Origin of the sequence: Myroides indicus (genome assembly GCF_004364575.1) — a bacterium.
Taxonomy (GTDB): Bacteria; Bacteroidota; Bacteroidia; order Flavobacteriales; family Flavobacteriaceae; genus Flavobacterium; species Flavobacterium indicum_A.
In genome coordinates this window covers 1-57,671 of the sequence record NZ_SOAG01000019.1, presented here as the reverse complement: position 1 = coordinate 57,671, position 57,671 = coordinate 1, and the positions used below count along the sequence as shown (strand labels likewise).

General features: G+C 34.7%; 51 protein-coding genes (1 of these 51 running past the window's edge). 37 read left to right on the top strand and 14 right to left on the bottom strand.

Going from position 1 to position 57,671, the window contains the following annotated elements:
* From C8P70_RS08970 to C8P70_RS08935, 8 genes are all read left to right on the top strand, one after another.
* Window positions 1-1,429, top strand: partial view of a TonB-dependent receptor gene (locus C8P70_RS08970; RefSeq protein ID WP_133712999.1) — the 3' portion only. It extends 827 nt beyond the left edge of the window; only the last 1,429 of its 2,256 coding nucleotides appear in the window; its start codon lies beyond the left edge, outside the window; its stop codon occupies window positions 1,427-1,429.
* A 28-nt stretch (window positions 1,430-1,457) separates the two neighbouring features.
* Entirely contained in the window at window positions 1,458-1,913 is a 456-nt protein-coding gene (locus C8P70_RS08965) for a thioredoxin family protein (RefSeq protein ID WP_133713019.1), read from the top strand.
* Between the two features lie 201 nt (window positions 1,914-2,114).
* Window positions 2,115-3,329 carry an MFS transporter gene (locus tag C8P70_RS08960; RefSeq protein WP_133712998.1) on the top strand — a complete coding sequence of 405 codons (1,215 nt, stop codon included), beginning with the start codon at window positions 2,115-2,117 and terminating at the stop codon, window positions 3,327-3,329.
* Between the two features lie 86 nt (window positions 3,330-3,415).
* A complete protein-coding gene (locus C8P70_RS08955; protein ID WP_133712997.1) occupies window positions 3,416-3,784 on the top strand; it encodes a BlaI/MecI/CopY family transcriptional regulator in 369 nt (122 codons plus the stop codon).
* A 7-nt stretch (window positions 3,785-3,791) separates the two neighbouring features.
* Complete coding sequence (locus tag C8P70_RS08950) at window positions 3,792-5,126, top strand: M56 family metallopeptidase (RefSeq protein WP_133712996.1); 1,335 nt, start codon at window positions 3,792-3,794, stop codon at window positions 5,124-5,126.
* Between the two features lie 66 nt (window positions 5,127-5,192).
* Window positions 5,193-5,510 (top strand): hypothetical protein, encoded by a 318-nt coding sequence (locus tag C8P70_RS08945; protein WP_133712995.1) that lies wholly within the window; start codon window positions 5,193-5,195, stop codon window positions 5,508-5,510.
* A 155-nt stretch (window positions 5,511-5,665) separates the two neighbouring features.
* Window positions 5,666-6,094, top strand: coding sequence for a hypothetical protein (locus C8P70_RS08940; RefSeq protein ID WP_243832693.1), 429 nt, complete (start codon window positions 5,666-5,668; stop codon window positions 6,092-6,094).
* A 100-nt stretch (window positions 6,095-6,194) separates the two neighbouring features.
* Complete coding sequence (locus C8P70_RS08935; protein ID WP_133712993.1) at window positions 6,195-6,701, top strand: septal ring lytic transglycosylase RlpA family protein; 507 nt, start codon at window positions 6,195-6,197, stop codon at window positions 6,699-6,701.
* Between the two features lie 268 nt (window positions 6,702-6,969).
* Here the strand turns inward: C8P70_RS08935 and C8P70_RS08930 are convergent, their stop codons facing one another.
* Entirely contained in the window at window positions 6,970-7,437 is a 468-nt protein-coding gene (locus C8P70_RS08930; RefSeq protein ID WP_133712992.1) for a CYTH domain-containing protein, read from the bottom strand.
* 75 nt (window positions 7,438-7,512) lie between these two features.
* Between C8P70_RS08930 and C8P70_RS08925 the strand changes: the two genes are divergently transcribed.
* The gene (locus C8P70_RS08925) at window positions 7,513-9,579 is read left to right on the top strand and encodes a recombinase (protein ID WP_133712991.1); all 2,067 of its coding nucleotides are present in this window, start codon (window positions 7,513-7,515) and stop codon (window positions 9,577-9,579) included.
* A 68-nt stretch (window positions 9,580-9,647) separates the two neighbouring features.
* Here C8P70_RS08925 and C8P70_RS08920 read toward each other — a convergent pair whose 3' ends face one another.
* Window positions 9,648-11,513 carry a cation:proton antiporter domain-containing protein gene (locus tag C8P70_RS08920; protein WP_133712990.1) on the bottom strand — a complete coding sequence of 622 codons (1,866 nt, stop codon included), beginning with the start codon at window positions 11,511-11,513 and terminating at the stop codon, window positions 9,648-9,650.
* Window positions 11,514-11,755: 242 nt separating this feature from the next.
* Between C8P70_RS08920 and dinB the strand changes: the two genes are divergently transcribed.
* The 9 genes from dinB to C8P70_RS08875 all read left to right on the top strand — a co-directional run bounded on the left by dinB (window position 11,756) and on the right by C8P70_RS08875 (window position 20,982).
* Window positions 11,756-12,826 carry a DNA polymerase IV gene (gene dinB, locus C8P70_RS08915; RefSeq protein ID WP_133712989.1) on the top strand — a complete coding sequence of 357 codons (1,071 nt, stop codon included), beginning with the start codon at window positions 11,756-11,758 and terminating at the stop codon, window positions 12,824-12,826.
* 21 nt (window positions 12,827-12,847) lie between these two features.
* Window positions 12,848-13,762, top strand: a complete 915-nt coding sequence (locus tag C8P70_RS08910) for a S66 peptidase family protein (protein ID WP_133713018.1) — start codon at window positions 12,848-12,850, stop codon at window positions 13,760-13,762.
* The gene (locus C8P70_RS08905; protein ID WP_133712988.1) at window positions 13,746-14,108 is read left to right on the top strand and encodes a YraN family protein; all 363 of its coding nucleotides are present in this window, start codon (window positions 13,746-13,748) and stop codon (window positions 14,106-14,108) included. Before C8P70_RS08910 ends, C8P70_RS08905 begins: the two co-directional genes overlap by 17 nt.
* A 217-nt stretch (window positions 14,109-14,325) precedes the next feature.
* On the top strand, window positions 14,326-16,752 hold the full coding sequence (locus C8P70_RS08900; protein WP_133712987.1) for a TonB-dependent receptor: 2,427 nt from the start codon (window positions 14,326-14,328) through the stop codon (window positions 16,750-16,752).
* Window positions 16,753-16,814: 62 nt separating this feature from the next.
* Window positions 16,815-17,969, top strand: a complete 1,155-nt coding sequence (locus tag C8P70_RS08895) for a PepSY-associated TM helix domain-containing protein (protein ID WP_208293396.1) — start codon at window positions 16,815-16,817, stop codon at window positions 17,967-17,969.
* 79 nt (window positions 17,970-18,048) lie between these two features.
* On the top strand, window positions 18,049-18,459 hold the full coding sequence (locus tag C8P70_RS08890; RefSeq protein WP_133712986.1) for a BrxA/BrxB family bacilliredoxin: 411 nt from the start codon (window positions 18,049-18,051) through the stop codon (window positions 18,457-18,459).
* Between the two features lie 55 nt (window positions 18,460-18,514).
* The gene (locus tag C8P70_RS08885; RefSeq protein ID WP_133712985.1) at window positions 18,515-19,246 is read left to right on the top strand and encodes a lysophospholipid acyltransferase family protein; all 732 of its coding nucleotides are present in this window, start codon (window positions 18,515-18,517) and stop codon (window positions 19,244-19,246) included.
* A gap of 82 nt (window positions 19,247-19,328) precedes the next feature.
* Window positions 19,329-20,327 (top strand): acyl-ACP desaturase, encoded by a 999-nt coding sequence (locus tag C8P70_RS08880; RefSeq protein WP_133712984.1) that lies wholly within the window; start codon window positions 19,329-19,331, stop codon window positions 20,325-20,327.
* A 1-nt stretch (window position 20,328) separates the two neighbouring features.
* Window positions 20,329-20,982 carry an HD domain-containing protein gene (locus tag C8P70_RS08875; RefSeq protein ID WP_133712983.1) on the top strand — a complete coding sequence of 218 codons (654 nt, stop codon included), beginning with the start codon at window positions 20,329-20,331 and terminating at the stop codon, window positions 20,980-20,982.
* 262 nt (window positions 20,983-21,244) lie between these two features.
* On the opposite strand, the gene C8P70_RS08870 is transcribed toward C8P70_RS08875, so the two are convergent.
* The gene (locus tag C8P70_RS08870) at window positions 21,245-22,840 is read right to left on the bottom strand and encodes a hypothetical protein (protein WP_133712982.1); all 1,596 of its coding nucleotides are present in this window, start codon (window positions 22,838-22,840) and stop codon (window positions 21,245-21,247) included.
* A gap of 40 nt (window positions 22,841-22,880) precedes the next feature.
* Between C8P70_RS08870 and C8P70_RS08865 the strand changes: the two genes are divergently transcribed.
* Window positions 22,881-23,432, top strand: a complete 552-nt coding sequence (locus C8P70_RS08865) for a hypothetical protein (protein ID WP_133712981.1) — start codon at window positions 22,881-22,883, stop codon at window positions 23,430-23,432.
* 57 nt (window positions 23,433-23,489) lie between these two features.
* On the opposite strand, the gene pyk is transcribed toward C8P70_RS08865, so the two are convergent.
* The 5 genes from pyk to C8P70_RS08840 all read right to left on the bottom strand — a co-directional run bounded on the left by pyk (window position 23,490) and on the right by C8P70_RS08840 (window position 27,945).
* Window positions 23,490-24,920 (bottom strand): pyruvate kinase, encoded by a 1,431-nt coding sequence (gene pyk, locus C8P70_RS08860; protein ID WP_133712980.1) that lies wholly within the window; start codon window positions 24,918-24,920, stop codon window positions 23,490-23,492.
* Between the two features lie 4 nt (window positions 24,921-24,924).
* Window positions 24,925-25,416, bottom strand: coding sequence for an IPExxxVDY family protein (locus C8P70_RS08855; RefSeq protein WP_133712979.1), 492 nt, complete (start codon window positions 25,414-25,416; stop codon window positions 24,925-24,927).
* A gap of 101 nt (window positions 25,417-25,517) precedes the next feature.
* Window positions 25,518-26,261: a ribonuclease III gene (rnc, locus tag C8P70_RS08850; RefSeq protein ID WP_133712978.1), complete on the bottom strand. Its 744-nt coding sequence runs from the start codon at window positions 26,259-26,261 to the stop codon at window positions 25,518-25,520.
* 14 nt (window positions 26,262-26,275) lie between these two features.
* On the bottom strand, window positions 26,276-27,529 hold the full coding sequence (gene fabF / locus C8P70_RS08845; RefSeq protein WP_133712977.1) for a beta-ketoacyl-ACP synthase II: 1,254 nt from the start codon (window positions 27,527-27,529) through the stop codon (window positions 26,276-26,278).
* Between the two features lie 179 nt (window positions 27,530-27,708).
* The gene (locus C8P70_RS08840) at window positions 27,709-27,945 is read right to left on the bottom strand and encodes an acyl carrier protein (RefSeq protein ID WP_002988156.1); all 237 of its coding nucleotides are present in this window, start codon (window positions 27,943-27,945) and stop codon (window positions 27,709-27,711) included.
* 186 nt (window positions 27,946-28,131) lie between these two features.
* On the opposite strand from C8P70_RS08840, the gene purN reads away from it, so the two are divergent.
* The 4 genes from purN to C8P70_RS08820 all read left to right on the top strand — a co-directional run bounded on the left by purN (window position 28,132) and on the right by C8P70_RS08820 (window position 32,137).
* Window positions 28,132-28,701 carry a phosphoribosylglycinamide formyltransferase gene (purN, locus tag C8P70_RS08835; protein ID WP_133712976.1) on the top strand — a complete coding sequence of 190 codons (570 nt, stop codon included), beginning with the start codon at window positions 28,132-28,134 and terminating at the stop codon, window positions 28,699-28,701.
* On the top strand, window positions 28,701-29,183 hold the full coding sequence (gene rnhA / locus C8P70_RS08830) for a ribonuclease HI (protein ID WP_133712975.1): 483 nt from the start codon (window positions 28,701-28,703) through the stop codon (window positions 29,181-29,183). Before purN ends, rnhA begins: the two co-directional genes overlap by 1 nt.
* Window positions 29,184-29,244: 61 nt before the next feature.
* Window positions 29,245-30,174 (top strand): PfkB family carbohydrate kinase, encoded by a 930-nt coding sequence (locus C8P70_RS08825; RefSeq protein WP_133712974.1) that lies wholly within the window; start codon window positions 29,245-29,247, stop codon window positions 30,172-30,174.
* 64 nt (window positions 30,175-30,238) lie between these two features.
* Entirely contained in the window at window positions 30,239-32,137 is a 1,899-nt protein-coding gene (locus C8P70_RS08820; protein ID WP_133712973.1) for an amidophosphoribosyltransferase, read from the top strand.
* An 83-nt stretch (window positions 32,138-32,220) separates the two neighbouring features.
* Here C8P70_RS08820 and C8P70_RS08815 read toward each other — a convergent pair whose 3' ends face one another.
* Window positions 32,221-32,826 (bottom strand): superoxide dismutase, encoded by a 606-nt coding sequence (locus C8P70_RS08815; RefSeq protein ID WP_133712972.1) that lies wholly within the window; start codon window positions 32,824-32,826, stop codon window positions 32,221-32,223.
* A 98-nt stretch (window positions 32,827-32,924) separates the two neighbouring features.
* Between C8P70_RS08815 and C8P70_RS08810 the strand changes: the two genes are divergently transcribed.
* The 4 genes from C8P70_RS08810 to C8P70_RS08795 all read left to right on the top strand — a co-directional run bounded on the left by C8P70_RS08810 (window position 32,925) and on the right by C8P70_RS08795 (window position 41,659).
* A complete protein-coding gene (locus tag C8P70_RS08810; RefSeq protein ID WP_133712971.1) occupies window positions 32,925-36,092 on the top strand; it encodes a UvrD-helicase domain-containing protein in 3,168 nt (1,055 codons plus the stop codon).
* Window positions 36,093-36,132: 40 nt separating this feature from the next.
* Window positions 36,133-37,326: a glycine C-acetyltransferase gene (kbl, locus tag C8P70_RS08805; RefSeq protein ID WP_133712970.1), complete on the top strand. Its 1,194-nt coding sequence runs from the start codon at window positions 36,133-36,135 to the stop codon at window positions 37,324-37,326.
* A gap of 108 nt (window positions 37,327-37,434) precedes the next feature.
* Window positions 37,435-38,826 carry an OmpA family protein gene (locus C8P70_RS08800; RefSeq protein ID WP_133712969.1) on the top strand — a complete coding sequence of 464 codons (1,392 nt, stop codon included), beginning with the start codon at window positions 37,435-37,437 and terminating at the stop codon, window positions 38,824-38,826.
* 67 nt (window positions 38,827-38,893) lie between these two features.
* Window positions 38,894-41,659, top strand: a complete 2,766-nt coding sequence (locus C8P70_RS08795) for a PD-(D/E)XK nuclease family protein (protein WP_133712968.1) — start codon at window positions 38,894-38,896, stop codon at window positions 41,657-41,659.
* Here C8P70_RS08795 and C8P70_RS08790 read toward each other — a convergent pair whose 3' ends face one another.
* Window positions 41,660-42,448 (bottom strand): alpha/beta fold hydrolase, encoded by a 789-nt coding sequence (locus C8P70_RS08790; RefSeq protein ID WP_133712967.1) that lies wholly within the window; start codon window positions 42,446-42,448, stop codon window positions 41,660-41,662.
* A 177-nt stretch (window positions 42,449-42,625) separates the two neighbouring features.
* Between C8P70_RS08790 and C8P70_RS08785 the strand changes: the two genes are divergently transcribed.
* The 5 genes from C8P70_RS08785 to C8P70_RS08765 all read left to right on the top strand — a co-directional run bounded on the left by C8P70_RS08785 (window position 42,626) and on the right by C8P70_RS08765 (window position 48,160).
* Window positions 42,626-43,474, top strand: a complete 849-nt coding sequence (locus tag C8P70_RS08785) for a ChaN family lipoprotein (RefSeq protein ID WP_133712966.1) — start codon at window positions 42,626-42,628, stop codon at window positions 43,472-43,474.
* A 182-nt stretch (window positions 43,475-43,656) separates the two neighbouring features.
* A complete protein-coding gene (locus C8P70_RS08780; protein ID WP_133712965.1) occupies window positions 43,657-44,478 on the top strand; it encodes a succinate dehydrogenase cytochrome b subunit in 822 nt (273 codons plus the stop codon).
* A gap of 7 nt (window positions 44,479-44,485) precedes the next feature.
* Complete coding sequence (locus C8P70_RS08775) at window positions 44,486-46,486, top strand: fumarate reductase/succinate dehydrogenase flavoprotein subunit (RefSeq protein ID WP_133712964.1); 2,001 nt, start codon at window positions 44,486-44,488, stop codon at window positions 46,484-46,486.
* A 51-nt stretch (window positions 46,487-46,537) separates the two neighbouring features.
* Complete coding sequence (locus C8P70_RS08770) at window positions 46,538-47,281, top strand: succinate dehydrogenase/fumarate reductase iron-sulfur subunit (RefSeq protein WP_133712963.1); 744 nt, start codon at window positions 46,538-46,540, stop codon at window positions 47,279-47,281.
* A 111-nt stretch (window positions 47,282-47,392) separates the two neighbouring features.
* Window positions 47,393-48,160: a nitrilase family protein gene (locus C8P70_RS08765; protein WP_133713016.1), complete on the top strand. Its 768-nt coding sequence runs from the start codon at window positions 47,393-47,395 to the stop codon at window positions 48,158-48,160.
* A gap of 7 nt (window positions 48,161-48,167) precedes the next feature.
* Here C8P70_RS08765 and C8P70_RS08760 read toward each other — a convergent pair whose 3' ends face one another.
* Complete coding sequence (locus C8P70_RS08760) at window positions 48,168-49,772, bottom strand: Ig-like domain-containing protein (RefSeq protein ID WP_133712962.1); 1,605 nt, start codon at window positions 49,770-49,772, stop codon at window positions 48,168-48,170.
* 67 nt (window positions 49,773-49,839) lie between these two features.
* Window positions 49,840-50,520 carry a ComF family protein gene (locus C8P70_RS08755; RefSeq protein ID WP_243832692.1) on the bottom strand — a complete coding sequence of 227 codons (681 nt, stop codon included), beginning with the start codon at window positions 50,518-50,520 and terminating at the stop codon, window positions 49,840-49,842.
* 102 nt (window positions 50,521-50,622) lie between these two features.
* Between C8P70_RS08755 and C8P70_RS08750 the strand changes: the two genes are divergently transcribed.
* The 3 genes from C8P70_RS08750 to aspA all read left to right on the top strand — a co-directional run bounded on the left by C8P70_RS08750 (window position 50,623) and on the right by aspA (window position 52,688).
* Window positions 50,623-50,829, top strand: a complete 207-nt coding sequence (locus C8P70_RS08750) for a hypothetical protein (protein WP_133712961.1) — start codon at window positions 50,623-50,625, stop codon at window positions 50,827-50,829.
* Window positions 50,826-51,212, top strand: a complete 387-nt coding sequence (locus tag C8P70_RS08745; protein WP_133712960.1) for a YchJ family protein — start codon at window positions 50,826-50,828, stop codon at window positions 51,210-51,212. The genes C8P70_RS08750 and C8P70_RS08745 overlap by 4 nt, the downstream gene beginning before the upstream one ends.
* A gap of 69 nt (window positions 51,213-51,281) precedes the next feature.
* A complete protein-coding gene (aspA, locus tag C8P70_RS08740; RefSeq protein WP_133712959.1) occupies window positions 51,282-52,688 on the top strand; it encodes an aspartate ammonia-lyase in 1,407 nt (468 codons plus the stop codon).
* 66 nt (window positions 52,689-52,754) lie between these two features.
* On the opposite strand, the gene C8P70_RS08735 is transcribed toward aspA, so the two are convergent.
* Both C8P70_RS08735 and C8P70_RS08730 read right to left on the bottom strand, forming a co-directional pair.
* On the bottom strand, window positions 52,755-53,330 hold the full coding sequence (locus C8P70_RS08735) for a YceI family protein (protein ID WP_133712958.1): 576 nt from the start codon (window positions 53,328-53,330) through the stop codon (window positions 52,755-52,757).
* A 131-nt stretch (window positions 53,331-53,461) separates the two neighbouring features.
* Window positions 53,462-55,006, bottom strand: coding sequence for a glycine--tRNA ligase (locus C8P70_RS08730; RefSeq protein ID WP_133712957.1), 1,545 nt, complete (start codon window positions 55,004-55,006; stop codon window positions 53,462-53,464).
* Between the two features lie 99 nt (window positions 55,007-55,105).
* On the opposite strand from C8P70_RS08730, the gene C8P70_RS08725 reads away from it, so the two are divergent.
* Together C8P70_RS08725 and C8P70_RS08720 are read left to right on the top strand one after the other, a co-directional pair.
* A complete protein-coding gene (locus C8P70_RS08725; RefSeq protein WP_166666203.1) occupies window positions 55,106-56,101 on the top strand; it encodes a polysaccharide deacetylase family protein in 996 nt (331 codons plus the stop codon).
* Window positions 56,098-57,210 carry a GNAT family N-acetyltransferase gene (locus C8P70_RS08720; protein ID WP_133712955.1) on the top strand — a complete coding sequence of 371 codons (1,113 nt, stop codon included), beginning with the start codon at window positions 56,098-56,100 and terminating at the stop codon, window positions 57,208-57,210. The genes C8P70_RS08725 and C8P70_RS08720 overlap by 4 nt, the downstream gene beginning before the upstream one ends.
* Window positions 57,211-57,671: the final 461 nt, after the last annotated feature.

Here is a 57,671-nt window from a genome sequence, read left to right as displayed (position 1 = left end):
AAAAGATAAAAACAAGGATGGTTTCACAGATGTAACCCTTCAAGATAGAGTGTCCTTATTTAACAAATTATCATTAAAGCGAAAGGAGAATAGAATTGCAAGTCTGGCTTTGCGCTATGTTTATGAAGATCGTTGGGGAGGAGAAACAAACTGGCAGCGAAAAAAACATAGAGGCGGAGAAGAAGTTTATGCGGAAAGTATTTTCACTAATCGCTTTGAGGCAATCGGGATGTACCAGCTGCCGACAACAGAAAATATATACACTCAGTTTTCTTATATCTATCACAATCAAAATTCAATGTATGGACCTGAATCTTATGATGCAAAGCAACAGGTGGCTTTTGTTCAGGCATATTGGGACAAGAATATTGGAAATCACAGCTTGTTGTTAGGAACTTCTTTTAAATATACTTACTATGACGATAATACAAGAGGTACAGGTATTTACGATGAAAATGGTTTGGTAAAGAACCAGCCAGAAGAAACGCCTATTCCAGGTATTTTTGTTCAGGATGAATGGTCGTTGAATAAGCAAAATAAGCTTTTATTGGGGTATCGCTTTGACTATGACAAAACACATGGCGGAATTCATTCCCCCCGAATAGGGTATAAGTTTGCACCTAATCCACATCATGCGTTGAGAGCGAGCTTTGGTACGGGATTTAGAGTCGTCAATGTTTTTACGGAAGATCACCGCGCTTTAACAGGAGCACGGGAAGTTGTGTTTGCAGAAGATTTAGATCCTGAAAAATCATATAATACAAACCTGAACTATACTTTTAAAGTGCCCGCTAATTTTGGAATTTTCAATTTTGACTTGAATGGATTCTATACTTATTTTACGAATAAAATTGACGCGGATACAGATACCGATCAACATCAGATTATTTATGCAAATTTAGATGGATATGCCATATCTCAAGGTGTGTCTTTAAATGTTGATGTAACATTTGACTTTCCGTTAAAATTAATGGCAGGAGCAACTTACATGGATGTCTATCGAAAAGAAGACGGTATTAGAGAGCAAATTTATCATTCACCTAAATGGTCGGGAAATGTATTAGCAAGTTACAATTTTGGAAGAGGCTTTACGGCAGACTTTACGGCAGACTGGAAAGGACCAATGCGATTGCCGCGTGTTGATGATGATTATCGTCCGGAATATTCTCCGTGGATAGCATTGGCAAATATTCAGGTAACTAAAAAGTTTAACGCTGGTTTTGAAATATATGGAGGAGTCAAAAACCTATTCAATACTCTTCCAAAAGAAGATGCTATTGCCAGATGGTGGGATCCGTTCGGAGAACCGGGTAATGGTGTAACACCTCCGGCAGGAAGAACAGATGTGATTTTTGAACCGAATGATTATAGCTATACTCCTTTACAGGGCATAAGAGGTTTTCTAGGGGTTAGATATACCGTTTTTTAAAAAATAAATTTTGGTAATTGCAGAAGAAATGAGAAGTATTATTTTTTTTGTGTTTGGTTATTTTCTCGGGGTTGGTAGTTATGCTCAGCCTCGGGAAATAACTTTTTCACAGTTAGAAAAGCAGCTGAAACAGGATCCCAAACCCACGGTGGTATTTATGTATACTGACTGGTGCAGTTATTGCCTGCTGATGGAGAAAAAAACTTTTTCTGACCAAAGCATCTCTGAAAAACTGGATAGTGATTTTTATTTTATTTCTTTTAATGCAGAATCTAAACAAGAAATTCATTTTAAAAATCACTTGTTTGCGTATAAAAAAACAGGAATTGAATCAGGTGTACATGAACTGGCACTCACCTTGGGAGAGGGAAATACTTATCCTGCAGTAATTTTTCTCAATCAAGATCAGGAGGTTGTCTATCAGCATTTTGGTTATCTCCGTCCCAAACAAATGTATAAGTTGTTAAATGCAATAACAGAGTAAATTTTGATTAAGAGATTTGTCGCTGATGTAATAGCCGGAGATTTTATATCTCTAAAAATAAAATCTTTTATCTTTGCACAGTATGCAGCAATAATAAAATAACATATCGATTATTAATTTGGTTCACGTACTAGCAAGAACCAAAAGAGATTTATTAGTTCCTTCATATAAAAGAGGGTGGTTATTTTATTATTTATATTCATGAATTTTAAGAACAACAATAAAATTGTAATATTTATTTCGATTACAATTATATTAGATACCGCAGGATTTGGTATCATCTTTCCGGTTTTGCCAGACTTGCTTGAAAAACTTTTAAATGCAAATATTGCTGTAGCAGCAAAATATGGAGACGTTTTAACACTAGTTTATGCTTTAATGCAGTTTGTTTTTGCTCCCATATTAGGAACTGTGAGTGATTATTTTGGACGCAGACCGGTTCTTTTACTATCGCTATTAGGTTTTTCTTTCGACTGTTTTTTAATGGCATTTGCCAATTCCTATAGCATGTTAATCTTGGGAAGAGTTATTGCAGGTATTACAGGAGCTACTTTTGCCGTTTCATGCGCGACAATAGCAGATATAACGAACGACAGCGATAGAACAAAATACTACGGTTTTATTAATGCAGCTTTTGGAGCAGGGTTTATTGTAGGACCTTTAATTGGAGGATTAATAGGAGAGTGCAACATGTATTATCCATTTTTATTTTCAGGTATTTTAGGACTGTGTAATACAGTATATGGTTATTTCTTTTTTCCTGAAACTAATCAGACTCGTCAAAAAGGACGATTTAGATTTTTGGATACAATATCTCCTGTTTCGCAACTGAAAAGAATAGTTGAGTTTAGAAAAATAGCAGTGTTTCTTATTGGTTATTTATTGGTTTCTGCTTCTTCTCATAGTATGGAGAGTACTTGGGCTTATTTTACAATTGATAAATTTGATTGGGGCAAACAGCAAATAGGTGCTTCGCTTACCATTATCGGTGTGATAGGGTTTGTTGTACAAATTTATCTTGTGAGTTTTCTTGCAAAACAAATTTCCGATTTTAAGCTGATAGTTTTTGGGCTAATGCTTAGCGCTTTAGGGTTTTTTATTATGAGTTTTGCAGATAAAACAATTTATTTGTGGATAGGGATGGGGCTGTACCTTATGGGGAGCATACAGCAAACAGGTTTTCAATCATTGTTATCTAAAACTGTTCACAGGAATGATCAGGGAAAAATGCAAGGTATGTTGGGGAGTATAAATGGCTTGACTACTATTTTTGCTCCATTTGTTTTTACGTACAGCTTTTATTTGTTTACAAAAGAATCCGCCGTAGTTCATTTTAGCGGTATAGCGTTTTCTCTGGCAGGCTTATTAATTTTAGTAAGCTTATTATTATTGATAATCAATAAAATACAAAAATAAGTGACTGTGTTTTTTAAATAAAACTAAAAAATTAGTTTGTAAACTATGAAAATAGTTATATGTTTGTATGTAATAAATCTATAACTATGGAAAAACTGACAAATAGAGAAGAAGAAATTATGAGAATCCTGTGGAAACTGGAAAGAGGATTCATTAATGATATTATGCAGCACATGCCCAAGCCCAAACCACATTATAACACCTTGTCTACAATGGTTAGAATTTTGGAAGAAAAGGGGGTGGTAGGACATACCGCATACGGCAAATCACACCAATATTATCCTATTGTTCAGCTGGAAGATTACCGTCGTATGTTTATGGAAGATACAATGAATAAGTATTTTGACAATTCATTCAGCAATTTGGTTAACTTTTTTGTCAAGGACAAAAAAGTCTCTGAAGAAGAGCTGAATGAGCTGATTGCTATGGTCGAAAAAAACAAACACAATAAATAACCAGCTTATGACTTCTATATCTGTTTACTTGCTAAAAGTAAACCTGTTGTTGAGCGTGTTGTATCTTTTTTATTTTTTGTTTTTGCGCAAAGAAACTTTTGTAAAAGCCAACCGGATTTACTTTTTATCAGGAATTGTCGTTAGTTTGGTGCTGCCTTTTTTCACTTATAGTAAGGTAATTATGGTAAAAGCAGTTCCTTTCCTAGATGTTACCCGTTTTACATCTGTTGAAGCAGGAGTTTTACCTGTGCAAAACTTTTGGAACTTATTGAATGCAGAGCAAATTGCGCTGGTGCTTTATGCCGTTGTAGTCTTTGTACTAATGTTGCGTTTAGTAAAGCGGATTTACAATCTTGTTCAGTATTTGAAAAGCCTGCCTCAGAGTCCGTTTGACAAAAACACTTTGATTGATTCTGACACAAAAGAAGCGTATTCTTTTTGGAAATGGATAATCCTGCCTCAAAACAAACAAGTTGTTGCCAATTCAGATATAATTATAGCGCACGAAGCCATACACGTGAAGCAACGACATACTATAGATGTTTTGATTATAAATGTTTTGAAAAATATTTTTTGGTTTAATCCCGTGCTGATTTTAATGCAGAAAGCAATAAACCTCAATCTGGAATATATTGTTGATCAGGAAATAAGCAAAAAATTTGATGTATATCAATACCAAATGACGCTGATTCAGTTTGAGAAAGTAAAAACACAACCGTTTGCACTGGTAAATTCGTTTGCGTTTCCCAGCCTGAAAAAAAGAGTTTTGATGTTAAATACCCAAAAATCACCTATTATGAAAAAATTAAAATTTGTGCTGACTGCACCCATATTGGCAGCTTTCTTTTTGTCTTTTCAGATAAAAGTAAAAGCCGAAGTGCTATCGGCTATTCAGACAGAATATGAAAACGTAATTACTAAAGAGCTTGTGGTACAAAATGATACTTTAGCGGATGGAGAAGAAACCTTAACGCGTCAAAAAGCAGAATTGAAAGCACAACGAAAAGAATTGGCATTGATGCAGAAAGAACTTGAAATCCAACAGCAGAAACTCGAAAAATTGCGTGAAGAACTAAAAGTTCAAAAAGAGGAATTGGCAGAAAAACAAAGCAAAACCGCAGTACTATCTCGTGTTGAAACAGAAAACAGAAAAGCCGAAATTACAGCGCATAAAAAAGAAATGGAATCGCGGCGAGCCGAAGCTGAGCAGCAACGGACAGAAGTAAAAGCCAGACTTGCCGAATTGAAGGCTCAAAGAGAAAAGGAGCTAGCTAATAGAAAAGCCGAAATTACAGCACGTAAAAAAGAAATGGAATCGCGACGAGCCGAAGCTGAACAGTAACGGACAGAAATAAAAACAAAGCTTGCTGAATGGAATGAAAATAGAAAGTCAGAAACTGGTACAATTGTGAGAAAAGCCGATGGTTCCCTAGAAATGATCTCAGATGACAAAGTCATGGAAATAACTTACAATGAGAACGGAAAGGACACTTTTAAAACCAAAGGTAAAAGTTCGACTTGGGCAATAGTTTCTCATTATCCACCTGTTAGTACGTCGGGAAAAGCCTTGTTTGTAGACGGAAAAAAAACTTCTTGGGATGAGTTTGAAAAGGTAAAACCTGAAGATTTGGGACACATGCAAATTATAACAGGTGAAAAAGCCGTAGAAAAATACGGTGAATCCGGCACAAACGGGATAATAGAAGTAACCACAAAAAACAAATAATATTAATTATAAATTCAGATTAGTAAGTAAGAGCGGTTTGAGAAAACTGCTTTTTTTATGCCATATCAACAGGACTAAAAACATCACCATAAGCTTTGTCAATAAATAGTTTTAAGTATATTTGCTTATAAACTAATAACATCAATATTTACGCTATGCTTAAACACGCACACTCGGGTATCGCTTATCTGGTTATAATATTCCTGATAATCGTTGTAATCAATGCTTTTATGGGCAAGAGTTCTAAAAAGCAATTCACAGACAAAGACCGGAAGTTAGGATTATTTGCCTTGATTTTTAGTCATATCCAGTTATTGCTGGGATTGATTTTGTATTTTGTTTCCCCAATGGTTCAGAGCTTTGGAGTAGCAATGAAAGACTCAACTTTGAGATTATATGCATTAGAACATCCTTTAATTAATATTATTGCTATTGTTTTAATCACTATAGGATGGTCTAAACACAAAAAAGCGGAAGGAGATGCTAAAAAATTCAAGACTTTTGCTATATTCTATACTTTAGGATTAGTTTTGATATTATCCCGTATTCCTTGGAAGGTTTGGATACCAAGTCTTTTTGCTTAAAAGTTTAGTTATAGATAAATAAAAAGTGCTCCTTCTTTAGAGGAGCACTTTTTTTGGTATATTTTTTGTGTGACTAACCACATTTGCTAAATACAGCTGGATGAAGATTCTACAATATATTTTTGGTGTATTTTTAATCATAACTTTATCTAGTTTTTCAGAACTTAAACAAATGTATATGAAAGGCGATGAGGTTTCAAAAAATCTGTTAGCAGTTGGTGCAGATACCTTGTTAACATTAGATGATAATTTGATTGTGTCAGACATTGAAAATACAGAATACGAAGGAGAATATGAAGTTGTAAACGAACAAACCAAAGCTTCCTATTACCACGATAAATTTACCGGACGCAAGACGGCAAGTGGTGAAATTTTTGATAATTCAAAATATACCGCCGCTCATAAAACATTGCCGTTTGGTACAAAAATAAAGGTTACCAACCTTAAAAATCAACGCTTCGTTGTTTTAACCGTGACAGACCGCGGACCTTTTACCAAGGGCAGAAGCGTGGATCTTTCCAAGAAAGCTTTTTTTGAGCTTACAGATAACCACCAAAGAGGAGTTTTAGAAGTTAAAATAGAAAAATTACTGGTTAGTGAAAATTAAAAGATTGATAAAAGTTGGCATTGTATTGTTTTTTTTGGTTCTTTTCTTGTTGAGTTAAGCACAAGCGAAGTGTACAAGATTTAACAATATTTGAATTGATTGTAGAAAAAATCATCAATATGAGGATGAATGCCACATATCCAGTAACTTGTAGTATGATTGAAAAAGATTAAAAAGGATTGTTTTTCGCAAACACAATTAAAAATAGTTGATCATAAAATAGACTGCCGAGTATAAGTCGAATCTTATTATATTTTAAATAATAATTTTACCATTTCTTATAGGGAAATTTCGAGATATATGAATTGTAATATTGGTTTTTGCCGGTAACCTCTTCTCCAAGCCATTCTGGTTTTTCAAAAATTTCATCATCTGAAGTAAGTTCTATTTCCGCAAGGATTAACCCTTTATTATCACCGTGGAAAATGTCAACCTCAAAAATATGATTTTGTTTTTTAATTAAATATCTTGTTTTAGAGATTACGAAATCCTCACACAAGTTGAGTAATTGCATACCTTCAATATAATCAATTTCTTTTTCCCATTCAAATCGGGAAGTACCCGAAATATTGCTCTTGCCTTTAATAGTAATAAAGGCTTGCTTATCTCGGATTCTTATCCTGACGGTTCGGTCAGGATTGGAGTTTAAATAACCTTGTGAAATTTCATTACTGCAATGCGATTCTTCAACAAATGCATGTGAACTAACTAAAAATTTTCTTTCAATTTCAATCATTGTTTTTTTAATAAACTGTGTTTGTATGTCAAAATAAGGTATTTTTGAACAATAATAAAAAAATAATTGCTTGATATGAAATTAAAAAACATACTGAAATCTCCGCAAGGAATTGAAGAGCTGTTTAGGAAATATTTGGTCGATGATAAGATTTATGTTAATGATGACCTCTCTTTCCTGGTAGATTTAGTTCATATTTTCAGACCGAAAAATGTTGACAAAATTAATAGAATTTCTATTGAGCCACTTATAATATATTTAAAAACGCATGAGACTGAATGCTTTGCATTATTGGAATATTTAAAAACGCTGATGCTTGATCGACGTTTTAGCCGAATGGTATCTGATGCGGGTATTTTACAGGATTCCGACTTTTTATACGAGGTTAAAAAACGGCTTTGGGCAAAAGTATTACCTTATCAGCCGCCTAAAGATACTTATGAGTATATATTAAATCAGGTTTTTTTCAAACATACAGATATACAGTGGGTGTCCTTAATACCTGAAGAACAGATTTTAGAACTTTTGAAGGAGCTTAATGTACAAGATATTTTTGAAGAAAATAAAGAAGGAAGTGTTTTAAGTGAATTAATGAATTCTATCGGGCTTATTACACAGCGGATGAGCGGAAGAGCTATGGAAAGTTCGATTATTAGAATGGTTCCTGAATACTCACATCTGGAGAGCCCGTTTTTGGCATTGGAAAATGAAGTTGTTGCAGTAGAGCAAAGCATTCGTAAAGGGGAAATAAAGTTTTTAACGCCTGACGATATCAATTACAAACAAATAAAAGTCTTACATAAACAGTGTTTAGATTTTGTAAGTCAGGCATTTAAAAATAGCTCAAAATTTGGTATTTCCATAAAAGTCAATCAGGGACTATTGCGTTTAAGACAGCAATTGCAGCGAACAGACGAATTAATTTCGCTGCTTGTTTTAAATGATGAAGAAAAAGAAGCAGCATTAAAGAATACCAAAGATCTTGCTTTGCAGCTTATAGAGTACAATTGCTATAAATATAACGTAACCCAGTTGGTTAAAGAAAGTACCCAATCCATTTCATATGAAATAACACAACATACTGCCAAAACCGGAGAACATTACATTACCAGTACTGCAAGCGAATACTGGCATATGCTAAAATCGGCTATGGGAGCGGGAATTGTGGTGGGTTTTTTGTGTATTTTTAAAATATTTGCCCACAATGCAGATACCAGTGCTTTCGGGCATGCCTTTTTGTATAGCTTAAATTATTCCTTTGGATTTGTTTTAATTTATTTGCTTGGTTTTACGCTGGCTACCAAACAGCCTGCAATGACAGCGGCAACTATTATAAAGGCGATTGAAGATGGAAGAAAAAAGCATATAGAAAGTGGAGAAAAACACATGGGGTTTGCCAAGCTATTTGCTCGCTTGTTTCGTTCGCAGTTTATTGCTTTTATAGGGAATGTCATTTTAGCTTTTCCGATAGCCCTTATACTTATCTGGTTAATTGATATGGCTTTTGGCGTTAATATTGCAGGAGATGCGCATACCTGGCAAACTATGCTGATTGATGCAGATCCTATCGAATCAAGAGCCTTGTTTCATGCAGGAATAGCAGGAGTATTTTTGTTTTTATCCGGGATTATTTCAGGTAATATTTCCAATCGAAATAAGCACAATCAGGTATATTACCGCATTCAGGAGCACCCGTGGCTAAAACACAATCTGGGCGCTGAAAAAACAAAGAAACTGGCAGGCTGGGTAGAAAATAAGTGGCCGGGAATAATGTCTAACGTTTGGTTTGGTGTTTTTATGGGAACTTGCGGAACAATCGGTACTTTTTTAGGTTTGGGTATTGATATACGGCATATTACATTTGTCAGCGGAAACATAGCGTTAGGCTGGTATGGTTCAGGCTTTAATGCACCTACAGCAATGCTTGTATGGGCAGTTATCGGACTGGGACTTGTAGGTTTTATGAATTTTATGGTAAGCTTTAGCTTGTCTCTGCTTTTGGCATTCCGATCAAGAAATATTCCTCTTAAAGAAACATTGGAATTGATTAAAGCAACGTGGAGATACTTCAGAAGTTTTCCGATGGAGTTTTTCCTTCCTACTCCAAGCAGCATAGTTGTCGAAAAGAACGAGGAAAAATAAACTCACAAATATATATCAAAGGATTTCAACAAAGATTTACCCGCATCAGAGTGAATCAGATATGATTATCATTTTGTACTGTCGTTGTTTGCTTCGCTTTGCTTTTCTCTTTTGTGTTTGAGGCTGTCTTTTAGAATATTGGCTTGTTCGGCAAATTCGAGTTTGGATATATTGATGTAATCTTCTAAATTGTGAATATTGCGAGCTAATTTTCGCAGGGAAGCTCTGTCGCTTTTGATAAACAATTCACTTTGTTCTTGAGCCTCCTCGTGGCTGAATCCCAGTTTTTCGAGCATGACACCTCCTACATAAACCGCAGAGAAAAAAGTTTCTCTATATACCTCGGTTAAGCCGTCTTGCAAGTATTCATAGGCTTTTTTCCTGTTTTTTGCACGTACTATTATTTCCACGTTCGGAAAATTTTTGCGCAATGTTTCCACCAGCTGATGATTTGCTTCAGGAGGATCTATAGCAGCAATAACATAGTGAGCGTTTTCCACTCCGATAGACTTAAGAATATTGATCGAAGTAGCGTCGCCATAATAAACATTAAAACCCAATTTCCGTAAGTGATCAACCCGTTCGGCATCGTTGTCCAAAACCAGTGTTGGAATATCGTTTGCCTGGAGCAATCGTCCGATGGTAGTTCCAAAATCTCCGAAACCAGCGATAATAACTTTCTTTTCGGGACTGATATTGGATAAATCATCATAGGGCTGAGGTACTTTGGCAGAAGGAACCAACCCCAAATAAGGAGCAATCCATTTTTCGTTTAATAAAAGCAAAATAGGCGTGACAACCATAGATAGAGCCGTTGTGGCAAGTAAATAGTCATACCATTCCTGATTGATAAGATTAACGGTTTTTCCCAATGCTAAAATTACAAAGGCAAATTCTCCTATTTGAGATAGTAAAATCGCAAATAAAAAAGATTGATCTTTTGGGAATTTTTTCCATTTTCCGATTGCCAAAAGGACAATTGCTTTCAATGCCATACTTCCAATCAACAGTCCTAAAATTACGAGAGGTTTGTTTACGATGATTTGAAAATTAATTGTAGAACCTACCGCAATAAAAAATATGCCCAGCAAAAGAGCCTTAAAAGGTTCAATGTCGCTTTCCAGCTGATGTTTGTATGGATTATTTGCCAAAACAACTCCGGCAATAAAAGCGCCGAGAGCCGGACTTAAACCTACCTGCTGCATTAATAAAGATACCCCTATAACGAGAAGAAGTGCTGAAGCAGTGTAAATCTCTCTGATTTTTAATCTGCCAACTGAGCGGAAAAGAGGGTTTATGATGTGATTTCCAACCAGATATATTATAGATATGGCTCCTAATATAGCTAGCGTTTTCATAAACACCGGTGCGCCGTCCAGCCAACTATTATGAGTTGTTGCAATCGCTGTTTTATTTCCAACTGCCAATAAAGGAATGATAGCCATAATCGGGATGACCATGATATCTTGAAATAAAAGTACGGCAAAACTCGATTTCCCTGCATTGGATTTGTTCAATCCCCGTTCTGAAATGGTTTGTAAAATAATGGCAGTAGAGGACATGGTAACAACAAATCCTATTGTTAAAGCCGTTCCTATTGGCAAATGCAAGAAAAAATAAGCAATTAAGGTTACAAGACCTATAGTACCTGCTCCCTGTGCTGTTCCTAATTTTATAATCTCATTTTTTATTTTCCAAAATTCTTTCGGGTCTAATTCTAGTCCGACTAAAAACAACATCATAACCACGCCAAATTCTGTGGCATGCATGATATCTGCTCCGTCATTTCCGACAAATTTAAAAACAAACGGACCTATTAATACGCCGGCAAATAGATACCCCAAAACAGATCCCATCCCCATTTTTTTGGAAATAAGTACACAGATAACAGCAGCAAATAAAAATACAAAGGCTTGGGTTAAAAACTCATTCATTTTTGGTTCATTGTTTTTTATTTAGTGGTACACATCGAATTATAGTAGGCGAAAATTTAAGGATAATATATTGAAAACAAATGTTCTGCCATTAACTTCTAATTTCAGGTCAGTTTTCTTTTCAACTTTACAAAGTTATGAAAAGATAATTGAGAAAAATGTTTTAAGACAAAAAATACAGATTGTTTGCAGAATTAATAATTGATTTTTGAACTACTTTTGTACAGTAACTATTCTGTTAAATGATCCGAAAAATTATACATATTGACATGGATGCTTTTTATGCTTCTGTAGAACAGCTTGATTTTCCGGAATTAAAAGGAAAACCCATTGCTGTTGGAGGTGGAGGTGATCGCGGAGTAGTTGCAGCGGCGAGTTATGAGGCTCGGAAATTTGGAGTAAGAAGTGCGATGAGCGGAGTATTGGCAAGAAAGAATTGTCCCGAACTGATTTTTGTTAAACCAAGGTTTCAGCGCTATAAAGAAATATCCCAGCAAATCAGGACTATTTTTTATGAATATACTGATTACGTGGAGCCTTTGTCTTTGGATGAAGCTTTTTTAGACGTTACTCAAAATAAGATGGGAAACCCTAGTGCAACATTAATTGCTGAAGAAATTCGCAACAAAATATGGAATCAGACGCAACTCACAGCCTCGGCAGGTATTTCAATCAATAAGTTTCTGGCGAAAATAGCCAGTGATTTTAATAAACCCAACGGACAAAAAACAATTAAACCTGCAGAAATTTTGCCTTTTTTGGAAAGCCTGGAGATTAAAAAATTCTTTGGAATAGGAAAGAAAACGGCAGATAAAATGTATCACTTGGGTATCTTTACTGGAAGTGACTTAAAAAGCAAGTCTCAGGATTTTTTGGAAAAGCACTTTGGAAGATCAGGTTTAGATTATTACCATATTGTTCGAGGAATTCATAATTCACCTGTCCGCCCAAACAGAACCATCAAATCCATTGGAACGGAACGCACATTTGAAGAAAATTTATCTTCCGAGATTTTTATTCTTGAAAAGCTGGAGTATATTGTAGAAGATTTAAGTTTTCGGTTGAAAAAACAAAATGTGGCAGGCAAAACGATAACTTTAAAGATTAAATACTCTGATTTTGTACAACAGACCAGAAGCCATACTGTTCCGTATTACCTATCGGATAAAGAATTGCTATTGGATATTGCCCGAAACCTGCTTTTTCAGTCAAAATTAAAAGAATCGGTTCGCTTGATAGGCGTTTCTGTTTCAAACCTGAACTCTGACCAAAAGAAAAAGCCTATTGCCGTTCAGCTTAGATTTGATTTTTAATGTTTTTTAATAAATTAAATGATGATAAAACCACCCTATCTAAAAAAAGGAGATAAAATAGCTATTGTCTGCACAGCCCGAAAATTTAGTAAAGAAGAAGCGCAGCCGGCCATCCAATTGATGGAATCATGGGGATTACAGGTTGTTTTAGGCGAGACTATAGGGAAGGATAATTTTCAGCTGGGAGGTACTGATGAAGATAGAGTTAACGATTTTAATAAACAATTGGCTAATCCTGAAATAAAGGCAATATGGTGTGCTCGAGGTGGTTATGGTACAGTTCGGATTATTGATCAAATTGATTTTGGTTTGTTGACAAAAAGTCCTAAATGGATTATTGGCTTTAGCGATGTTACGGTTTTACATAGCCATATCCACAAGCTAGGCATCGAAACTATTCACGGCATAATGGCATTTAGTGTTCCAAAAGCAACGGAAAAAGCTAAAGATACTCTATATCATGCACTATTTAACGGAAGGCTGGAGTATAAAATAAAATCCTGCGAGCTAAATAAATATGGAAATGCACAGGGAGAGCTGGTGGGCGGTAATCTTTCTATTTTGTATAGTTTATTAGGATCTCCGTCTGCAATAGATACAAATGATAAAATTTTGTTTATTGAAGATTTGGACGAATATTTGTACCATTTAGACAGAATGATGTACAATTTAAAGCGCAATGGAGTTTTAGATAATCTTAGAGGAATGATAGTCGGCGGAATGACTGATATGCATGACAATGAAATTCCTTTTGGTCAGAAAGCTCATGAGATTATACTATCTGCAGTATCAGACAAAATATACCCGGTTGTTTTTGATTTTCCTTCAGGACACGGAGCAGAAAATAATGCGCTTATTTTAGGGCGAAAGATAGTTTTGGAAACCAATCCACAAGAGTCTGTCTTAAAATTTGAAGAGCATGGCAGAGCATTATGATTTAGGAAAAAGAGGCGAACAACTGGCAGTTGAATACCTAAAAGAAAAAGGATACTTTATACTTAAACGCAACTGGCGATATGAAAAAGCAGAAATAGATATTATTGCGATGGACGAAAACACCTTGGTTTTTGTCGAAGTAAAAACGCGTAGCACACTGGATTTTGGCTTACCCCAAGAGTTTATTACCAGAAAAAAGATAAATCTGATGATTTTGGCAGCAAATGCTTACACAGAACAATATAAAAGAACGGAAGAAATTCGCTTTGATGTATTAGGAATTCATCAAAAAGGAGATGCTATTGAAGTATTTGAGCATTTAGAAAACGCATTTTATCATTTTTAAAAATTATTTATAATTCATCAAAAAATAATCGAATATATAAACTTTGTTTTTTTAATATAAAATTATTGATTAGTCTTTTATTAAATGTTAATTGTTTTAGAGTATAATGGTCGTTGAAGAATTTGTTGTTTTAAAAAAGTCTTAATAAAGTTTGCTCCTTATTTAGAATCATTTTACATTTGCGCAAATTAAAATAGTTCTAAATAACATATATAAGATGAAAATACTAAATACCCTTCTGTTTACTCTTAGCGGAGTTGTGGTAAGTATTGCGCAAACAACAACCGTGAAAGGAAGAGTTGTTGATGAGAGCAATAAACCTGTTTCTTATGCTTCTGTTTTTATTGAAAATTCAGGAATTGTAGCCCAAACAAATGACAATGGAGAGTATCTGTTAAAAGATGTTTCTACAGGAAAACATTCACTAAAAGCAATGCTTGTAGGATATGCATCATCTGTGCGAGAAGTAAATATTGCCAAAAAGGAGGAAATAGTAAATTTTGTATTGGTTACGGATAGCCAGTTAGAAAACATTACTATTTATGGAAGAAGTAATAAAAACACAAAACAACTTCAAAATTTGACGCGTCTGCCTTTAGGAATCCAGGATCAGGTACAGTCAATCAGTATTGTGCCGGAACACGTTATTAAAGAGCAAGGTGCTTTAACAATAACAGATGCTGCGCGCAACGTAGCGGGAGTAACGCAGTTTGCCAGTTATGGAGGAGTAAAAGAAAGTATGTCTATGCGGGGTTTTAGAGGGACACCGGTTTTGCGAAATGGAGTGGGAATGGATTCGGATTTTAGAACCGCATCCGGAATTTCGGATATGCAAGGAGTTGAAAGCGTTGAGGTAATTAAAGGATCAGCTGCCATATTGCAAGGAATTGGAAACGGATTAGGTTCGGCCGGAGGAGTAATTAACCTGGTTACCAAAACGCCTAATTTTAGAAACAGCCGCGAAATTGGTTTTAGAGTAGGAAGTTATGGACAAGTAAGACCAACTGTTGATTTTGAGCAGGTTTTAGATAAAAAAGAAAGTATCTCTTTTCGTTTTAATGGTGCCTATGAACGAAATGACGGATGGCGTACTTATGTAAATAACGAACATTTTTATATCAATCCATCGTTAACCTGGAAAATTGATGATAAAACCAAGTTGTCAGTTGAGATGGATTATTTAAACGGCGATAATACTCCGGATAGAGGAACTGTAAATCTGGCTCCGGATTATGTAGAAGCACTATATAAAATGCCGCACAATAAATTTTTGGGATTTAAAGGAGACAATGTAAATGTTAAAACTCAAAACTACGTAGCGAGATTTGAAAGACAGCTGACAGATAAATTAAGTTTTAGAACTTCTTACGCAGCTTCTATTTACAAAGATCACGGAAGAGCAACCAGTGTTTCTACCGTTAAAAGAAAAACAAGTATAGAAAACTGGAAAGATTTCCAAAATATAAGAAGAACTGTTTCGAAGAGCGAAAAAGGAGATTACAATTCTGTTTTTCAGGCAGACTTAGTAGGAAAAGATATCTTTACCGGTATTTTAAAACATACTTTTCAGGTAGGATTTGATTACAGACAAAGTAAAGTAATTTCTGGAAATTCTACAGGGCAAGTATGGGGAACCGATGAAAATGGAAATCCAAAGCTTGTTAATTATACAAATGATATAAATGTATTGGAGGCGATTGACAACACTTTGCCGGACGATATCATCTATGCCGATATAGAAACTAACCGTACAATGACTCCTACAGTAGGTTTTATGGCTCAGGATTATATCCAGTTAGGTGATAAATTTGGTGCCATGTTAGGACTTCGCTATAGCAGATTAAACGGAAACTCTGTTGAAAATGCAGCCGTTTACAGATGGAACCCAATGGTAGGATTAATTTTTAAACCACAAGAAAATATTAGTACGTTTGTTTCCTATACAACTACAAGTAACCTTAGACAGTCAAATTCAAAAATGGCTGATGGCGGATTTGCGGGACCGCAAGATACAAAACAAGTAGAGTTTGGATTTAAATCAAACTGGTATAACGATCATTTAGGAGTTAACTTCACTTATTTTTTTGTAAATCAGGGTAATTTGCTGGCTGAAGTATTAGACGCAAACAATACGCCAACCAATACCTACGCAAAAGTGGGAAGCTTAAAAAGAAATGGCTTTGAGTTAGAAGTTAACGGAAAAATTACAAATAATTTAGAAGTAATATTGGGGTATGCAAATCTATATGCGAGATATCAGGACAGCCCAAATTACGTAGATGGGTCTGCACCAATGAATGCTCCTGAACATACAGCAAATGGTTGGGTAAATTACAAGTTTACAGAAGGTTCATTAAGCGGATTATCTTTAAGTGCGGGAGTTTATTATGTAGGAAAAAGACCAGTTAACGAATATGCCAGAACAGCAGACGGACACGGATCTTTTGTTAATACAAGACCATTTGATATGCCAAGTTATACAACAGTTAACGCACAAGCGGCTTATACTTATAAAAATGCTACCTTAAGTTTGTTTGTTAACAATATGTTTAATGAATTAGGATATACTTCTTATTACCGAGGAGGATACATCAATGAAATAGCTCCGAGAAATTTTGCGGCTCAGTTAACTTATAAATTCTGATAAAAGAATATTTCAAAAGCACGTTTTATTTCGGATAGAACGTGCTTTTTTGTTTAAAAAGTATGAAAACAAAAAAAAGATACACTTTTCGAAAATTAATGAACGATCTCCATTTGTGGTTGGGGATTGCCAGTGCGCTGGTGCTTTTTGTCGTTTGTTTAACAGGAACAATTTATACTTTTAAAAACGAAATAGAAGCTTTTATCGAGCCTGATAAATTTAAAGTAGAAAATACCGGAATCAATCAATATTCTGTCAAAGAGATGTTGACTGTGTTAGAGGAAAACTATACCGGAAAAGTTCAGCGAGTTTCTATTTCAGAAAATAAAAGCAAGCCGGTTGTTTTTTCAATTAATTCAGAAAAAGGAAAAAGAGGAGAGACCTTATATGTGAACCCCTATACAAATCAAGTAATAGGACAAGGAAACGGACCTGCTCACGAGTTTTTTATGACCATCTTTAAACTGCACAGATGGTTGCTTTTAGATATGAACATAGGTCGCCCTATTGTGGGAATCGCAACTATAATATTTGTGATACTATCTGTATCGGGGTTAGTACTTTGGTTTCCCAAAAAAATAAAAGGCTGGAAAAGTATCAAACCGGGATTTAAAATCAAGTTTAAAGCAAACTGGAAGCGCATTAATCACGATTTGCACAATACCTTAGGATTTTATTCTTTGCTAATTATCATTATTATGTCACTGACCGGATTATGTTGGTCGTTTGACTGGTACAGAGATAGTCTGAGTACAGTATTGGGAGCTAAAGTTTTTGGAGGAAGAGGAGAAGCTAAACCGGAATCTTCAACGGATGCCGGAAAAACACTCGATTTATCAGAGGTAATTACAATAGCCAATAAGGAACTGCCATTCCCTTTCAGAACAATGACAATCGTTTTTCCAAAAGATGCCAAAGGAAGTTTTGAGATTGGCAAAAACGAAAAATCAAGGTTCAACGAAACGGTTTATGACAGAGTTTTTATAGATCAATATTCCGGAGAAGTTATTAAAAAAGAAATCTTTGCCGATAAAAAATTTGGTGAAAAATTGGCATATTCTATTCGGGCATTACATTTTGGCGATATTTACGGAGTTTTTTCAAAAATAATTTATTTTGTGGTTTGCCTGATCGCAACAAGTCTGCCGATAACGGGAATTTTTATCTGGCTCAACAAAATGAAGAAAAAGAAAAAACCAGTCCGTTCCAAACAATAACATTTCTTTATCAGTCTAAAATTTTTATCTCCGAGAAAATATGTAACTTTGTAGTTATAACCCAATTGTATTTAATATTATGTATCCAGAAGAAATAGTAAAACCAATGCGTCAGGAATTAGCTGATGCAGGATTTAAAGAATTACATACCTCACAAGAAGTAGAAAGTGCTTTGGCAGAAGAAGGAACAACCTTAGTGGTAGTTAATTCTGTATGCGGATGTGCAGCTCGCAATGCTCGTCCGGGAGCAATCATGAGTTTACAAGGAGATAAAAAACCAAATCATATTGTTACTGTTTTTGCAGGCGTGGATAGAGAAGCTGTAGATACAGCAAGAGAACATATGTTCCCGTTTCCGCCTTCTTCTCCTTCTATGGCATTGTTTAAAAACGGAGAATTGGTTCACATGTTGGAACGACATCACATCGAAGGAAATCCGGCAGAACTGATAGCAGAAAACTTAATGGACGCTTTTAAAGAACATTGCTAAAAAAGATGCCACCTTTAGGGTGGTTTTTTTTATATTTGCCTTTTAACTAAAGGGAATGCAAAAAATAATATCTTACCCGCTTTCTGTTCTTTTTACAATCTGTTTGTTGATTGTTTTACTGGTTTTCCACGTATTGCAATGGCTGGCTTTTAATTTATTCGGCTATCAGGAACACAAAAAAGTGGTGGATTGGATGGTGTGGTGGATTATGTTATGTACAGGGATTTTAGGAACAACCTATAGCGTAAAGATAGAAGAAGAAATTCCTTTGAATAAACCTGTTATTTTTGTTTCCAACCATCAGAGTATGTTTGATATACCAATAATAATCTGGTTTTTTAAAAAATATCATCCTAAATTCGTTAGCAAACAAGAGTTGGGGAAGGGGATTCCGAGCGTTTCTTATAATTTAAAACACGGAGGTTCGGTACTTATTGATCGAAAAGATGCGAAACAGGCACTGACTGCAATAAGAGGATTAGGACAATACATAACAAAATACAATCGTTCGGCTGTTATTTTTCCGGAAGGGACCAGAAGCAGAGATGGAAAACTAAAGCGGTTTTCAGAAAACGGAATTAAAATGCTTTGTAAGTTTGCCCCTGATGCTTATATTGTTCCGCTAACGATTAATAATTCTTGGAAGATGTTTCGCTTTGGAAAGTTTCCTTTCGGATTAGGTGCTAGAATAAATATCTACGCACATAAGCCTATACAGGTAAAAGAATTTGATTTTGAAACACTGATGCATAAAACAGAGGAGTTAATCAAATCAAAAATTAAATAAATTATTAACTAGCCGCTGCTACTCCAACAAACCTACTAAACCAAAATAGCAGATGTAGTTGTCAGGCGCAAACCATGAAGATATGTCAATACAAAATGTTCGATTAGAAGTTATGCGCTTCTTAGAAAAAAATATAGACACATTTGTTGATAGCTACTTAATTCCGGTAGAAAAGATTTGGCAGCCGTCAGATTTGCTTCCGGATTCAGAGAGTGAAGAGTTTATAGAAGAAGTAAAAGAGTTAAGGGAATACGCTAAAGAATTGCCTTATGATTTTTGGGTAGTTTTAGTGGGGGATACGATTACAGAAGAGGCTTTGCCTACTTATGAATCCTGGCTGATGGATGTTGAAGGCGTAAATCAGCGCGAAGGAGAAGGCGGGAATGGATGGGCAAAGTGGATTCGTCATTGGACAGGAGAAGAAAATCGCCACGGAGATTTGCTTAATAAGTACCTTTATCTATCAGGCAGAGTAGATATGAAAGAAGTAGAAATTACAACTCACTATCTGCTTAACGATGGTTTTGATCCGGGTACAGACCGAGATCCTTATAAAAACTTTGTGTTTACCAGTTTTCAGGAATTGGCGACATACATTTCTCATAACAGAGTAGCCAAAATGGCAAAGAAATACGGAGATCACAGATTGTCAAAAATGTGTCGGTTGATAGCTGGAGATGAAATGAGACATCATCATGCTTATTCGGAGTTTGTAGATCGAATTTTTAAAGTAGACCCAAGTGAAATGCTTTTGGCGTTTGTGGATATGATGAAGCGCAAAATAACCATGCCGGCTAACTTACTGCGTGAATCTGGAGGTAAAATGGGAGAAGCTTTTGAATTGTTCTCTGATTCTGCACAACGGATAGGGGTGTATACTTCTCATGATTACATAGAAATTATGCAGAAATTGATAGATAGATGGGAAATATCTCATTTGACTAATCTGACAGATGAAGCAGAAAAAGCAAGAGATTACCTGATGAAATTACCTGCACGTATGACGCGTATAGCAGAAAGAATGACCGTAGGAAGAGAACAGCATATTTTTAAATGGGTACGTCCCGCTTTGATAAAATAAAATGAAAGATAAAGGCATAGAATCAGTTATTTTATTTGTTAAGCAAGAACTTAAAAATGCAGAAGGAGGACATGATTGGTTTCATATTGAACGCGTTTATCGGAATGCCCTTCACATTGCTTCTTTTGAGCGAGAAGCAGATTTAACCGTTGTAAAACTGATTGCATTGCTGCACGATATTGCAGATAGTAAATTTCATAACGGCGATGAAACTATCGGACCCGCTATAGCAAAAAAACTATTACAATCTCTCGATTATGATGAAAATACGATTGAACATGTGGTAAAGGGGATTGAAAATATTTCTTTTAAAGGAGGGAATTTTGAAATTTCTTTTACTTCTAAAGAGTTAGATATTGTACAGGATGCAGATCGATTAGATGCCATTGGAGCAATCGGAATTGCGCGTACTTTTAATTATGGAGGATATAAAAATAATCCAATCCACAATCCATCAGTAGAGCCATCCTTTGGAATGAGTAAAGAAGAGTACAAAGCTCACAAAGGAACTACTATCAATCATTTTTATGAGAAACTATTACTTTTAAAAGATAGGATGAATACAGAAGCCGGAAAAAAAATTGCGATGGAAAGACATCGGTTTATGGAAAGGTTTTTAGCGCAGTTTTATGCAGAATGGAAAGGAGAAGCATAGTTTTTGGCGTAAGAATATAGAATTAATATAAAAAATCGGGTAGAGTTTATTCCAAACTTTACCCGATTTTTGTTTGAGGAATTTTATTTAGAAATAGCATATTTAATACCTCCCCAAGTTCCATTAACATAAACCCCTGTTTCAAAATTGATATAATAGTCTGAAACTTTGTTGCTTGAAAAATTAATACTAATTTTTAATTTAGTATTTTGAGGAGTTTTTACTATGCCAAATTTAGCTCCCTCAAAATGAATGTTTTTCTTTATATTAAAGTTTTTTGTACTTTATGAGTGTGTTGCGCAGTTAAGGATTCTCCCGACAAAAATACTTTAGTAGAAGTAACTTCCATTTGGTTTGATGTAACATTCTTTAAGTTTATTTCATTCATAATCACTCCAATGTCGTCTTTGTTATATCCTTTGCTTGTATAGTCTGAAAAAACTTTACTTGCTTGTTTTAATAGATCGTCTGTACTCAATTTTATGTTATTATTAAATACAAATAGGTTTAAAAGTATTTTCTTTTTGCTGTTTGATAGAGGATTTAGATTACCTAAATTTACGTTTGCAATATTATCATAATTGTTAGGATATAAGATTGATGTACTATAATTATTATGATTATCTATATCATTATGAGATATATTATAATGCTTTTGATTATAGGTTCCTATATTGTTTAATGCATATTCGTCATTCATCATATATATAGCATAAGGTTTTGAACTGAATTTATCCGTAGCTACAAAGTCAGAAATTTTTTTTAGAATTGCTTTCATCTGAGTATCATTAATTGCTATAGAATGATTACTTCTTTTTACTTCAAAATAAGCAAGATTTATTTTAGTATAGAGTTTGTCTGCACTTGCATTTTCCCAATATTTAAATAACTTCCATTTTATTTTAAATGGCCATATTTTTATTTTTAAATATTGCACTTTTTCTCTTTGATGCGTTGTTTTCAAAACAGTGTTATTAAATATAAGAAAATTTTGTACTCTAAATACTGTTTTAATTCGATTCGTACTAGATAGTTTATGGACGCATGTATAAGACCTTCCAAATAGATTTGGAAACCAAGGTCTTTTAAGATTGCTACAATTACTAAAATTATTTGTGTTTGAAGGAAAACCAAAATTATCATTACTATTTGAATGTATAGCTATAGGGGCAAAAGAATAATCTTCTTCAGGGATTTTGAATTGTAGGTCTGAGCTCAAAGGCTTGAATGAAGCTATGTTATTGTCTATTCTATTAAAACCTTCGACAATTTCTATTTGACTGTTTCTGTTTAAAAACTCTGTTAAATGGTTGATTTTATTTTCATTTACAATAAATAATCCTTTTGGGGTGTATGTATAGATAGAATCATTAAATTGTATTTGCCCATTATAATTTAGAACAGAAGCAAAATCATTGTCTTGTATAAAAGTTCTGTTGTCAATATCGATACCTTCTTCCTCTATTTCTTCTTCAGATATATAACTAAGATCACTCATTATTTCTAATGATTTCTTTTCTTTTGAATCTTCAAATCGGTCTGAATATTCATCAAATAATTCACTTGGAATTTCTCCATATACTGTTAAAGGCTCAAAACCTTTATTGTATGCGTCAATAAATAATCTGTTTTTTAATTCTGTGTCTTCTGAATAAATAAAATCTTTAAAATCAGCGGAATTTCCTCTTGCTATAAACATTTGTTTTTCTTTATTGTAGCTTATACTCAATTTTGAATTAAACAATGTTTTCGTAGAATCTGAGGGTACCATTTTAGCATCGTTAAGTAGATTGTCTGTATGACAACTCATTGTTAAAAATAGCATGGCGACAAAAGTAACTTTTAACAAAAATTTCATGGTTTTTATTTAAATTTGGGAGCTAAAATAGTTAAAAAATATGGACAAAAAACATAACAATTCGGGTTTGTTTAAAATTGTTGTTTTATTAAGTCTCTTTATAAGTGTCAACACAATGTGTGTTGCACAGGAAAAAACAAAATCGTTTATTAATTTTGGTTTTCAGGGATTTGAAGCTTCGGTTAATGTTAAATTATACAATGATTTTAATTTAGAGCTTTTCGGAGGAACTGGATTGGGATATAATATAAGTGAAAAAGAAAATGGAAGATCAGGCTTTGATGTGAATGTTGGTTATGAAAAACTTGTTCCTTTTATAAAAGGAGCTTTAAAATGGGATTTTGTCAATAATGAAAACGGCAGAATTTATCTATCATTGCAGTCCAAATATTCGTTTGGGAGCAGGAGTGATTCTTATTTTGAAAAAGTGAACCTTACTGAAATAAATTGTGGAATAGATAGATTCTTGACAAAAAGATTGTTGTTTAATGGTCATTTGGGGATAGGTTATTTCCAAGGAATAGATATTAATGAGGGGGGAACTTCACTTACTTTAGGAGCAACTTTGAAGTATAATATTATAAAATTCTAATTTCGTAGTAAAATCCCCGAAAACGATTTGTTTTCGGGGATTTTTTTATTTTTCAAGTTATTTCACTTCCGAAATTCTAAGAGTGTTAACCATTCCTTTTTCAATAATAGGCATTGCGGCTAAGTTGATGACCATATCGCCTGATTGGGCAAATCCTTTTTCTGCTACCATTCGGTTAATATCTTCAATAGTCTCATCTGTGCTGACGTATTTATCGTAATAAAATGCCTGAACTCCCCATAACAGGTTTAGTTGAGTAATGATTCGTTTATTGGACGAAAAAACCAAAATATTGCTGTTTGGTCTCCATGCCGAAATTTGAAAAGCTGTATATCCACTGTTAGTTAAAGTACAAATGGCTTTGGCTTCTATCTCATTTGCCATAAGAGCGGCGTGATAGCAAATATTTTTAGTTATATAACGATTCGTTTTTATTTGGGGAGGAGTTTGCGGAACTCTTATTAAAGGTGAGTTCTCTACGCTCTGAATAATCTGAGTCATTTTTTCTATTACCTGAATAGGGTGACTTCCAATAGAAGTTTCACCAGATAACATTACAGCATCCGCGCCATCCATAACGGAGTTGGCTACATCGTTTACTTCTGCCCGTGTAGGTGTCAGACTAGAAATCATAGTTTCCATCATCTGAGTTGCAATAATTACTGGAATACGAGCGTTTTTGGCTATATTGACTAATTCTTTTTGAATCAAAGGGACTTCTTGTGCAGGAATTTCTACTCCTAAATCTCCTCTGGCAACCATTAATGCATCGCAATGGGCAATGATTTTTTTAATGTTTTTAACAGCTTCGGGCTTTTCTATTTTAGCAATAATGGGAATTTTGTAGTCCGAGTGTTCTTTAATCAGGTTTTGAAGATCCATAAGATCTTCCTTTGTACGAACAAACGATAAAGCAATCCAGTCGACCTGAGCATTGATGGCAAAAATAGCATCTTTAATATCCTTTTCTGTTAAAGCAGGTAAAGAGACCTTAGTCATAGGAAGATTTACGCCCTTTTTAGATTTTAAAGGACCTCCTTGGATCACTTTTGCTGTAACTTGATCAATATCGTTTGTTTCAACAACTTCAAAGATTAATTTGCCATCATCCAGTAAGATGCGTTCTCCGGACTGAACATCTTTAGGAAATTGTTTATAATTCATATAAACGTTTTTGGCATCTCCTTTGAATTCTTGTTTCGTTGAAAAAGTAATAATGTCGCCTGGGTTTACTATTACATCTTCTGCCATAGTTCCTACGCGTAGTTTAGGACCTTGCAAATCAGCTAATATAGAAGTAGTATATCCGTATTCTTTGTTTAACTCCCGGATGATATCTATTTTCTCCTGAACATCCTTGTAATCAGCATGGGAAAAATTTATTCTAAAAACGTTTACGCCGGCTTTAATCATATTGTGCAACACATCTCTTGTGCTTGATGCCGGTCCTAGTGTTGCTACAATTTTAGTTTTTTTAGGTGTTACCATATTTTTAAAAAATTAGGTTTTGTTTTGATTTTATTTTCTCCGGCTTAATTTCATAAGCAGTGGAGATAATCTTTAGCGAATTCAATTTCTCAATAGTTGCGGCGATATCAAATTGATGATTGGTATTTTCTATTTTTATCAAATAATCAACTGTTTTTAATTCCGGAAATAAATAGCCTTGCCGGGTTATAACCGGGGCTATGCCGGAAAACAAAAGTGATTCTGTCTGATTTTTGGGCTGCAGAAAAGTTTTATTGGAGATAAGCTGCCAAAGGACGTGGTGATCAGAGTCTTCGTATTCAAACAGTACAAATGATCCGGTACCTTCATCCATAGTAATAGCTATATCTTCCGCTCTTCGCTCCAAGAATAAATTTAAAACAACATTGATAAAATAAGCTATTTTGTATTCGTCTTTTCTGGAAGAGTGTAAGGCAATAAGTTTGTAGTCTTCTGTGTCAAAATCATCTAACAGGTATATAGTCGGTGCACTCATATTGAGTTTTTGTTAAGAGCAAATATACAATATTTATGACGGATAACCTTGAAAATACTTGTCATCCAAATTAATAGATTGTTAAAAAAGTGATTTTAAGATTAAATCTTAATTTTTTCCTGTAAGGCAAAATAAGCGCGCTGTGCTGCTTTTTCTTCTGCTTTTTTCTTTGAAGTAGCCCTGCCTTTTGCTATTAGTTTGTTGTCGATATATAGTCGAACACCAAAATATTTGATGTCCTCAGCACTGTTTTCGTCATAAGAGTCAAACTTAAAGGAATGCTTTGACTTCTGGCACCATTCGATTAACAAGCTTTTATAGCTGGTTATTTTTGTTTCTAGTTTTTGAATATCAGAAATTGTGGAAAGGAGTTTGTCATGAATAAACTTTTCGCAAGCCGGATAGCCCTTGTCTAAATAAATAGCTCCTATCAAAGCTTCTAAAAGATTGCCGTGAATATTCTCTCCAAACTGCTGGTTGCCCATTTTGCTTTCTACATTGCAGATCAGATTAAGATTTTTGCCGATAGTGTTGAGATTTTCTCTGCTGACAATTTTAGAGCGCATTTTGGTAAGGTATCCTTCGTCGCCGTTCGGCACTTGAATATAGAGATGTGAAGCTATAACAGATCCCAGCATAGCGTCTCCTAAAAACTCTAATCTCTCGTAGTTGATGGGATTGCCGCTGTTATCGGTTAAATTCATGGAGCGATGTGTAAATGCAATTCTGTAATACGATACGTCAGCTGGTTTGGTACCGGTAATCTGAGATATTTTACGACAAAAATTCCCGTCTTCTGAAGAAGAACGGGAATTTTTCATGAATTTATTCAACAAGCTTCTCATATTGAGATAACTTTTTATAGATCAATTTTTTTCATCAACACACAAGCGTTGTGTCCGCCAAATCCAAAAGTATTGCTCATGCCTACTTTTATATCTCTTTTTTGAGCAGTATTGAAAGTGAAATTCAATTTTGAATCGATTTGGTCGTCGTCCGTAAAATGATTGATAGTTGGCGGGATAATTCCGTGTTTGAGAGAAAGAATTACAGAAATAGCTTCTATAACTCCTGCAGCTCCTAACAGATGCCCTGTCATTGATTTTGTGGAATTCAGGCTCATGTTATATGCGTGTTCTCCAAATACGTGTTGAATAGCTTTAGATTCAGCGATATCACCAAGAGGAGTAGAAGTACCATGCATATTTAGCGCATCTACATCTGAAGGCTGTAAATCGGCATCTCTTAAACAGTTAAGCATTACGTTCATTGCACCCAATCCTTCCGGATGTGGAGCTGTTAAGTGATGAGCATCGGCAGACATGCCACCGCCTCCGATTTCACAATATATTTTTGCTCCGCGTGCTACAGCGTGTTCATATTCTTCTAAAACTAAAGCACCTGACCCTTCTCCTAAAACAAACCCTTCTCTGTCCTTGTCCATTGGTCGGGAAGCAGTTTTTGGGTCGTCATTTCGGGTTGAAAGAGCGTGCATGGCATTAAAACCACCAATACCCGCTATGGTAACAGCTGCTTCTGAACCACCTGTAACAAATAGGTCTGCCATGCCCAAACGGATGTAATTAAAGGCATCTATAATGGCATTAGTAGAAGAAGCACACGCAGATACAGTAGTGAAATTTGGTCCTCTAAGACCGTATTTCATAGAGATATGACCGCTGGCAATATCTGCAATCATTTTAGGAATAAAGAACGGATTGAACTTAGGAATGCCGTTTCCGGTAACAAAATTGGTTACTTCGTTTTGAAAAGTTTCTAAACCGCCAATTCCCGATCCCCAGATTACACCTGCTCGGTCTCTGTTTATAGCATCAAGATTTATGCCTGAATCGTTAATAGCTTCCTCAGCACTAACCATCGCATACTGTGCAAAGCGATCCATTTTGCGGGCTTCTTTTCGCTCAATAAAGTCCTCTGCGTTAAAGTTTTTTACTTCACACGCAAATTGAGTTTTGAAATTGGTAGCGTCAAAATATGTAATGGGCGCAGCTCCGCTTATTCCATTAATTAGGCTGTTCCAATACTCCTGGATATTATTCCCAATTGGGGTGAGAGCACCTAAACCTGTTACAACAACTCGCTTTAATTTCATAAAGTTATGGTTTGTGTTAAAAAAAAATCCCAATTTTCACTTTGCCAAAAAGGAAACATTGGGTAGTTTGTTTGAAATATTTTTAAAGATTGTTTCCAATCTCTCCTTTTTTATCAATAAATTATCAAATAGATAAAATAATAACGCCCACGTGTAAAAAACACGTGGGTTGTTAGTTATTATTTTTTAGCTTCTTCAATGTAAGAGATAGCTTGACCAACTGTAGCAATGTTTTCTGCTTGGTCATCTGGAATTTGAATGTCAAATTCTTTTTCGAATTCCATAATAAGCTCAACAGTGTCTAGTGAATCAGCTCCTAAATCATTAGTGAAGCTTGCTTCTGCTACAACTTCGTTCTCGTCAACACCTAATTTGTCAACGATAATCGCTTTTACTCTTGATGCAATGTCTGACATAATCTTTAATTTTAAATTTAAATTTGTAGGCAAAAATAAAAAACTTTATTTTAAAACCTGCTTTTACATGTTAATTGTCGGTGCGAAATTATAAAAATAATTAATACTTCTCGTTATTTTTCTATTTATTGTCAGTAATTATTCTTTTTTTTGTATCGATTTAATACAATATTACAGCATCTCTATATGAAAAAAATAGCTTTATTCGCTTCGGGTTCAGGAACTAATGTCGAAAATATTATCAATTATTTTGAAAATAAATCAGATATCAACCAATATTTGGTACTAGTAAATAACCCAAATGCTAAGGTAATAGAAAAAGCGGAAAAAAGAAATATTCCTGTAATGATTTTTGATAGAAATATGCTGAATAGTGGGAAAGTAGCAGAAAAATTAAAGGATTTCTCACCTGATTTAATTGTTTTGGCAGGTTTTTTATGGAAATTCCCCGAAGAGTTGGTAAAAGAGTATTCCAATAAAGTAATCAATATTCATCCGGCGTTGCTCCCTAAGTACGGAGGAAAGGGAATGTACGGACATTTTGTTCATGAAGCGGTTGTTAAAAATAAAGAAAAATTAACTGGAATTACAATTCACTATGTAAATGAAAACTATGACGAAGGAGCTGTTATTTTTCAAGCTTCAACAGAGGTGCAACCTGACTTTACCCCAGAAGAAGTGGCTAAAGCAGTGCAGCGATTAGAACACAAACATTTTCCCGAAGTAATTGAACAACTTTTAGCAAAAACGAATTAATGCAATCTCAGATTCTTTTATATACCGATGGTTCGTCAAGGGGAAATCCCGGACCGGGAGGGTATGGGGTCATTTTACACCTCAATAACACAGAATATTATAAAGAGCTTTCACAAGGATACCGATTGACAACCAATAACCGAATGGAATTATTGGCGGTAATTGTAGGATTGGAAGCTTTGACAAAAGAGAACCTATCTGTATTGGTAGTTTCAGATTCTAAATATGTGGTGGACTCGGTAACGAAAGGGTGGGTGTTTGGCTGGGAAAAGAAAGGCTTTTCCGGAAAGAAAAATCCCGATTTGTGGATTCGCTTTTTAAAAGTTTACCGCAAACATCAAGTAAAATTTCAGTGGATAAAAGGCCATAATAATCATCCAATGAATGAGCGCTGTGATCAGTTAGCCGTTGCAGCTGCCTTAAATAAAGACTTGTTGAAAGACAATTATTACGAAGACCACAGAGAAGAAGGGATTTTCTGAAAATCCTTTTTTCAAAAATAACTTATGAGTATATTTGCATCTTCATTTCTTAGCAAAAAACATGAATAAATTACTGATAGTAGGAACGGTGGCTTTTGATGCGATAGAGACTCCTTTTGGAAAGACAGATAAAACATTAGGAGGAGCAGCTACGTATATCGGGTTATCAGCGGCCTACTTTAATGTTAATTCAGCGATAGTTTCTGTAGTTGGAGACGATTTTCCGGCAGAATATCTGGAGCTGTTTAAAAGCAGGAATATAGATGTTTCCGGAATCGAAATAGTACAAGGAGAAAAAACATTCTTTTGGAGCGGAAAATACCGCAATGATTTAAACGTCAGAGATACATTGGAAACGCAGTTAAATGTGTTGGCGGATTTTAGTCCTAAAGTTTCTGAGAATTTTAAGGATGCTGATGTGGTAATGCTGGGGAATCTGCACCCTCTAGTTCAAAAAAATGTATTGGATCAGCTTAGCCGAAAACCCAAGCTGGTTGTTTTAGACACGATGAACTACTGGATGAATCATACACCGGATGAGCTGAAAGAAGTTTTGCAGCGCGTGGATGTCATAACAATAAATGATGAAGAAGCACGGCAATTATCTGGAGAATATTCACTGGTAAAGGCAGCAGAAAAAATACATGAAATGGGTCCGAAATACGTGGTTATTAAAAAAGGAGAAAACGGGGCACTGCTGTTTTCTGGAAAAAAAGTGTTTTTTGCACCCGCATTGCCTTTAAAAGAAGTTTTTGATCCGACAGGGGCTGGAGATACTTTTGCCGGAGGATTTACCGGATATCTTACACAAAGCAGTAATGTTTCGTTCAGAAACATGAAAAATGCCGTTATATACGGTTCAAATTTGGCATCTTTTTGCGTGGAGAAGTTTGGAACAGAACGAATGGAATGTTTAAAACAGGAAGAAGTACAGGAAAGATTGCAACAATTCAGAATGTTAACCCAATTCGATATCGAATTAGCGGAATAGTGTCATAGCTAAGCCCGTTTGGGCTTTTTTTAATTTAATTATAATACTACACAACTAACAAACTATGAGTGACGCGTTAAAACACGAATGTGGTATAGCGGTTTTAAGGTTAAAAAAACCGTTATCATATTACAAAGAAAAGTATGGGTCTGCTTTTTATCCAATACAAAAAATGTATTTGTTGATGGAAAAACAGCATAATCGCGGTCAGGATGGAGCCGGATTGGCAAGTATAAAGCTGGATATGCAGCCGGGAGAACGTTATATCAGTCGTGTGCGTTCTAACCAAGCTCAACCTATTCAGGATATTTTTTCGCAGATAAACGAGAGAATAAACCAAGAGTTGGAGGAGCATCCGGAATATTGTGAAAGCGCGGAGTTACAAAAGAAATATATTCCATATATAGGAGAAGTGTTTTTAGGGCATGTGCGGTATGGAACATTTGGTAAAAACAGCATCGAGAGTGTTCATCCGTTTTTGCGTCAAAATAATTGGGTGCACCGAAATTTGATAGTTGCCGGAAATTTTAATTTAACCAATTCTAAAGAGTTATTTGATGATTTGGTTCGTTTAGGACAGCATCCCAAAGAAATGTCCGATACAATTACCGTAATGGAAAAAATAGGTCATTTTTTGGACGACGAAGTTTCGGATTTATATTATAAGATAAAAGAAGAGGGCTTTTCTAAAAAAGACGCTTCTCCGTTTATTGGAGAAAGACTGGATGTAGGGCGTATTTTAAGAAGAGCTTCTAAAAACTGGGACGGTGGTTTTGCAATGGCTGGAATGATAGGGCATGGAGATGCATTTGTGCTTAGAGACCCGGCGGGTATTCGTCCCGCTTTTTATTATGACGATGATGAAATCGTTGTTGTAGCTAGTGAAAGACCGGTTATTCAAACCGCGTTTAATGTGTCTGCGGATGATATTCGCGAATTGAGTCCGGGACAGGCTATAATTATTCGCAAAGATGCCTCTGTTAATTTTGAGCGGATTTTAGATCCGCTTCCGTTAAAGGCGTGTTCTTTTGAACGCATTTATTTTTCAAGAGGAAATGATATGGAAATTTATCAGGAGCGCAAGGATTTGGGAAAATTAATTTTTCCGCAAGTGCTTGAGGCAATTGACAATGATACAGATAATTCAGTGTTTTCTTATATACCCAATACTTCGGAAACTTCGTTTATAGGCATGCTTGAAGGGGCTCAGGATTATTTGAATCAGCGAAAAATAAAAGATATTTTAGGTCAAAAAGACCGCTTGGATGAAACGGCATTGCAGGAAATTTTATCGGTTAAGCTCCGCACGGAAAAAATAGCTGTAAAGGATGCTAAGCTCCGCACATTTATTACGGACGATAGCAGTCGGGATGATTTGGTGGCACATGTTTATGACGTTACTTATGGTGTAATTCAGCCAACGGATAATCTGGTAATTATAGATGATAGTATCGTGCGCGGAACTACATTAAAGAAAAGTATTATCCGTATGCTGGACAGGCTGCACCCTAAACAAATTGTTGTTGTTTCTGCTGCACCTCAGGTAAGATACCCGGACTGTTATGGTATTGATATGGCAAAATTGGAAGGGTTAATTGCTTTTAGAGCCGCGGTTGAATTGCTTAAAGAACGGAATATGTATCATATTGCAGAGAGTGTTTATGAAAAATCTAAAGCGCAGGTAAATTTAAAAGATACAGAAATTGTAAATTATGTGAAAGAAATTTACGAACCCTTCACAGACGAAGAAATTTCTGCAAAGATAGCAGATATGGTTATAGATGCCGATGTAAAATCAAATGTAAAGGTAGTGTTTCAAACCGTTGAAAATCTACATAAAGCTTGTCCTAAAAATTTGGGAGACTGGTATTTTACAGGTAATTATCCTACGGTTGGAGGAAATAGAGTAGTTAACAGAGCCTTTATTAACTTTTTTGAAGGAAGAGACGAAAAGCCTTATTAAATAAAGCTAAAAATAAAAACAGCCTCAGATTTTATAAATCTCAGGCTGCTTTCTTTTTAAAATTATGAAAAAACTACTATTTTTTATTTTGCTTCAGCAAAGCGCTTAGACACTTCATTCCAGTTGATTACATTAAAGAAAGCCGTAATATAATCAGGACGACGGTTTTGGTAGTTTAGGTAGTAAGCGTGTTCCCAAACATCCATTCCTAAAATAGGAGTGCCTCCGCATCCTGTATTAGGCATTAAAGGGTTGTCTTGATTTGGAGTTCCGCATACTTCCAATTTTCCGTCTTTTACACAAAGCCATGCCCAGCCTGATCCGAACTGAGTAGCTCCTGCTTTGGAAAACTGATCTTTGAATTCTGCGAAAGAACCAAAGTCTTTTTTGATTGCTTCGGCTAATTCTCCTGTTGGTTCTCCTCCTCCATTAGGACTCATAACTGTCCAAAACAAATTGTGATTGTAAAAACCTCCACCATTATTGCGTACAGCACCTTTTGACATATCTAAACTTTTCAGAATTTCTTCAATAGATTTTCCTTCCAATTCAGTTCCGGCAATAGCTGTATTTAGGTTTGTCGTATATGCTTGGTGGTGTTTTGTGTGGTGGATTTCCATGGTGCGAGCATCAATATGTGGTTCTAATGCATCGTAGGCGTACGGTAATTTTGGTAATTCGAAAGCCATAATTCGTATTATTTAAAGATTAGTATTAATTTTATTTCAAATTTAGTCATTTTAAACGGAAAATAAAAAACTAAACTGTTTAATGTACGTTAACTCTTATGCCGAATAATCAAGTGGAAACTCCTTCTTTTTCAATATACAACGCTTCTGCCGGAGCAGGAAAAACACATACGCTGGTCAAAGAATACCTCAAAATACTGCTGTTAGACAAACAGGATGATGCCTATAAAAAGATTTTGGCTATTACATTTACTAATAAAGCGGTAGCAGAGATGAAAATAAGGGTGATTTCTTGTTTATATGCTTTTTCGCAAAACGATATACCGCAAAAATATGAGCAGATGCTGACTCAAATTTTGGAAGAAACAGCATTAAAAGAAGATTACGTTAGAACAAAATCCAAAAAGATCATAAAAAACATTATTCATAACTATGCTTCGTTTGACATTTCAACAATAGATAAGTTTACGCATAAGGTGATCCGTTCTTTTGCATTTGATCTCGATTTGCCGATTTCATTTGAGGTTACATTGGATTCGGATGAATTATTGCAGGAGGCTGTAGATGCAGTTGTATCTAAAGCAGGAGTTGATCCAGAACTGACAAATTTGCTAATAGACTTTTCTATTGATAAGGCAGACAATGATAAGAGTTGGGATATATCGAGAGAGCTTAAGGAAGTGGGAGCCTTACTGCTAAATGAAAACAGCAGAGAAGAAATTGCTTTGTTTGCTGAAAAAAAATTAGATGATTTTGTGAGGGTTCGCGATTTTTTGCGTTTTGAGATTCGGAGTATAACACAAACAACTAAAGAAACGGGAAGTTGCCTTTTAGATCTTATCAATACAAACGGAATAGATGTCAAATCATTTTCCAGAGGAACCTTTCCAAATCATCTCAACTATATAGCAAATGACGATGATAAAGCTACTCAGCGAAAATATTTGGAAACAGAAGACATCCAGATTAACAAAACGGCAAAAGATAAAGATTTAATTGAAGAGTATATTCCTCAATTTTTGGAGAAATTAGGTCAGGTTTATCAATTATATGCTAAACGAGCATTTTATCAGGCATTCTTAAAAAACATAACACCGCTTTCTTTGCTTAATGCATTAGGACAAGAAATGGATAAAATTCAACAAGAGAAAAATATTTTATCAATCAGTCAGTTTAATGCCATTATCCACAACGAGCTTCAAAATCAGCCAGCACCTTTTATTTATGAGCGCTTAGGCGAGCGGTACAATCATTTTTTTATAGATGAATTTCAGGATACATCCGAACTGCAATGGCATAACCTTATTCCGCTCATAGATAATGCACTTGCAGGCGAAGATCATTCACAAAATAAGGGTACTTTAATGATTGTTGGCGATCCTAAACAATCTATTTATCGATGGAGAGGAGGAAAAGCAGAACAGTTTATAGCGTTGAGCAAAGGCGAAAATCCTTTTTCGAATCCGGATAAGAAAGTAATATCGCTTGAAAAAAATTACAGAAGCTATTCAGAAGTAATCCAGTTTAACAATCTGTTTTTTAAATGTATTTCAGAAAAGTTTACTCATGAAGATTATCTGGACTTGTATCAAAATAATAGTTCGCAGCAAATTAATGATAAAAGGGGAGGATATGTAAGCTTGAGATTTTTAACGGAAGGTGAAGTAGAGGAAGGGAAAATTAAAGAAGAGCAATATGCTAAAGCGACTTTAAAAGCGATTCAAAAAGCAGTTGCTGAAGGATTTGACTACAGTGATATTGTTATTCTGACCCGAAAGAGACATCATGGAGTTATTCTGGCAAATTATTTGACAGAGAATGAAATACCCATTCTGTCTTCGGATTCTTTACTTATCAATAATGCTACAGAAGTCAGGGTTATTATTAATGTACTCCGCTATCTTAAGAGCGAAAGTGATTTAGAAGCAAAAGTAATGATGCTTTACTATATTGCTAATCAACAGAAAAGCGAAAATCCAGTAGCCGTCCATGATTTTATTGATCAGGGATTGGAACTGAAAAAAGAAAAAGTATTTGAAAATTGGCTAAAAGAGAATGGGATCGATATTTCTTTTGACAGATGTCGAAAAAAATCGCTGTATGAAGCAGTCGAGAATATTGTGAAAGCATTTTTGCCTGAAAAAAGCACCATTTCATATGTGCTGTATTTTTTAGATTTAGTATTAGAGCGTACGGTTAAAAATGTATTTGGTATATCTGATTTTTTAGAGTATTGGGAAGAGAATTATCAAAAATTTAGTATTCCTACACCGGAAGGGAAAAATGCAGTCCAGATTATGACCATTCACAAATCAAAAGGATTAGAGTTTCCGGTGGTAATTTTTCCGTTTGCAGAAGAGGATTATACTCGTTCCAACAGAGATAAATTGTGGCTAAATATTGAAACGGAAGAAGGACTGGACTTTCCAAAGGCACTTGTTGACTCAAAAAAAGAAGTAGCTGATTATGGTAAATTGGCTCGCGAGTTATACGAACAAAAAGAAGAGGAATTTTTACTGGATAATGTTAATGTACTATACGTGGCTTTAACCAGAGCAGAAGAGCAATTGTATATAATCAGTTATTACAACGTTACCGATAAGGGGGAGTTAAAAAACAATATGTCTTCTTTTTTTCTGGATTTTTTAAATGTTCAAGGTAAATTTGAAAACGATGAATTTCAATATGAATTTGGGAATGCTACGAGGATATCTGAGAAAAAAGAACGAGAAGCAGGTTCTGTTGAGATAATCCATTCGGTGAAAAAGCCTTTTGACTTTGGGCAGATAAAGATAGCAAAGCGAGAAGCGCTAATGTGGGATGCTCAAAACCAGAAAGCCATAGAGTATGGAAATATTGTTCACAAAGTAATGTCGTTTATAATTACTTCAAAGGATATTGACGATGCGGTTCTACAGGCTTTGGAAGAAGGTCTGATAACTGAAGAATCTAAAGAAGGATTTACTGCTACAGTAACAAGTATTGTAAAACATGCTGAACTCAGCGAATTTTTTGAAGAAGGCAATCAGGTGTTTAACGAAAAAATGATTATTGGTGAAAAACTATCCAATAGTATTCCCGACAGAGTAGTTGTTAACAAGTACGGAGAAGCGTTTTTGTTGGATTATAAAACAGGAAAGGAACAAAATAAGCACAAGGAGCAACTGATGCGATACGAGCAAGCTTTGCAGGAGATGGGATATGACGTAAAGAAAAAAGTTTTGCTGTACACGGGAGGAGATCATTTAAATATAATACATTTGTAAGACCAACAATTAGAAAGATAATAACGTTTAATAAAATAATATGTACGGAAAAATAAAAGAACACCTCCAGAATGAATTGGAGAGTATCGAAAAAAATGGTTTGTTTAAAAAGGAACGTATTATTACTTCTCCGCAAGGTGCAGAGATAACAGTGTCGTCTGGCGCTAAAGTATTAAATTTTTGTGCTAACAACTATTTAGGACTATCGTCACATCCTGAAGTGGTTCAGGCAGCAAAAGACACATTGGATTCTCATGGTTTTGGAATGTCGTCAGTTCGCTTTATTTGCGGAACGCAGGATATCCATAAAAAACTGGAAGCTACAATTGCTGATTTTTACGAAACAGAAGATACTATTCTGTATGCGGCAGCTTTTGACGCGAATGGAGGGGTTTTTGAGCCTTTGCTTGGAGAAGAAGACGCAATTATATCGGATAGTTTAAATCATGCCTCTATTATTGACGGAGTCCGCTTATGTAAAGCAGCACGTTATAGATATGAGAATAACAATATGGAGGAATTGGAGAAACAGCTCATCAAAGCAAATGAAGCAGGACATCGTTTTAAAATTATTGTGACTGACGGAGTTTTTTCAATGGACGGACTGGTTGCTCCTCTCGATAAAATATGTGATTTAGCAGATAAATATGATGCCTTAGTGATGGTTGATGAATGCCACGCAGCTGGTTTTATCGGAGCTACAGGAAAGGGAACCCTCGAAGCTAAAAAAGTAATGGGGCGCGTAGATATTATTACAGGTACTTTAGGTAAAGCTTTAGGAGGTGCGATGGGAGGATATACAACAGGTAAAAAAGAAATTATTGAAATTTTAAGACAGCGTTCAAGACCTTATTTGTTTTCAAATTCATTGGCACCTATGATCGTAGGGGCTTCTGTTAAGGTATTTGAATTGCTGAAAAAGGATACCTCTTTGCGCGATAAATTGGAGTGGAATACAAATTATTTCAAAGAAGGAATGAAAAAAGCAGGTTTTGATATTATTGACGGAGACTCTGCAATTGTGCCTGTAATGCTATATGATGCCAAGCTCTCTCAGGTGATGGCAGATAAACTATTGGAAAAAGGAGTGTATGTAATCGGTTTCTTTTATCCGGTTGTACCGCAAGATAAAGCGCGAATTAGAGTTCAGTTATCTGCTGCGCATACAAAAGAACATTTAGATAAAGCTATTCAGGCGTTTACAGAAGTAGGAAAAGAATTAGGAGTAATTTAAAATAGAAATAAAAAAGGCAAAAAGAACAATTCTTAGCTAAAAGTTTTGTGAATATGCTATATAATTGTATTTTTGCTTAATATTACGGTAAAGTAAAAAATAAAAGTTATGAAACATCTCAACAAATTATTTGCAGCAGCAATTCTTTGCGCGGGGTTATCTGCTCATGCTCAGGATGCGGATCATCCATGGGCTGTAACCGTTGGTGCTAACGCAGTTGATACTAAAATTAGTACTACCAGCAACTTCTCAAATCGTTTGGGAGGTTATTTTAAAACAGGCAATTGGAATATTCTTCCTTCTGTGTCATACTTAAATGTATCCAGATATTTAGGAGACGGATTTTCTGTAGGAGTTGTGGGATCTGTTAATAAAATAGAAAAATTCTATAAAAATGACAAGCAAGGGTATGAGGTTTACAATCCTGGAGATTTGTCTTATTATGGAATTGACGCTGAAATTAAATACAGCTTCAAAGAAATATTAAAATCAAGAGTTATTGACCCATTCTTATTAGTAGGTGGAGGATATACTTTCATGGGAGATGCAAGTACAGGAACTGCTAATGGAGGTTTGGGATTAAACTTTTGGTTTACTCCGAATATTGCCTTAACAGTACAGTCTACTTATAAGCATTCATTTGACGATTCAAGAACTCCGGATGTAGATGTAGCTTCGCATATGCAACATTTTGCTGGTATTCGATTCCAATTTGGTGGAAAAGATACAGATGGAGATGGAATTTTAGATAAATATGATGAATGTCCGGATGTACCAGGCTTAGCTGAGTTTAACGGATGTCCTGATACAGATGGAGACGGAATTCCAGATCATTTAGATGAGTGCCCGGATGTACCAGGTTTAGCTGAGTTTAACGGATGTCCTGATACAGATGGAGACGGAATTCCAGATCATTTAGATGAGTGCCCGGATGTACCAGGTTTAGCTGAGTTCAACGGATGTCCTGATACAGATGGAGATGGTGTGCCAGATCATTTAGATGAGTGTCCGGATGTACCTGGTCCAAAAGAAAACAAAGGTTGTCCTTGGCCAGATAGAGATGGTGATGGCGTACCAGATCATTTAGATAAATGTCCAGATGTTCCTGGTCCAGCTTCTAACAACGGATGTCCGGAAATCAAAGAGGAGCAAGTTAAACAGCTTAATGATTACGGAAAAACAATCTTGTTTAACACAGGTAAATACACTTTCCAAGAGTCATCTTATGCAGTATTAGACAATATTGTTAGAATAATGAACGAATATCCAACTGCTAAATTCCATATTGCAGGATATACAGACAGTACAGGTTCTGATAAAATCAATATTCCTTTATCTGATAACAGAGCTAATGCAGTTAAAGTTTATTTAATTGAAAAAGGAGTAGACTCAAGCAGATTATCTTCTCAAGGATACGGTTCTGCAAATCCGATTGCTGATAATAAAACAGTGAAAGGACGTGAATTAAACAGACGTGTTGAAATTCAAGTGAAAAAATAATTAGCATTGTAATTAATATTCAAAAAACGCTTCGAGAAATCGAAGCGTTTTTTTATATCTTTAGGCTATGGATTCTATAACTTTTCTCGATAAATTAAGTGCAAAAATAAAGGAGGATTTTCCTCTTGACATGAATTGTTTAACGATTGTTGTTCCTAATAAAAGAGCAGGAGTTTTTTTGTTGGATAGTTTAAAAAAGCATTATACAAAAAGTGTATTTGCTCCTGTAATTATCAGTGTTGAAGAATTGATTCAGACGATATCAGGAATTAAATCGATCGATTCTATTGAGTTGTTATTTGAGTTTTATAGTGTTTACAAAGAAATTCACCAAGAAAAATCTCAGGACTTTGATAGATATGCTAATTGGGCAAAAATGCTGTTACAGGACTTTAATGAAATTGATCGGTATTTGTTAAAGCCGGATCATGTGTTTTCATACCTGAAAGATATCGAAGACATAAAACACTGGTCTTTAGATCCGAATCAAAGAACCGCTTTGATTGATAACTATTTGGAGTTTTGGAAGCGAATGCCTGAGTATTATGAAACTTTATATGCTTGTCTTTTGTCTAAGCAAAGAGGATATCAGGGACTTATTTATCGAGAGGCTGTAAAAAAGAAAGAGGCTTTTTTAGAGGAAAATAAACAACAACAGTTTTATTTTGCGGGATTCAATGCCCTCAATGCTGCTGAAGAATTAATTATTCAGTATATTTTGTTGGAAGGAAGGGGAAGAGTTTTTTGGGATATTGATGAGGTTTTTTTCAATGATCCTTATCATGATGCGGGTTTATTCCTGAGAAGAATAAAAAAAACCTGGAAATATTACCAGACTAATCCTTTTGAATGGATAGTTGATGATTTTGGAAAAGAAAAAAATATCAAGATTATTCAAACGCCTAAATCGGTCGGACAAGCCAAAATAGTTGGACAGATTTTAGAAGATACTATAGAATCGGGAGCTCAATTAGATAAAACGACAGTTGTGTTGGGAGATGAAAACCTGTTGCTGCCTGTGCTTTACGCTTTGCCTGATAAAGTTAATAGTTTAAATATTACTATGGGATACGAAGGTAAAAGCAATCCGGTGTTGATATTGTTAAATAAAATATTTAAGATGCACTTGTCTGCACTTAGACGAGAAGGAAGCCAATATGTAGTATATTATAAAGAAGTAATTGATGTTTTAGCAAATCCTATTTTCACATCCCTTGTGGATGCCACGGAGGTAATAAATCAAATAAAGAAAAAAAATCTGACTTTTTTTTCACTTGAACGTTTTAGCTCTTGGGGAGAAGAAGTTCAAAATCAATTGCTTCAAGAGGTTTTGGAATCGTGGGAACAAAAAACGCCTAAAGAAATGCTTCAAAAACTATTGAAGATAGTTTTAGAAATTAAAGAAAAGCTTTCCAATGAAGGAGAAGAGGTTCTAGTAAAAACTTTTTTGTATGCAGCGTATAATCTGCTCAACCGATTGGTTACATATTGTGAAAAATATGATTTTATCACTTCTTACGAAACACTCTATGCGCTTTATAAGCAAGTGATGGAAATGGCAGAAGTTTCATTTGAAGGAGAACCGCTTCAAGGACTTCAGGTTATGGGGGTGTTAGAAAGCAGAGTTTTGGATTTTGATACCGTAATTGTTACTTCGGTAAATGAGGGTAAATTTCCGTCGGGGAAAACCCAAAATTCATTTATACCTTACGATGTCAAAAGAGAATTCGGTCTGCCGACTTTTAAAGAAAAAGATGCTATTTACAGTTTTCATTTTTATCATTTACTGTTGCGAGCCAAAAATATATACTTGTTGTACAATTCGCAGTCAGAGGGGTTGGATGCTGGTGAAAAGAGCCGTTTTTTGACTCAGCTCGAAATAGAAAAGCAACCAAAGCATCATCTGAGTAATTTGACATATTCTGCTTTTTTACCGGAAAAAGCGTACGAGCCGATTAAAATTGAAAAATCTATTTTGCTGCAACAGCAGCTAGAAAAAATAGCTACAGAAACAAAAGGATTCTCTCCTTCATCTTTGTCTAGTTATCTCAGAAATCCTGTTCAGTTTTATATGCAGAGAGTATTGCGTATAAAAGAAGTTGAAGAAGTAGAAGAAAATGTAGCATTAAATACTTTAGGAACTATTATTCACAATGCTCTGGAAAATCTGTACAGACCGTATGTAGGATTTAATTTGGTAGAGTTTGATGTGATAAAGATGTTAGAAATTGCCGATGAAGAAGTTGCTAAGCAGTTTGAGGAAGTGTATAATAGCGATAGAGAAAGAATGGGAAAAAATCTTTTAGCATTTGAAGTAGCTAAGAGAAATGTATATCACTTTTTAAAGGTAGAACTTGAACAACTGAAAGAAGGAGATAAGGTTCGTATTTTAGAATTGGAAAAAGAATTGTTTTATACTCTTCTGGATGAATCTTTACCATACCCGGTTAATCTGTTTGGTGTGGTGGATAGAATTGAAGAGCGAAACGGGATAGTTAGAGTGATTGATTACAAAACGGGAAGGGTTAATTCTAATGATGTAAAATTGTCAAAATGGGAAGGTTTAACAATGGAGTTGAAAAACGAGAAGATTATTCAGCTTCTGCTATATGCCTTAATGTATAGTGAAGAAAATAAAGATAAACCTATAGAAGCGGGAATTTATTCTTTTAAAAACAGAAAAGAAGGCTTTTTATTTTTTGGCGTTAGAGAAGGCAGAAGTGTTAATTGTCAGATTAACCAGGAAATATTAAAAATTTTTAAAGCAGAATTAATACAGCTGCTGATTGCAATTCTTAATCCAGATCAAGCTTTTGTAGAAGAAATCAAGTAACTATATTTTCTTTAAAAAACTTTGTATTGAATCAGATAATTCTTGAGGTGCTTCAATGTGAAGCATATGTCCGCCTTTTAAAGTGAATAAAACTGTTTCAGTATTTTGTATCTGTTCTGCAGTTTCTGTGTAAGGCATTACCGGATCGGAGTTGCCTAATATCAAAGCAATGGGATAAGGAGCAAAATGTAAAATCACCTCTCTGTCAATACGAATTTTCATGCCTTCTAATGCGGCAATTATTCCTTGAACGGGTGTTTTTAAGGCTTCTTGTTTGGTATGCTTGATTTCAGACTGAATAAAAGGTCGGATTTCATCTGAAAACAAATTATTGATTGCCATATTTACAAACGTGGCACTGTTCTGTTTGATTAGTTCAATGGCACGGTTTCTGTTTTCTATTCTTTCCTTATTATCAGGTCGTGCTGTTGAATTAATTAATATCATACTTTTAACCCTATCAGGATATAGTTCTGCAAATGCAAGGGAAACGTAACCACCCATAGAATGACCTATTAAGGTTACTTTTCGCAGTTTTAATTCAGAAATAACGGCAAAAACGGCATCTGCCATGTCTTCCATGGAGTGCATGTACCCTAAACAGCCCGTTTTACCATGTCCTAATAAGTCAATAGCAATAACCCGGAATCTTTTGGAAAAATCCTTTGTTATTTTTTGCCACATGAGGGCATTTTCTAAGAAGCCGTGCAGCATAATCAGTGCGCTGCCTTTCCCGTGTTCTGTATAGGCGATATCAATGTTTTTAAAAGATACTGTTTGGTAGTCCATAGATAATATTTCTTATACAAATATAAACAGGTTCAAAATAGTATAAAAGCAGAAGTTTTTTGGAATAGTTATCAAGAAAATAACAGCTACTCTATATTTATCAATCTAAAATAAGTCTAAATAAATAAAAACACTATTTTTGTAGCAGATTAATAGTTGATTATAATTAAAAGTATAATGAAAAAAATTTATTTACTAGTCATTTTAATTAGTTTTTTAGGATTTGGGCAAAATGGAAAACCTTATCAAATATACAGCTCCAATGGAAAAAAAGTAAGCTTTGCAAAAATGATAAAGCACTTAAAAAAAGAGGATGTTGTATTGTTTGGAGAATTTCACAATAATTCGCTCGGACATTGGTTACAGTTGCAAACCACAAAAGCGCTTGGCAAAGATAGAAATATTACATTGGGGGCAGAAATGTTTGAAACCGATAACCGCGAAGGATTAACAGCTTATGTAAAAGGAAAAATAGACGAAAAGGAATTTGCAGAGCAGGTTCGTTTGTGGGATAATTATAAAACCGACTATAAGCCTTTGGTAGAATATGCTAAAGCCAATAATTTGGAGTTTATCGCAACCAATGTGCCTCGTAGATTTGCTAATTTGTTATATAAAAAAGGAATTGAGGCTTTAGATAGTTTGACCCTTCAGGAAAAAGAGTGGATTGCTCCGCTACCTTTTCCGTATGATGTTTCTTTACCGGGATATCAAAAAATGTTAACTATGTTTGAAGACCATCAGGAAGAAAATCTGCCTAAAGCCCAGGCTATAAAAGATGCTACAATGGGATATTTTATTTCAAAATATAAAAGAGAAGGAAAACAGTTTATTCATTATAATGGTGCTTATCACAGCAATAATTTTGAAGGTATAGTTTGGTATCTCAATCAATACGCTCCAGAACTAAAAGTGGCAACAATAACGATGGTAGAAAGCGATAATGTAGATGTTTTTGAAAAAGATAATTTAGGTTTGGCTAACTTTATCATTGTTATAGATGCGAATATTTTAAAGTCTTTTTAATTTTTTTGTAAATAAACTATTTTATAACCTTAAAAAAAGTAGTGAATAGGTTTGAATTCTGGTTTTTGGTTGTTTTTTTATTTGTTTATATTCAGTATAAATAGGGTTTGCCTCGTTGTAGATAACGTTAATTAGATGTATTTTTGAGAGATTTTTTCAAGAAAAACAATTAAAATTACATTATGGCAAAATCTGCACTATTAAAGTCGTCCTTAGCAAAGAAATATTGGATGGCTCTTACAGGGTTATTTTTATGCTTGTTTTTGGTTGGTCACTTGATAGGGAATCTTCAGTTGATTTTTGGGGATGCGTCAAAATTCAATGAGTATGCCTTATTCATGACAACTAATCCAGCTGTAAAAGTATTATCTTATCTGACGTACATTTCAATCCTTTTCCACGCGATTGATGGTATTGTTCTTACTATTCAAAACAAAAAAGCCCGACCGATTGGTTATGTAAAGAACAACGCGAAGGCAAATAGCTCTTGGTCGTCACGTAATATGGCGATTTTGGGTACTTTATTATTAGTTTTTATTGTAACGCATATGGTTAATTTCTGGGCAAAAATGCATTTTTCTGAAATGCCATTGCAAACCATGGAAGTTAACATAGCAGAAGGGCAAACGGTAAAATTGTATAAAACGGTTCAGGAGCAGCCAATTCCTGCAACAGCTGTTGAAATGGGACAGCTAGAAGTGAGAGGAACCGGATTTTATCAAGGGGATTTAAAAATTGCGGACGGTTACAAAGATTTACATAAAATTACTGTTGAATTCTTTCAACACCCACAATACGGACTAATAGCCACTGTTTTGTACGTACTTGCCATGGTTGTTCTTGGTTTTCACTTGTCTCACGGATTTGCGAGTGCATTTCAATCGCTTGGGATCAATCATCCTAAGTATAATTGTTTAATTAAAGGAATCGGAAAAATATTCTGTTATGTTATTCCGGCTTTATTTGCTATCATTCCTTTATACATTCACTTTATCCTTAAATAGATTGATTATGAAATTAGATTCAAAAATACCTCAGGGACCAATCGATAAAAAATGGTCTGATTATAAAAACCACATTAAATTGGTAAACCCTGCCAATAAGCGTAACATTGATGTTATTGTAGTAGGAACTGGATTAGCGGGTGGCTCTGCTGCTGCTACACTAGCTGAGTTGGGCTATAATGTAAAAGCTTTTTGTTATCAGGATTCTCCTCGTCGTGCACACTCTATTGCCGCTCAAGGGGGAATCAATGCCTCTAAGAATTACCAAGGTGACGGTGACTCAGTTTACAGATTATTTTACGATACAGTAAAGGGAGGAGACTACCGTGCTCGGGAAGCAAACGTATATCGTTTAGCTGAAGTTTCAGAAAATATTATTGACCAATGTGTTGCTCAAGGTGTACCTTTTGCACGTGAGTATGGTGGTCTTTTGGATAATCGTTCTTTTGGCGGCGTACAGGTATCTCGTACTTTCTATGCTAAAGGACAAACCGGGCAACAGCTATTGTTAGGAGCATACTCTGCTATGAACCGTCAGATCGGTCGTGGTAAGATCCAAATGTATAACCGTCACGAGATGTTAGACATCGTTAAAGTAGATGGTAAAGCAAGAGGTATTATTGCCCGTAACCTAATCAATGGAGAAATAGAACGTCATTCTGCTCACGCTGTAGTTATTTGTACGGGTGGTTACGGAAACGTATTCTTCTTATCTACAAATGCAATGGGGTCTAACGTTACAGCTGCCTGGAAAGCACACAAACGCGGAGCATTCTTTGCTAACCCTTGCTATACGCAAATTCACCCGACTTGTATTCCTGTAACTGGTGATCACCAATCAAAACTTACTTTGATGTCTGAGTCGCTTCGTAACGACGGACGTATTTGGGTTCCTAAAAAAATGGAAGATGCAGTAGCCATTAGAGAAGGAAGATTAAAACCTACTCAAATCGCTGAAGAAGATAGAGATTACTATTTGGAAAGAAGATATCCTTCATTCGGTAACTTAGTGCCTCGTGACGTTGCATCTCGTGCTGCTAAAGAAAGATGCGATGCCGGATACGGAGTAAATGCAACAGGCGAAGCCGTATATTTAGATTTTGCTTCGGCTATTGACCGTTATGGTAAAGAGCAAGCTCGTATTCACCATTTAGATGAAAATGATGCTAAATTGATTTACAAATTAGGAAAAGAAGTTGTAGAGAATAAGTACGGTAACTTATTCCAAATGTATGAGAAAATCGTTGATGAAGATCCGTATACAACGCCTATGATGATTTATCCGGCTGTTCATTATACAATGGGTGGATTATGGGTAGATTATAACTTAATGTCTACTATTGAAGGATGCTATGTATTAGGAGAAGCTAACTTCTCTGATCACGGAGCTAACCGTTTGGGAGCTTCTGCATTAATGCAAGGTTTGGCAGACGGATATTTTGTATTGCCATATACTATAGGCGATTATTTAGCTAATGATATCCGTACTGGAAAGATTCCGACAGATTTGCCTGAGTTTGAAGAAGCAGAGAAAAATGTACGCAACATCATTGATCATTTGATGAATAACAAAGGAACTCATTCAGTGGATTACTTCCATAAGAAGTTAGGAAAAATTATGTGGGATAAAGTAGGTATGGCTCGTAATGCACAAGGGTTGACTGAAGCGATGGACGAAATAGCACAATTAAGAGAAGAATTCTATAAAGATGTAAAAGTATCAGGTACAGCAGAAAGTTTTAATCAAGAATTAGAAAAAGCTTTAAGAGTAGCTGACTTTTTAGAACTAGGCGAATTGTTTGCGAAAGACGCCTTACACCGTGAAGAATCTTGTGGAGGTCACTTCCGCGAAGAACACCAAACTGAGGATGGAGAAGCAAAACGCGATGATGAGAATTTTGCGTACGTTGCTGCTTGGGAGTATAAAGGAAATCCAAGAGAGTCTGTGCTTCACAAAGAAGACTTGGTTTATGAAAACATTAAATTGGTAACTCGTAGTTATAAATAATATTGAGATTTTGATCTTTGGATCAAGTCTTATTGTAAAAATTCGATGCAAATGAATCTTACATTAAAAATATGGCGTCAAAATAACGCTAAAGAAGCGGGAAAAATGGTTGATTATAAAATCAATAATATTTCTCCAGACATGTCTTTCTTAGAAATGCTTGATGTATTAAACAATGAGTTAATTGAGAAAGGCGAAGATCCGGTAGCTTTTGATCACGATTGTCGTGAAGGTATCTGCGGTATGTGTTCCTTATTCATTAATGGTGAGGCACATGGACCGGACAGAGGAGTTACTACTTGTCAATTGCACATGAGAATGTTTAAAGACGGTGATACAATTTATATTGAACCTTTTAGAGCCAAAGCATTCCCGGTTATAAAAGATTTAGTTGTAGACAGAACGGCTTTTGATAAAATTCAGCATGCCGGAGGTTTTGTTTCAGTAAATACTTCAGGGAATACACAGGATGCTAATGCTATTCCAATCCCTAAACACGATGCAGATAGAGCTTTTGATGCTGCAACGTGTATTGGATGCGGAGCATGTGTAGCAACATGTAAAAATTCCTCTGCAATGTTGTTTGTTTCTGCAAAAGTATCTCAGTTTGCCTTATTGCCGCAAGGAAAGGTAGAAGCAGCTGACCGTGTAAGAAATATGGTAGAAGAAATGGATGCTTTAGGCTTTGGAAACTGCACAAATACAGGGGCGTGTGAAATAGAATGTCCTAAAGGTATTTCTCTTGAAAATATTGCGCGCATGAATCGTGAATATTTAAAGGCAAGTATAAAATAATTTAGTTAATAGCTATATTTTAAAAAGGCAGGAATAAAATCCTGCCTTTTTTATTTCAATAACTTGTTACTGAAAGTATCTTAATATACATTTGTTATTTATTGAAACATGATGAAAATAGCATTAATTCAAGCTCCTTTAGTATGGGAAGATGTTGAGAATAACAAAAAATATTTTGTAGAAAAACTGCATGAAATAGAAAAGGAAACTGATTTGGTAGTTCTTCCCGAAATGTTTACTTCAGGATTTACGATGAATCCGGAGCGAGTTTTTTTGGCAATGAACGATAGTTTTATAGCTGAATTGATACAGATATGTATAATCAAAAAAATTGCTTTAACCGGAAGTATAGTTATTAAAGAAAATGATAGATTTTATAATAGATTATTTTTTATAAGACCTTCTGGAGAATATATTACTTACGATAAACGACATCTATTTTCGTTGGCTGGAGAAGAAAAGGTTTATCATTCGGGAAAAGAAAGAATAGTAGTAGAATATAAAGGATGGAATATTTGCCCTTTGATTTGTTATGATTTGCGTTTTCCTGCTTTTTCAAGAAATACAAATTCCGTTTATGATCTACTGATTTATGTTGCAAGCTGGCCTGATCAGAGGATTTTTGCGTGGGATACACTGTTAAAAGCTCGGGCAATAGAAAATATGAGTCATATAATCGGTGTGAACCGTTGTGGAAAGGACGAAAATAACAATGTGTACTCAGGACATTCACAAGTACTGGATTATATGGGACAGCCTATTATCCTTCCTTTAAAAGGAGAGCAAATAGCATATTGTATTTTAGAAAAAGAAACACAAGATAAAGCCCGGCAAAAATTTGGATTTTTAAGAGATGCGGATTCGGTGAGTATTTCTTAAAGTAAATTTATTCTAACTGTACTTCTTGTGTAAGATCCCAGTTAGCTCTTACATCAATTGCTTCGGGAAAGTAGAATGTTTCTTCGGGTTGTCTTTTCTCCCAATAATAACCTGTATCCCATTTACCATTTTCGTTGTCATCGTAAATAATTCGGATCAAATATTTTCGAGGAGGGAGTAGTGTAAATTCAAGTTTAGTTTGATTTTCACTATATCGAGTACTTATAACCTTTTCTTGTTCGTCTAAAAGCTCAACAATAATTGGAAACCTTTTTATTCCTGATAAGTTAAGTGTAAGATTTCCATAGTCTGTATAGTTTCCGGTTTTTAGATTGTATTGAAGAGTATCATTCTGTTTGTCAAAAAAATCGATAAGCGCCCCGGGAAGCATCTGAATCTGATAGCTCTCTTCTTCCTCTTTTTTAAATTTAAAGTTTATTTTTTGCTCTAAAACAATATTTTCAGTTTCAAAAGAAATTTCAACTGAATCTTTGTTTAAAATTCGGATAAATTCAGATTGAATTTTTGATATGGGAGTAGTAGTAGAGATAGAAAAATCAGAGATAAAATCTAATGAACTTCCTTTTCCTGATACAGAAAGTGTATCCACAAGTTTCATCTTAGCCCTTGGTCTTACGGAAAAAGTTTTCTCAAAATCGTCTTTTTTAATATCAATCAGTAAAGAATCGGCAGTAATGCGCGGGAACCATAATTGCAAAGAGTCTTTTTGCTGAAGATAAGAGTAAGTGTTCCTAATTAAACTGTCATTCTTTCTGACTGTAATTTCTGCTCCTTCTGGATTGCCAATATAGGGTACATACCATTTGTTTTCCGATATTTGAGAAGGTCTGTTTGCTTCAAATTTCTCATCGGATTTAAATAAAACTAATTCAAATTGTTGTTCCGTTGGAATTGTGATAGAATCTTTTATAAAGGCGATTTTGTCTTGTTGAGGGGAAAATTTATAATCATTATTTTTGTCCTTCATGGCAATAAGATAGTAAGTACCTTCTTTTAGGTTTTCAAGCGTAAAAGTAGTTAAACTATCTAGTGTATTAGTAATATATAGTGGTTTGTCTCTATAAACAGTTGAATCTTGGAATGTTTTAGCATCGTATAGCATTACATTTACAAAATTATCTGTTTTTAACTGATGTGCCGACTTTATAGTGCCTGATAAAGTTAATGAATCAATGTAGCTGCCGGTTGAAAATACATACTTAAACTGTTTTAATGGATTGCCTTCGTTATTATCAATAATTGCATCACCAAAATTAAAGCTGTACGTTGTGTTTTCTTTTAGCGTATCTTTTATTTTTACGGCCATCGTTTTTTTTGCGTTTCCCATCGGACTGATATCGGGTGTATTTTCCATGGGAGGAGAAATAATTAAATTTTGATTGACGTTTTTTAATTTGATAAATTCATCAAAATCAATTAGAATTTCTTGTTTGTCAAAATGAGTAGAATAGTTTTTTGGATTACTTTTTAAAACTACAGGAGGTAAAGTATCTAACGGTCCGCCACTGATAAATCCTCTTTTGGCACAATTAGTTAACGTTGCGCAGCAAATAATGAAACAAACAGTAAAATATATTCTGAACTTAGTCATAGATCTATTTTAAAAAGACAAATTAACGACTATATTTTTTAGTTAAGAAATATGGAGTATTAAAACTTTACAATGTAGCCGCCAAACATAAAACAGAGAGTTTAGAGTTAGGAATTTGCAATAATTTTTTGCCACAAGATTCTATTGTGGAGCCAGTTGTCAAAATGTCGTCAATTAGTAAAAAATGAGAGCCTTCCTCTTTGGAACATATTTTGACATCAAAAATTTCCTCGTGTTTTGTGGTTCTTTGAAGAAGATTTTGAGTAGTTTGTGAATTTGTTTTTCGCGTTTTATAGAGCAATTCCCGATTGATGGGGATAGAGAAGGTTTCGCTTAAGGCAACAGCAAATCCATCCACTTGATTATATCCTCTTTTCTTCTGCTTTTTAGGATGTAAAGGCACGGGAATTATTTTTGAGATGTTATTAAGTAAAGTTGTTTCTTTTAATTGCTCACAATACATCATGCCTAAAAAATAGCTTATTTCGGGATGATTTCTATATTTTAAGTTGTGAAATAGCTGTTGAACTTTTCCTCTTTTTGAAAAATATAGCATGCAGGCGCCAAACTCTATTCTTAATCGACCATAAAGCTTGGCGGTTACTTCATTTTTTAAATGTAAATGATGCTGGGTAAAAGGCAGCTCTTCTCTGCATCGATGACATAAGATATCTTCGTTTTCTAATAAAATTTGCTCACACGCCAGACAGCATTTCGGAAATAGTATGTGAAATAAATCCTTCATCATAAGCTTTCTCCTTAATCAATTTCTATAAATATAATAAAAATAAGATGATTTATCTCTTTTGAGTTGGGAATACAATAACTTTGTAAATCTATTACATAAAAAATGAGAAAAAGTAAAGTTGAAAACGAAATAATGCAACTAATTTCATTAATTGCTTCCAAGCAGATAGATGTAGCGAATGAGAAAATAGAATCTGTACAGTTAATGATAGAAGATGAATTAGATTTTGCTACTGCAGATGATGAATTGGTTCTTTTAGCTAAATATCAAAAAATAGTAGAACAGCTCAAACAAAAAATTGCGCAATGAACGAAGAATCTACATGTTATTGCTGTAGTAACAAATCTTTTGATCTCTGTTGCAAGAAGTTTATAATTGGAGGAGAAGATCCGGTAACAGCTGAAGAGCTAATGCGTTCCAGATATACAGCTCACGTTTTAGGAAAAGTCAGGTACCTTATTGATACTGTTCATCCTAAAACAAGATATTTTCACAGTAAAAAAGACATTCAAAAATGGATTGAGGAAAATGAATGGCAAAAATTGGAAGTCATTAAATCAGAAGAGCAAATGATATTATTCAAGGCATATTTTACAAATGCAATAGGAAAAGAATGCATTCATGCTGAGAGATCTTCGTTTGAAAAGCTATCAGACAAGTGGTATTATGTGTCTGGAGAATTTGAAGAATAATATATTTATATAGAATAAAGAAGCGACGTGAAAATCTTTGTAAATTAGTAGAAATTAAAATTGCAGCAAATGAACGCAACAAGATTAGAAAGCGATTTATTGGGAGAATTAGAAATTCCTCAAAATGCATATTATGGAGTCCAAACTCAGAGAGCCATTAATAATTTTAAAATTTCGACAAATAAGTTATCCGATTATCCGGAGTTGGTTAAAGGACTTGCCAAGGTAAAATGGGCAGCGGCAAAAACTAATTTTGAACTCAATATATTAAATGAAAACATATATAGAGCTATTGCTGATGCTTGTCAAGAAATTTTAGACGGAAAATGGGCATTGGAATTTCCTGTAGATATGATTCAGGGAGGTGCAGGAACCTCTGTCAATATGAACGCAAATGAAGTAATTGCCAATCGCGCGTTAGAATTATTAGGGTACGTTAAAGGTGAATATCAATATTGTTCGCCTAATGATCACGTAAATTTGTCACAATCTACCAACGATGCTTATCCGACATCTTTAAAGGTCGCTGCTTTTGAAATGAATAAAAAAGTCGTTAGCCGCCTGGAAAAATTGGTTAGTGCATTTGAAATAAAAGCTACAGAGTTTGAACATGTTATTAAAATGGGCAGGACTCAGTTACAGGATGCGGTTCCGATGACTTTAGGACAAGAGTTTGGCGGCTTTGGGTTTACATTAAAAAAGGAAATTGATGCTTTAAACACAGCAAGTCAGGCGTTTTTAGAGGTAAATATGGGGGCAACAGCGATTGGAACCGGTCTAAATGCTGTTCCTGGATATGCAGGGCTTTGTGCTAAAAACTTAGGTATTTTACTTGACGAATCTGTTAAATCTGCTGAAAACTTAGTTGAAGCAACGTCAGACACCAGCGGATTTGTTTCCTATTCAGGAACATTAAAAAAATTAGCGATTAAACTTTCAAAAATCTGTAATGATTTACGTTTGCTTTCATCCGGTCCCAGAACGGGATTAAATGAAATTCAATTACCTCCGATGCAGCCGGGATCCTCCATTATGCCCGGAAAGGTCAATCCTGTAATTCCAGAGGTAGTTAATCAGGTTTGTTTTAAGGTTATTGGAAATGATTTAACCATAACGATGGCTTCAGAAGCTGCACAATTACAGCTTAATGTGATGGAACCAGTGTTGGCTCATACCTTAATGGAGTCAATGCTGTGGTTGGAAAATGCAATGAACACATTAACCGAAAAATGTGTATTGGGAATCAAAGCAAATGAAGAACACAGTAAGAATCAGGTTTTGGGAAGTATAGGGATAGTAACAGCTCTAAATCCGTATATAGGATATAAAGCAAGTACAAAAATTGCTAAAGAAGCTTTAAAAACAGGAAGAGGAGTGTATGAATTAGTGTTAGAACATCAGCTATTAACTAAAGAAAAGCTAGATGAAATTCTGGACCCAAAGCATATGCTTACTCCACATAAAAAAGAACTGTAGAAAAAATAATATGTATAATAACCAATTTAAACCCCAATTGATACTGTCAATTGGGGTTTAATTATTTTACTTTACTTGAGTAAACTCTAAGTTTACATTGATAAGTATGTCTTTTGCGATAGCTTGTCCCGAAGGATCATAGGCAACCCCAAAATCGAAACGATTGAGTGTAGTAGAGGCTTGGAAACCTAATTTAGTATTTCCATTTCCGTCATCTTTTAATAATCCGCCATAAACTAAGTCAAAAGTGACTGGTTTAGTAATGTCTCGAATGGTTAAATTTCCAATTAATTTGTATTGATCTTTTCCGGATTTTTTAATTGAAGTACTTTCAAATTTCATAGATGGATATTTTTCAGCATTGAAAAAATCATCTGTTTTTAAATGATTATCACGCATTTCAACAGAAGTGTTCACACTGTTAATATCAACTGAGAAATTGAACTTTCCATTTTCCAAATTATCAGGATTACCAATAAAACTCCCTTTATATTTATCAAAACGCCCGTCAACAAAAGAAATGCCAAGATGTTTTACCGAAAAATTAAGGAATGAGTGCATATTGTCTACATTCCATTGGGTTTGTGCAAATGTTGCTACAGAAAATAAGGTTGCAACAAATAGTAAAGCTATTTTTTTCATAGTATTGAATTTTATAATGTTTCACATATTTTGAAGCAAAGATAATGCCAATTCGTTGTATGTAACTTAATCTATGTTAAGAACTGCCGAACAAAAAAAGCTGCTCAAATTTGAACAGCTTTTTTTTAAGATTATATCATTTTCTTTAGCCAGTTTTTCATGGCAACTTCTTGATCAATGATTTTAGATAAGTCTGCAATGGCAACCCGATCTTGCTTCATAGAATCCCGATGGCGAATAGTTACTGTTTTATCTTCTAACGATTGATGGTCAACCGTGATGCAGAAAGGTGTTCCTAAAGCATCGGCCCGGCGGTAGCGACGACCAACAGCATCTTTTTCGTCATAAGCTACATTGAAATCCCATTTTAATTCTTCGATAATTTCTTGCGCTAATTCGGGTAAACCATCTTTTTTTACAAGAGGTAGTATAGTAGCTTTTGTCGGAGCTAATACAGCTGGAAGTTTTAAAACCGTTCTGGTACTGCCATCTTCCAGTATTTCTTCTTGTAGTGATTTTGAAAAAACGGCTAAAAATAAACGGTCAAGCCCAACAGAAGTTTCTACTACATAAGGGACGTATGAAGAGTTAGTTTCGCTGTCAAAAAACTGAAGTTTTTTACCAGAGAATTTTTCGTGTGCTTTTAAATCAAAATCTGTACGAGAATGAATTCCTTCTAATTCTTTAAACCCGAAAGGAAAATTAAATTCAATATCGGTTGCCGCATTGGCATAATGTGCCAGCTTTTCGTGATCGTGATAACGGTAGTTTTCTTCACCTAACCCCAATGACAAATGCCATTTTAAACGATTGTCTTTCCAGTACCGATAATATTTCATTTCTTCGCCTGGCTTTACAAAAAACTGCATTTCCATTTGTTCAAATTCACGCATGCGAAAGATAAACTGTCTGGCAACAATTTCATTTCTGAATGCTTTTCCCGTTTGAGCAATGCCAAAGGGTATTTTCATTCGACCAGTTTTTTGAACGTTTAAAAAGTTGACAAAAATACCTTGTGCAGTTTCGGGGCGGAGATATAAATCCATAGCACTGTCTGCCGATGCACCTAATTTTGTACCAAACATCAGGTTAAATTGGCGAACTTCTGTCCAGTTTTTAGAACCCGTTTCAGGGTCTGCAATTTCTAATTCTTCAATTAAGGCTTTGACATCCGCTAAATTACCTGAGTCCAATCCTTTCGCCATGCGCTCCATAATTTCCTTTTTACGGGAATAATATTCCACAACTCTGGGATTGGTATTGATAAATTGCTCTTCGTCAAAAGATTCTCCGAAACGTTTTTTTGCTTTTTCAATTTCTTTTTGCGCCTTTTGGTGGAGCTTTTCACAATAATCTTCGATTAAAACGTCTGCTCTATATCTTTTTTTGCTGTCTTTATTATCAATAAGTGGATCATTAAATGCATCTACGTGACCGGAAGCTTTCCACGTTGTTGGATGCATAAAGATTGAGGCATCTATTCCTACAATATTTTCGTGCATTTGTACCATGAATTTCCACCAGTACTCTCTAATGTTTCTTTTTAACTCAACACCGTTCTGAGCGTAGTCATATACTGCGCTTAAACCGTCATATATTTCGCTGGACGGAAAAATATAACCATATTCCTTTGCGTGCGAAATAACATTTTTAAAAATATCATCTTGTTTTGCCATGCTGCAAAAATAGCAAAACAGTTTGAGATTGTGAAAAGAGTATAAGTTATTATTTTTATATGTTTTTTTTGTTATATTTAACCTTTTATAAATATAAAAGTGGGAATAGTTAAAGATATATTATACAAAATATCTAGTTCACAGTATCTTGAAAAAGTTAAAAGTCAGTCCGTTTTTCCTTATTATCATATTGTTGCTAATGACAAAAAATGGCATATAAAATATTTGTATTTATATAAGGGTACTGAATGTTTTTATTCTGATATTGAATTATTGTCTAAGCATTACATTCCTCTGCCGGTCGAAAAGATTATTGAGGCTAAAGAGAAAAGAAATACGTTTTTGCTTACTTTTGATGACGGATTAAGAGAGGTATATACTACTATTTATCCAATATTAAAAGAAAAAGGACTGTCGGCAGTTTTTTTTATTAATCCAGATTATGTCGACAATAAAAAGATGATGTATAAACACAGGTTGAGTGTTTTGTTGTCTTTTATTGAAAAATCAAACTTTGATAAAAATATATTAAATCGGGTAGCTCGGATATGTGGTTTTAAATATAAGGATGAGAAAAGCTTTAGACAAATATTTTTAAAGTTGAAACCTGTAAAAGAGAAAGAGATTGATAAGATTTTTGAATTGCTTAATATTAATGAAAAAGAATATCTTGAAAAACAAAAGCTGTATCTCAGCAAAGATGAGATTCAGGAGATGATGGATAATGGCTTTTATTTTGGAGGCCATTCTATGTCGCATAGACCGCTTCACGAGTTGACTTTTGAAGAGCAAAAAAGAGAAATAATAGATTCAGTACAATGGCTAAAAGACAATTTTAGAACAACGTATTCTTTATTTGCTTTCCCGTTTAGTGACAAGGGAATATCTTCAAAATTAATAGAAGAATTATTTGTGTATGATCCTAATATGATTTTGTTTGGCAATTCAGGAATTAGAAGAGATATTGATTCAAGAATTATACAGCGATTTTCTTTAGAAAATCCTAAAAAACATACAACTAAAGTATTGGTAGCAGAAAATCTATACAAATATTATAACAAATTGGTGGGGAAGTATAAGATAAAAAGAAATTGAAAGAAGTAAGAAAAATATATAAAAAAGATATTCCGTCTCTTATAGAGGATTCCTCTTTTTGGGATCATTCTTTTTTGTGTATAAGCAAACATCGTTTATGGGCACATTACAATAACCCCGCTTGTTCTGACGATAATATTGTCATGCTTTTAGCGTATATGGATGATGAGCTTGTAGGGTATATGGGAGTTTATACTGATTATATTAAAATTAAAAATCAAACACAAAAAATAGGCTGGCTATCAACGTGGTGGGTTCATCCAAAAACAAAAGGGACTGGTATTGGACGGATGCTTTTAGACACGATGTTTATAGAACAAAGTGGACAAATTGGAATTTCACAATTTACTCCTAGTGCTAAAAGAGTATACGATAAGTCAGGCTATTTTGTGGATTTGAAAAACAGCGAGGGAATTAAAGCTGTACTAAGGAGCAATCTTTCCTTATTAATACCGGTGATTCTTCCAAAAACACAGTTTATAAAACCCTTATTCTTTTTTGTTGATTCTTTAGTCAATATGATTGTTGATTTCCGATTGCATTTTTGTAAATATAATATTAAAAACAGGCTTAAAGCTATTTCGTTAGAATATTTGCCTTTTCCCGATCAAGAAGTGAGAGTATTAATGAATCGATTTAATCAAAATGATATATCGCATAAAGACAACACTTTTTTTAACTGGCTTAAAACACATAATTGGGTATATGAAGCTCCATTGATAAAAATGACGAATAAAAAGAGCTATGAATTTTCGATGTATGATGAGTCTTTCGAATATTATTTTGTAAAGGTGAATAGTCACGATAATTGTATCGGTTTTTTAGTATTGCAAAAAAGAACAACTACTTTAAAAGTCTTATTTGCTTATTTTGATGAGAATGTATACGGACAATTAATGGCGGATATTGTAAAACAGCATGCTATTAAGTTAAAAGTAAAGGAAATTATTTGTTACGAACCAGTAATAGTGGAGAATCTGTTCAAATCCAATATGTTTTTATATAAAAAGAAAAAGGTTAAACAGTCTATTATATCTAAATCATTTGGAGTTGACGATTTTAGTAAAATAAGAGTTAACTTTGGTGATGGGGATTGTTGTTTTGCATAAACTTTGAATTTATTTTAAACCTTTTCCCGTGCTTTTCAGCTTTTCGTTTGGACTCTATTGCGTCACAAACCCGAGCAATATCCGGTTATTCGTCATATAATTTCCACCTTTTGTGAATATTAGCAGGAATTAATGTTTTGGATTACAGTATTTTGAAAAATAAAATAAAAAAAGGTTTGCAAAAGTTTTTATGAGGACAAAAAAGGGATTAATTTTGCCCACGCAAATGAGAAAACGTTCTTTGTAAGATTTCCTTTAAAAAAACACAGCTAAAAGTTTGTTTAAAGAAGGAAAAAGGAATTAACTTTGGCTTCCCGTTTTGGCGGGATGGTTTCAGGATAAAAAAGTCTGCAAATATTTTTTTTGAAAAAAGATTTGCAATTTAAAAAAAGAATACTACTTTTGCATCCGCTTTCACAGACAAAGGCGCTGTCGTTAAAGACAGAGTTTTAGAGTTTGAA

Coding starts and splice junctions, on each gene's coding strand:
- C8P70_RS08965 (WP_133713019.1), top strand. CDS start 1,458: ATGAGAAGTATTATTTTTTTTGTGTTTGGTTATTTTCTCGGGGTTGGT.
- C8P70_RS08960 (WP_133712998.1), top strand. CDS start 2,115: ATGAATTTTAAGAACAACAATAAAATTGTAATATTTATTTCGATTACA.
- C8P70_RS08955 (WP_133712997.1), top strand. CDS start 3,416: ATGGAAAAACTGACAAATAGAGAAGAAGAAATTATGAGAATCCTGTGG.
- C8P70_RS08950 (WP_133712996.1), top strand. CDS start 3,792: ATGACTTCTATATCTGTTTACTTGCTAAAAGTAAACCTGTTGTTGAGC.
- C8P70_RS08940 (WP_243832693.1), top strand. CDS start 5,666: ATGCTTAAACACGCACACTCGGGTATCGCTTATCTGGTTATAATATTC.
- C8P70_RS08935 (WP_133712993.1), top strand. CDS start 6,195: ATGAAGATTCTACAATATATTTTTGGTGTATTTTTAATCATAACTTTA.
- C8P70_RS08930 (WP_133712992.1), bottom strand. CDS start 7,437: ATGATTGAAATTGAAAGAAAATTTTTAGTTAGTTCACATGCATTTGTT.
- C8P70_RS08925 (WP_133712991.1), top strand. CDS start 7,513: ATGAAATTAAAAAACATACTGAAATCTCCGCAAGGAATTGAAGAGCTG.
- C8P70_RS08920 (WP_133712990.1), bottom strand. CDS start 11,513: ATGAATGAGTTTTTAACCCAAGCCTTTGTATTTTTATTTGCTGCTGTT.
- dinB (WP_133712989.1), top strand. CDS start 11,756: ATGATCCGAAAAATTATACATATTGACATGGATGCTTTTTATGCTTCT.
- C8P70_RS08910 (WP_133713018.1), top strand. CDS start 12,848: ATGATAAAACCACCCTATCTAAAAAAAGGAGATAAAATAGCTATTGTC.
- C8P70_RS08905 (WP_133712988.1), top strand. CDS start 13,746: ATGGCAGAGCATTATGATTTAGGAAAAAGAGGCGAACAACTGGCAGTT.
- C8P70_RS08900 (WP_133712987.1), top strand. CDS start 14,326: ATGAAAATACTAAATACCCTTCTGTTTACTCTTAGCGGAGTTGTGGTA.
- C8P70_RS08895 (WP_208293396.1), top strand. CDS start 16,815: ATGAAAACAAAAAAAAGATACACTTTTCGAAAATTAATGAACGATCTC.
- C8P70_RS08890 (WP_133712986.1), top strand. CDS start 18,049: ATGTATCCAGAAGAAATAGTAAAACCAATGCGTCAGGAATTAGCTGAT.
- C8P70_RS08885 (WP_133712985.1), top strand. CDS start 18,515: ATGCAAAAAATAATATCTTACCCGCTTTCTGTTCTTTTTACAATCTGT.
- C8P70_RS08880 (WP_133712984.1), top strand. CDS start 19,329: ATGTCAATACAAAATGTTCGATTAGAAGTTATGCGCTTCTTAGAAAAA.
- C8P70_RS08875 (WP_133712983.1), top strand. CDS start 20,329: ATGAAAGATAAAGGCATAGAATCAGTTATTTTATTTGTTAAGCAAGAA.
- C8P70_RS08870 (WP_133712982.1), bottom strand. CDS start 22,840: ATGAAATTTTTGTTAAAAGTTACTTTTGTCGCCATGCTATTTTTAACA.
- C8P70_RS08865 (WP_133712981.1), top strand. CDS start 22,881: ATGGACAAAAAACATAACAATTCGGGTTTGTTTAAAATTGTTGTTTTA.
- pyk (WP_133712980.1), bottom strand. CDS start 24,920: ATGGTAACACCTAAAAAAACTAAAATTGTAGCAACACTAGGACCGGCA.
- C8P70_RS08855 (WP_133712979.1), bottom strand. CDS start 25,416: ATGAGTGCACCGACTATATACCTGTTAGATGATTTTGACACAGAAGAC.
- rnc (WP_133712978.1), bottom strand. CDS start 26,261: ATGAGAAGCTTGTTGAATAAATTCATGAAAAATTCCCGTTCTTCTTCA.
- fabF (WP_133712977.1), bottom strand. CDS start 27,529: ATGAAATTAAAGCGAGTTGTTGTAACAGGTTTAGGTGCTCTCACCCCA.
- C8P70_RS08840 (WP_002988156.1), bottom strand. CDS start 27,945: ATGTCAGACATTGCATCAAGAGTAAAAGCGATTATCGTTGACAAATTA.
- purN (WP_133712976.1), top strand. CDS start 28,132: ATGAAAAAAATAGCTTTATTCGCTTCGGGTTCAGGAACTAATGTCGAA.
- rnhA (WP_133712975.1), top strand. CDS start 28,701: ATGCAATCTCAGATTCTTTTATATACCGATGGTTCGTCAAGGGGAAAT.
- C8P70_RS08825 (WP_133712974.1), top strand. CDS start 29,245: ATGAATAAATTACTGATAGTAGGAACGGTGGCTTTTGATGCGATAGAG.
- C8P70_RS08820 (WP_133712973.1), top strand. CDS start 30,239: ATGAGTGACGCGTTAAAACACGAATGTGGTATAGCGGTTTTAAGGTTA.
- C8P70_RS08815 (WP_133712972.1), bottom strand. CDS start 32,826: ATGGCTTTCGAATTACCAAAATTACCGTACGCCTACGATGCATTAGAA.
- C8P70_RS08810 (WP_133712971.1), top strand. CDS start 32,925: ATGCCGAATAATCAAGTGGAAACTCCTTCTTTTTCAATATACAACGCT.
- kbl (WP_133712970.1), top strand. CDS start 36,133: ATGTACGGAAAAATAAAAGAACACCTCCAGAATGAATTGGAGAGTATC.
- C8P70_RS08800 (WP_133712969.1), top strand. CDS start 37,435: ATGAAACATCTCAACAAATTATTTGCAGCAGCAATTCTTTGCGCGGGG.
- C8P70_RS08795 (WP_133712968.1), top strand. CDS start 38,894: ATGGATTCTATAACTTTTCTCGATAAATTAAGTGCAAAAATAAAGGAG.
- C8P70_RS08790 (WP_133712967.1), bottom strand. CDS start 42,448: ATGGACTACCAAACAGTATCTTTTAAAAACATTGATATCGCCTATACA.
- C8P70_RS08785 (WP_133712966.1), top strand. CDS start 42,626: ATGAAAAAAATTTATTTACTAGTCATTTTAATTAGTTTTTTAGGATTT.
- C8P70_RS08780 (WP_133712965.1), top strand. CDS start 43,657: ATGGCAAAATCTGCACTATTAAAGTCGTCCTTAGCAAAGAAATATTGG.
- C8P70_RS08775 (WP_133712964.1), top strand. CDS start 44,486: ATGAAATTAGATTCAAAAATACCTCAGGGACCAATCGATAAAAAATGG.
- C8P70_RS08770 (WP_133712963.1), top strand. CDS start 46,538: ATGAATCTTACATTAAAAATATGGCGTCAAAATAACGCTAAAGAAGCG.
- C8P70_RS08765 (WP_133713016.1), top strand. CDS start 47,393: ATGAAAATAGCATTAATTCAAGCTCCTTTAGTATGGGAAGATGTTGAG.
- C8P70_RS08760 (WP_133712962.1), bottom strand. CDS start 49,772: ATGACTAAGTTCAGAATATATTTTACTGTTTGTTTCATTATTTGCTGC.
- C8P70_RS08755 (WP_243832692.1), bottom strand. CDS start 50,520: ATGATGAAGGATTTATTTCACATACTATTTCCGAAATGCTGTCTGGCG.
- C8P70_RS08750 (WP_133712961.1), top strand. CDS start 50,623: ATGAGAAAAAGTAAAGTTGAAAACGAAATAATGCAACTAATTTCATTA.
- C8P70_RS08745 (WP_133712960.1), top strand. CDS start 50,826: ATGAACGAAGAATCTACATGTTATTGCTGTAGTAACAAATCTTTTGAT.
- aspA (WP_133712959.1), top strand. CDS start 51,282: ATGAACGCAACAAGATTAGAAAGCGATTTATTGGGAGAATTAGAAATT.
- C8P70_RS08735 (WP_133712958.1), bottom strand. CDS start 53,330: ATGAAAAAAATAGCTTTACTATTTGTTGCAACCTTATTTTCTGTAGCA.
- C8P70_RS08730 (WP_133712957.1), bottom strand. CDS start 55,006: ATGGCAAAACAAGATGATATTTTTAAAAATGTTATTTCGCACGCAAAG.